A 57,671-nucleotide genomic window follows, 5' to 3' on the forward strand; every position below is an offset into this window, starting at 1 on the left:
TCCGCGCCGGCGTCCGAACGGCTGAGCCCGACGACGTCGTGGCCCGCGCCGATCAGCTCCGGAACGAGGAACGAACCGACGAACCCGGTGGCGCCGGTGACGAATACCTTCATCCTCTTTGCCTTCCTTCCTGCGTCGCCCTAATCCCTGGCCACGCTATCACAAGCACTTGTGGACACTAGTAGTTGTGTGCACAGCGGTGTGTGATCTGCGGATATCATGCCGGGATGGAAGCAACGACGACCGGAGCCGGATCCGGGCCCGGGGCAGCGCTGTCGGGGTTGCTGCGGGGCCGCCTGCGCGAGGTCAGCGCGCTGATCGAGCAGCGAGGCGAAGCCGCCCTCGCCGGCACGTCCCTCTCGCTGCCGCTGAACCACCTGCTCGACGCGGTGGTGGCCGAGCCCGGCGTGAACGTGACCGAGATCGCCCACCGGCTGGGCAAGAGCCAGCAGGCGATGAGCCAGGCGGCGGCCCGCCTGACAGCGCTCGGCTTCATCGAGCGCCGCGTCGGCGCGGGCCGCACGGTCGGACTGCACGCCACCGAAGCGGGCCGGACGGCGTCGGCCGACGGCGTACGCCGCGAACTCGCCGCCGAGCACCGGACCCGACAGGTGCTGGGCTCCGACCAGTTCGACGCGCTGTTCGCGCTCCTGGAGCGCACCCGCGACGCGCTACTCGACGACGCGGCCACCGAATGAGGGATCGGATGTCACGGCAGCCGAGTCGCTGAGCCGCGGTTCCGGCGAGACCTGTTGCTTTGTTCAGTTGGTAGCTGGGCTGGTCCCGGCGGCGAGACCGACTGGGGTGGACCCGGTGTAACTCCCAGCGCCGACACCATAACGCCACAAGGTGTTGCTACCAGCCGCAGAGAACACAGTCTGGAAGCCACCCCCAGGCAAAGCCGTGATGGCCGGGCTCGTTCCCGAGGCAACACCGACCGACGTACCGCCATCGGTGACACCGGGGCCGTTGCCATAGAGGTAGAGCTGGTTCGTTCCTCCTGCGTTGAAAGCGACCTGGATGCTGCCGTTGGCAAGAGTGGTGATGGCAGGGCTCGTCCCGGCGGCGAGACCGACCGGGGTAGACCCGGTGTAACTCCCAGCGCCGACACCATAGCGCCACAGGGTGTTGCTACCCGCAGCGGAGAACACAGTCTGGAAGCCACCCCCAGGCAAAGCCGTAATAGCCGGACTGGTTCCTGAGGCGACACCGACCGACGTACCACCATCGGTGACACCGGGCCCGTTGCCATAGAGGTAGAGCTGGTTCGTTCCCCCGGCGTTGAAAGCAACCTGGACGCTGCCGTTGGCAAGCGTGGTGATGGCAGGGCTCGTCCCTGCGGCGAGGCCGACCGGGGTGGACCCGGTGTAGCTCCCAGCACCCACGCCATAACGCCACAACGTGTTACTGCCCGCAGCGGAGAACACCGTCTGGAAGCCACCCCCAGGCAAAGCCGTGATGGCCGGACTGGTCCCCGGGGCGACACCGACGGAGGTAGCGCCGTTCACGCTTCCCGCTCCGGCGCCGTAAAGGTAGAGCTGGTTGGTGCCGGCGGCGTTGACGGCGACTTCGATACCGCCTCCGGCCAGCTCGGCGATGGCGGGGCTGGTTCCCGGGGCGACGCTCACGCCGGTGCCGCCGTTGATGGCGCCGCCGCCGTTGCCATAGAGGTAGAGCTGGTTGCCGGTGCCGGCGCTGAAGGCGACCTCATAGCGGTTGCGCGCGTTCACGACCAGGGCCGCCTCGGCACTGGACTGGGTCCCCGTGGACAGGCTCTGGACCGGCCCGGCCCAGCTCAGCCCGAACTGACCGGAGCTGTTCGTGTCGTGCGCGACGATCGAGTTCGCCTGCGCCTGCAGGAAGCCGTCGTAGGCGGTGGTCCCGGCCACGTTGGCGAGCGTACGCAGGCCCCTGACATAAATACCCTTGAACGAGGGCCCGTCGGCTCCACAGTTCGGCTCGCAGGGCTCGACGACGACCCCGTTGTGCGAGAAGTACGCCGTGGAGGCATTCGCGAGGCTCTCGGCGGTGCTCAGCAGTCCGCTGTTCCCGGTGGCATGGGCGAGTTCGGACAACCCGGCCAGCACCACGCCCTGGTTGTAGGTCCACACCGTCTGCCCGTTGTTCTGGCAGGTGCCGCTCAGCCCGTCATTGATCAGGTGCGAGCCGTTGATCATCCCGCTGCCGTTGAACCAGTTCCACTCCGCGTTCGCCCACCCCAGATAGGTGGTGTCGCCGGCGACCCGGTTGTGCAGTGCGGCGGTGAGCTCCAGGAAGAGCTCGTTCGGGATGGCGTTCTTGTAGGTCTTCGCGGTGCTCCACCACACCCCGCCGCCACAGGTCGAGTCCCAATAGCCGTGGATGTACGCGGCGTCGGTCTCGGCCATGTGCAGGTAGTCGGCGTCACCGGTGATGTCGTAGGCCTGCACCCAGGCCAGCGCCCACCAGCCGGTGTCGTCCAGGTAGGAGTTCTCGAAGTTCGAGCCCTTGTTCGCGTTGAACGCCCCGGAGATCGCGTAGCTGTAGGACGTGTCGTTGGTGGTCTGCTGGTACGTCATCACCGTGCTCAGCGCGACCGCCGAGGTCCACCAACCGTCACCGATGAGGCCGTTGCCGGAGTCATAACTGTCCATCAGCACCTTGACGCCGGCGGCCGCTGCCGCCTGGGGAGCGGCGGCCTGCGCCGGGCCGGCCGTGAGACCGGCGCCGAGCGCGGCCCCGAGGGTGACCGAGGCCAGCGCCGCGATCAGCCTCCTGATTCTCTTTCCAAGCATCTACGGCTCCTGATCGGTGGCCTGGGGCGTGGGCGCCTCAGGCCACCGGTAGTGATTGAGTGATCGCCGTTGTTCAGTTGACGCTCGGGCTGGTGCCCGCCGCGACGCCGTCGGGGGTGCTGCCGGTGTACGAGCCGGCACCGAGGCCGTAGCGCCACAGGGTGTTGCCGCCGGATGCGGAGAACACCGTCTGGAACCCGCCACCCGGAAGCGCGGTGATAGCCGGGCTGGTGCCGGCGGCGACACCGACCGGGGTGGCGCCGTCAGTGGTGCCGGGACCGTCACCGTAGAGGTACAGCTTGTTGGTGCTGGCGGCAGTGAAAGCCACCTGGATGGATCCGTTGGACAAGGTGGTCACTGCCGGGCTGGTTCCCGCAGCGACACCGACAGGGGTGGATCCGGTGTAGGAGCCAGCACCCGAGCCGTAACGCCACAGAGTGTTCCCACCTGAGGCGGCGAACACCGTCTGGAACCCGCCACCGGGCAAAGCAGTGATCGCCGGGCTGGTGCCAGCGGCCACACCGGCCGGGGTCGCGCCATCGGTCGTGCCGGGGCCGTCACCATAGAGGTACAGCTTGTTGGTGCTAGCGGCCGTGAACGCCACCTGGACGGAACCGTTGGAAAGCGTGGTCACCGCCGGGCTGGTGCCCGCGGCGACACCGACCGGGGTGGATCCGGTGTAGGAACCGGCACCCGAGCCGTAACGCCACAACGTGTTCCCACCAGAGGCAGTGAACACTGTTTGGAACCCGCCACCGGGAAGGGCAGTGATAGCCGGGCTGGTGCCCGCAGCGACACCGGCCGGAGTGGCACCGGTCACCGAGCCAGGGCCGACACCATACAGATAGAGCTTGTTGGTGCTGTTAGCGGTGAACGCGACCTGGAAACCACCACCGGCCAGTTCAGCAATCGCCGGATGAGTACCCGGCGCGACGCCGACCGGCGTGGAGCCCTCGACCGCACCAGTACCGTTGCCGTACAGATACAGGATATTGCCGCCATTCGCATTGAACGCAGCCTGGAAACGGTTGCGTACATTCACCGCCACCGCCGCAGACGTCGTACTCGCGCTACCGCCACCGGTCGAAGCCGTCGTGGTCGCAGTCAACGTATGCGTGCCGTTGACCCCGCTGGAATTCCAGGTGATCGACGGCGACGACCCGCCGACCGCAGAGCCATAGGCCGCACCGTCAACATAGAACTGCGTACTCAACGCAGCACCCGAAGTCGGATCCGACGCCGACGCCGTCACCGTCACATTCCCGCCGACCAACCCCGCCACCGACGGAGACGTGATCGACACCGACGGAGCAGCCGGGGGTTGGGCGGAACCGGTCCAGAGGTAGGTCACGGTGACCCAGCCGTTGTCGGTGAGACCGGTGTCGGCGAACGTGCCGTCGGCCAGGTCGATGCCCGCCGGGTTGAGGATCGTCTGGCCGTAGTAGTCGTCCTTGCCGCCGTTGTAGCCGTCCTGGTACGCGGCCTGCGCTTCGGGCTTGCCCTGCGGCAGGTCGGTGAACTCGGTGCGCTGCGACGCCGGATCCCAGTAGTTGTTGTGGATGTCCCAGGGGCCGGTGTCCCACACCGGCGCGGTCACGCACTTGACCGCGCAGACCTGCACCGAGTACTGGCCGCTGTTCAGCGGGGACATCACGTTCGTGGACGGCAGCGCGACGAAGTGGTCGTTCGGCTGGATGATGTGCCCGTTGGAGGTGGGTCCGCCGACGCCGCCCTCGTCGGTGGCGAACACTTTGTAGGACAGGGGCGTGGCCGCGGCCGCAACGTTCGCGGTGGCGGCCTTCATCGCCGCTGTGTCAGCCGACGCGGGAGCGACGGTGACGGCTGTGACGGCCGGTTCGAGCCCGGACGCGGTGCCGTGCAGCATGAGCCGGGTCTGGACGTCGGTGACCGTCGCGGGCAGCCGGGTCGGGCCGGCGGCCGCAGCCGCGGTCCATTCGGTCCACGTCCCGTCGGCCCGCTGCCCGCGCACGTCCACGTCGACGTGAGTGCCCGCAGGGGTCTGCTCTGTCGTGGCCACGGCGACCCGGTCCGTCGGCGTGGCGAGCTGATGCTCCGGCAACAGGGCGAGGGCGTAGCCGCCGGACTTTTCGGCCGCCGGCCGGAACCCGTGGTCGCGAACGGTCAGGGCATGGCCGGTCCACACGGTGTTGACGTCACCGGGGTGCGGCTGGGTCAGGTTCTCCTGCCAAGCCGTGGTCGGCTGCGTCAAGCCCGCCGCCGCAGGCGTCGCGGCGATCGCCCCGGCACACGCGAGGGCGGTCAGCAGGATGGCGGCGGTCGAGGCCGATCTTCGGATTCTGCGATGTGTTGGCATGCTGTGGGTCCTTCGAAAGCTGTTTCAGACGTGGATGGTCACAGTTCTGACGTGATCCGGCGGGGTGGTGGGTGGTCTGTGGCCCTGGGTCAGCGTGGTGGCCTGGGGCGATGGGTCCGCCTCAGGCCACCACGTGCTCATCGGGTGATCGCCGTCGTTCAGTTGACGCTGGGGCTGGTGCCCGCGGCGACCCCGTCGGGAGTGCTGCCGGTGTAGGAGCCGGCACCCAGGCCGTAGCGCCACAGGGTGTTGCCGCCCGATGCGGTGAACACGGTCTGGAACCCACCGCCAGGAAGCGCGGTGATCGCCGGACCGGTGCCCGCCGCGACCCCGACCGGGGTGGCGCCGTCAGTGGTGCCGGGGCCGTCACCGTAGAGGTACAGCTTGTTGGTGCTGGCGGCGTTGAACGCCACCTGGATGGAGCCGTTGGACAAGGTGGTCACTGCCGGGCTGGTGCCCGCGGCGACACCGACAGGGGTCGATCCGGTGTAGGAGCCGGCACCCGAGCCGTAACGCCAGAGCGTGTTGCCGCCAGAGGCGGTGAACACTGTCTGGAACCCGCCGCCAGGAAGCGCGGTGATCGCCGGGCTGGTGCCCGCGGCGACACCGGCCGGAGTCGCGCCGTCAGTGGTGCCGGGGCCGTCACCGTACAGGTACAGCTTGTTGGTGCTGGCAGCGGTGAACGCAACCTGAATGGAACCGTTGGACAGCGTCGTGACCGACGGACTGGTTCCCGCGGCGACACCCACGGGAGTGGATCCGGTGTAGGAACCGGCACCCGAGCCGTAACGCCACAGCGTGTTGCCACCAGAAGCGGCGAACACGGTCTGGAACCCGCCGCCAGGAAGCGCGGTGATCGCCGGACTGGTACCCGCGGCGACACCGGCCGGAGTAGCGCCGGTCACCGAGCCGGGTCCGACACCATACAGATAGAGCTTATTGGTGCTGTTGGCCGTGAACGCGACCTCGAATCCGCCACCGGCGAGTTCAGTGACCGCCGGGTGTGTACCCGAGGCGACACCGACCGGCGTGGAGCCCTCGATCGCACCGGTGCCGTTGCCATACAGGTACAGGATGTTGCCGCCATTCGCAGTGAACGCAGCCTGGAAACGGTTGCGCACGTTCACGGTCACCGCCGCAGACGTCGTACTCGCAGTGGCGCCACCGTTGGAAGCCGTCGTGGTCGCGGTCAACGTATGCGTGCCGTTGACGCCACTGGAATTCCAGGTGATCGACGGCGACGACCCGCCCACCGCAGAGCCATAGGCCGCGCCGTCAACATAGAACTGCGTACTCAACGCAGCCCCCGAAGTCCCATCCGACGCCGACGCCGACACCGTCACATTCCCGCCGACCAACCCCGCCACCGACGGAGACGTGATCGACACCGACGGAGCAGCCGGCCGAGCGCCGGTCAGGTTGCTGTAGTGCTCCGGGTAGAAGGTGCCCGCGTTGGGGTCGTCATAGGGATAGGTGATGTCGCGGTATTGGGTGCCGCTTCCGGTCTGTTCCCAGCCCCAGTAGCTGCTCTCGCTGCTGTCAGCCCAGTGGTCGAACAAGACGACGTGGCCGGCGGACCCGGACGAGGGATTGGTGAGGACGTCACCCTGCTGCAGGTTGCCCTTGGCCACGTCACTGAAGCCGTTGGACTCGTACATCTGGCCGGAGACCAGACCGCCGAGCGTCGGGCTGGTGTCCGACAGATGCAGGGCGTAGGAAACGAAGCCCGAGCAATCGGCGCGGTAGTTGCCGATGCCCGAGCTACCGGGGGTGGTGTTGTAGGCGAGGCCCAGGCTCAGCCAGTGGGCGGCCCGGGTGGCGGCCATGCACCCGGCGATCGGTCCGTTGGTGCTGGACGTGTCCGTGCACTCCGACGGCGAGTCGGCGTGCGCCGGCGTGGCCACGAAGCCGGCGACGAGAAGGGATGCCAGGACGCTCAGCGAGCCCAGGCGTCTGAATCTAGACATGAGGAAATCTGCTCCCATCGTGATTTCATTGCGGGTACAAGGGGCCGCGCCGAAAACCACTCGGCGTGGCGTGCACTTTGTGACTTCGGGCTTGCGCTCTCCGCGCTGCGAAGCTCGCCGTGCGGTAAACGTCGCAGAGGTGGCTAACACCGCTCTAACGCCGATCTCACACGGCTGTGAGTGGATGAAGTCGGCCCAGGCGAACGAGCCGCGCCGGGGTGCGGAGAGGGCGGAGGCGGCGACGGTTATGCCGAGTCCGGCCAGTTCGCCGTGGCTGCGCCGAAAACCCCAAGCCGGCTCTCGGCGTGCACGGGCCGGAGGCTACTGAGCGTCCTCGACGGCACTCGTGGCGGCGTGAAGTCGGTCCGCGACGTCGGATGCCGCCGGGTCGCCCGTCTCGGTCATGATGGCGAGCGCTTTTCGCCAGGCGTCGACGGCCTCGGATGTCCGTCCGGAGGCGGCCAGCCGTCGGCCAGCCAGGTCCAGGGAAATCGCCTCCAGGCGGCGGCTGCCTATGGCGTGAGCGCGTTCGGCGGCAGCTTGGAAGTCGTCGAGGGCTTCGTGGTCCTTGCCGCGGGCTTCGTGGATCTCGCCGGAGGTGATCAGGAGGTACACCTCGTCGCCGCGCAGGCCGTGTTCACGTACGAACGCGAGCGCCTCGGCTGCCGTCTGGGCGGCTTCCGGCAGCCGGCCGACCCTGCGAAGCGCCTCGGCGCGGTTGTTCAGGTCGCTCGCCTGTCCTTCCAGATGGCCGAGCTCCAGGTGGAGTTTCATGCTCTGCGTGTTGTACTCAAGCGCTTCGCTGTACCGGCCGAGCTCGGCGCTCAGCATGCCGAGGTTGGTCAAGGTGTTCGCCTCGCCGGAGCGGTCGCCGAATGTCCGCAGCCCGACGAGTGCGCGCTCGTAACAGCCGAAGGCGTCTGTGTTCCTGTCCATGGTGTGGTAGGCGTTGCCGAGTTTGTGCCACATCATGGCTTCGGCGTGTTCATGGCCGAGTTCGCGGGCTGCGGCGATCGCAGATTCATGAGTCGCGATCCAGTCCGCCGCGCGATTGCTCAGGTAGAAATACCCGTACAACACATAGGGAAGCTGCCAGGCTATGTCGTGGCGCCCGACTCGGCGGGCCAGCGCCACCGCCCCGACGAGACCCGCTCGCTCCTGGTCGTACCAGCGCATCGCCTGGTCGTACGAGTCGAACTCAAGAGCCGGATGGCCGGGGACCTCGGGGATGTCAGGAATCTTCGAATCCCTGATGCGGTAGGGGCGGGCGCATTTCTCGGCCGCCACTGTCGTGTGGACGTACCATTCGAGCAGGCGCGACACGGCTGCGTCGCGCGAGACCGCGGGTTCCTCGGACCAGGCCAGTTCGGTGGCGAATGTGCCCAGCAGGTCGTGGAAGCGGAAGCGGCCGGGAGACGGCTCTTCCAGCAGGTTGGCGGAGACGAGGGAGCCCAGCACATCCTCGGCGCGGTCCAGCGGCTCGTCGAAGAGCACCGCGGCGGCGGGTGCGGCGAAGTCCGGGCCGGGCATGAGCCCGAGCAGACGAAAGGCCCGAGCCGCGCTGACCCCGGCCGGATCATCGGTGTCCTGCAGGCTGGTGTAGCTCAGTCGGAAGCTGGCCCGTACCGCCATGTCCTCGACCCGCAACTCGTCCAGACGGCGGTGTTCGTCGGCGAGGCGGGCCGCGAACGCGGCGACGGTCCAGGTCGGCCTGGAGGCCAGGCGCGATGCCGCGATCCGGACGGCCAGCGGCAGGCCGCCGCAGAAACGCAGGACCTGCTCGACCGGCTCGGGCTCGGCGCGGACCCGTGCCGGGCCGACCACCGACGTGAACAGTTCCCTGGCCTCGGCCGGCGCCAGGACCCCCAGGTTCATTCCGACCGCACCGACCAGGCCCGGCAGCCGGCCGCGGCTGGTGACCAGGACCGCGCAGGCACCGCTGCCCGGCAGCAGCGGTCGCACCTGCGCCGCGTCCCGGGCGTCGTCCAGGACGATCAGCAGTCTGCGACCGGCGGTCACCGAGCGGAACCTGGCCTGGCAGGCCTCCGCGTCCTGGGGGATGGACCCTGTCGGCTCGCCCAGGTCCCTCAGGACGTCGGCGAGAACCCCGGTCGGATCGCGCGGTGAGTCGCTGGTGCCGCGCAGGTCGACGTAGAGCTGGCCGTCCGGATAGTCCTCCAGGACCCGATGGCCGACATGCAGGACGAGCGTCGTCTTGCCCACGCCCCCGGTACCGGTGACCGCGGAGACCACGACCGGTCGTGCCGGACCGTCCGCGGCGCCCTCCCGCAAAAGGTCGCAGAGCTCTGCGACACTCGCCTGCCGACCGGTGAAGTCCCGGACGTCCCTGGGCAGCTGCCCCGGCACGCGCCGCGGGACGTCGTCGAACCGGCGCGGAGCCCCGGCCGGCGCCGGCGCCGCTGCCGCTGCCGATGCCGATGCCGATGCCGATGCCGGCAGATCATGGCCGACATCGGCACCGCCGAGTTCGGGATCGGCGCCCAGAATCCGCTCGTTCAGGGCCGACAGCCGGGCCGAGGGCTCGACCCCGAGCTCGTCGATCAAGCCTCTGCGGAGGTTCTGGTACGCGGCCAGCGCCTCCCCCTGACGCCCGGCCTGGTGCAAGGTGAGCATCAACTTCGCGTGGAAGTCCTCCGCGAACGGGTTCTCCACGGTGAGAATCCGCAGGTCCGGCAACGCCTGGCGGTAGCGGCCCAGCCGAAGGTCGGCCGTGATCCGGCCGTCAAGGGCGGACCACCGCAGCTCGCGCAACCGCTGCACGGCGGCCGCCGGGACGAAGCCGTCGGGCAGCCCGGCGCCCGGCTCGCCGCGCCACAGCCCGATGGCGTGCGAGAACTCCCGCCGGGCACTCGTCCAGTCCTCCTCGGCGAGCGCCTGGTGCCCGTCACGGCAAGCCTGTTCGAAAACGGACATGTCGAGCTCGTCGGCGGCGACGTCGATGACGTATCCGGGCGACAGGGTCCGTACCCGCGCCCCGGCTCGCGGTCCGAGCTGCTTGCGCAGGCGCATTACATGGTTGTGCAGGGAAGCAACAGCGGCCCGCGGAGGGGCGTCGCCCCAGAGGCGATCGACGAGGATCTCGGTGCCGACCACCTGGTTCGCGGAGGCCAGCAGCAGCGCCAGGACAGCTTGGGGACCCGCACCCGACACCGGGACAAGGCGCGAGTCGATGTGTACCTCTAACGGCCCCAGCAGTCCGAATCTCATGATCCCCCGCCTCCGGCAATCCACCCGCACAGGTGGTGGAGCATGTGAAGCACGTCAGGTTCGCGCGCGTCAATGCGATGTTAGGCGCCTGCGAGTCCTGGCAGTGAAACTGTTTCAGAATCGGCACTTTGCGCCTCGCGTCGCCCCAGGTCGGCAAGGCCTGCCGACCCGGGGCGACAACGGCTGCTCAGCCGTAGCTGTGGAAGCCCCGCCCTGTCTTGCGGCCCAGGTGCCCGGCCTCGACCATGCGGGCCAGCAGCGGGGGTGGCGAGTGCTGCGGGTCCTTGAACTCCGTGTACATCGATTCCGCGATCGCTTTCACGGTGTCGAGTCCGATGAGGTCGGCCAGGGCCAGCGGGCCGAGGGGGTACGCGCAGCCCAGGACCATGCCGCGATCGATGTCCTGGACCGATGCCATGCCTGATTCCAGCATCCTGGTCGCGCCCAGCAGGTAGGGGATCAGCAGGGCGTTGACGATGAAGCCGGCCCGGTCTCTGGCGCGGATCACCTCCTTGCCGAGGGCTCTGGTCACGAAGCGGGTGGCGCGGGCCTCGGTCTCCGGGTGCGTCGCCAGCGACGGCACCAGCTCGACCAGTCTGAGGACCGGGACCGGGTTGAAGAAGTGCATGCCGATCACGTGCTCGGGGCGGGAGGTCGCCGTCGCCAGGCGGATCACCGGGATGCTGGAGGTGTTCGTCGCCAGGATCGCGTCGCGGCGCCGCACCGTCGCGTCGAGGCGGGCGAAGACGGCGAGCTTGTGGGCCTCGTTCTCGGCCACGGCCTCGATCACCAGGTCGCGGTCGGCGAGGCGGTCGAAATCGGTGGTGACAGAGATCAGGTCGAGAGCCTGGTCGCGGTCGTGGCCGACGATCTTGCCCCGGTCCAGTGCGCGGTCCAGTGAGGCCTCGATGCGGGCCCGGCCGGCTGCGACGGTCGCCGGGCCGGTCTCGGCGACCACCACCTCGAAGCCCGCTCGGGCGCAGACCTCTGCGATGCCGGCGCCCATCTGGCCGCAACCGACGACTCCGATCAGGTGGACGCCATCCGGCTCGCCGTCGCCCACCGCGTCGGCCACGACAGCGCCGCTCACGACGGCAGCCGCAGCACGCCGGTCCCGCGCTTGATCAGCTCGCCGGCGACGACCAGACGCTGGATCTCCGAAGTGCCCTCCCAGATCCGGTCCACGCGCAGCTCGCGGTAGAGACGCTCGACCGGGTACGACCGGTCGTAGCCGCGGCCGCCGAAGATCTGCACGCAGCGGTCGATCACACGGTTGGACGCCTCGCTCGCCGCCAGCTTGGCGATCGCCGCTTTGGCGTGCAGGGTCTTGCGGTCCGCGTCGGGCTGCGAGATCTCCCAGGCGACCTGGAGGAAGTAGGCACGATTGACCGCGATGTCGACCGCGCAGTCGGCGAGCATGCCCTGGATCAGCTGGAAATTGGCGATCGGCTGCCCGAACTGCTCGCGCTCCACGGCCCAGTCGCGCGCCAACTCCAGCGCGCGCTCGGCGGCCCCGATGGTACGCGCGGCAATCATCAGGCGCTCCTCGGTGAACCAGGCACGCGTAATGTCATAGCCCTCGCCGATGCCGCCGAGCACCTGGTCGTCCGGCACGAAGACGTCGGCGAACGTGAATTCCGGATGCTCGTAGACGAAGGTGTGCATGAAGCGCGGTGTCCGCTTCACCGCCACACCTTCGGTGGCCTTGTCCACCAGGAACAGCGTCGGGGCGCCGGTGTCGCCCGCGGCGGCCAGGACGATGAGGAAGTCCGCGTGGTCCCCGACCGTCACGAACCACTTCTCGCCACTGAGCGACCAGCCTCCGTCGACCTTCGCCGCGGTCGTCGTCAGGTTCTGCGGGTCGGATCCGGCGTTCGGCTCGGTCACGGCGTAGCAGTCGCGGCGCTCCCCGCGGATCACCGGCTTCAGGAAGCGTTCGCGCTGCTCGGGTGTGCAGAAACGCAGTGCGTTGGCCGGGCGCCAGACCATGTCCCACAACGCGCCGGTCAGGCGGCCCAGCTGTTCCTGCACCACGGCCTGCTCGAAGATGGTCAGGCCGGCGCCGCCCCATTCGGCCGGCATGTTGATCGCCTGCAGGCCCGCGGCCAGCACCGCGTCACGGACCTCGGCGTGCGCCTCGGCCGGCAGGCCGTTGTCCTCCTCGCAGGCGAGTTCGTACTTGGTCATGAAGTCCGCGAGCCCACGGGCCGCGGTCTGGAGGTCGCGCTGGGGCTGGGTGAGCCGGAAGTCCATATCAGTCCTCGTTCTCAGGGGCGGGGTGGGTGAGGGCGGGGCCGGGCACCGCGAGCGAAGCGGTACCGCGCTTGACCAGCTCGTTGGCGATGATCACGCGCTGGATCTCCGAGGTCCCCTCCCAGATCCGGTCCACGCGCAACTCGCGGAAGATACGCTCGACGGCGTACGCGCTGTCGTAGCCGCGGCCGCCGAAGATCTGCACGCAGCGGTCGGCGACCCGGCCGGCCGCCTCGCTCGCGGCGAGCTTGGCGGTCGAGGCCTTGGCGTGCAGGGTCTTGCGGTCGGTGTCCGGCTGGTCGGCCTCCCAGGCGACCTGGTGGGTGTAGGCGCGGTTGACCGCGATGTCGACGGCGCAGTCCGCGAGCATGGCCTGGATCAGCTGGAACTCGGCGATCGGCTTACCGAACGCCTGGCGCTCCACGGCCCAGTCGCGGGCCTCCTGCAGCGCGCGCTCGGCGGCGCCGACGGTGCGCGCGGCGATCATCAGGCGCTCGTCGGTGAACCACTCCTTGGTCAGCTCGTAGCCCTGGCCGACCTCGCCGAGCACGTCCTCGTCGGCGACGAAGACGTCGGTGAGCGTGAATTCGGGATGCCCGTTGACCGCGTGGTGCATGAAGTGCGGGACGCGTGTCATCTCCAGGCCCGGCGCGTGCTTGTCGACGAAGAACAGCGTGGCGAGCTTCTGCGGGCCGGAACCGTCCGCGGTCTCCACCAGCGCGTCGGCCTGCACCAGCAGGAAGTCGGCTATGTCACCGCAGGTCACGAACCACTTCTCGCCGCTTAGCAGCCAGCCGCCCGCGGTCCGCCGGGCGACTGTGACGCCACTGGCGGGATCGGACCCGGCGTCGGGTTCGGTAACCGCGAAGGCGTCGAACTTTTCGCCCCGGATGATCGGCAGCAGGTACTTCTCCCGCTGTTCCGACGTGCCATAGGCCAGGACGTTCGACGGCCGCCAAGGGATGTCCCACAGGCAGTTCGTCGCCTTGCCGAACTCCTCCTCGACGATCACCTGCTCCAACAGCGACAGCCCCGGGCCACCCCACTCGACCGGCATGTTGATCGCGTAGACGCCGGCGTCCATCGCGGCGCGTGTCAGCTCCCTGACGATCTCCTTCGGGAGCGCGCCGCGGGCCTGCTCGGCCTGCTCCTCGTACTGCATCAGGAGCTTGACGTAATCGGCAGCGCGCTGTTTGAGGTCCCGCTGCGCGGGCGTGTATCGGAAGTCCATGTCGGGCTCCTCAGTAGTCGGAAAGGGATGGTGGGACCAGCGATACGGCCCGCGCATCCAGGGCGAGCGCCCCGGACGGCAGGGCCAGCAGCGGGTTGACCTCGAACTCGGCGAGGTCGTGCTGGGCGGCGGCGACCCGGGTGATCTGCTCGATGGCCTTCGCGGCGGCGGCCACGTCGACGGCCGGCCGGCCACGCACCCCGGTCAGGAGGGCGGCGCAGCGCAGATCGCGCAGCATCGCCTCCGCGCGGGCGGCCGAGACCGGGGCGAGGGCGAACACGACGTCCCCGAGGACTTCGGTGAACACTCCGCCGAGGCCCACCATCGCGATCGGGCCGAAGCGCGGATCGCGGTTCACGCCGACGATCAGCTCCACACCCGCTTGCAGATCCGCCATCTGCTCCACCGAGTAGGACGGAGCGGAAAGGCGCGCGTGCATCTCCCGGTGCGAAGCGACCAGCGCTTCCTCGTCGGCGAGGTTCAGGGCGACACCGCCGGCGTCGGACTTGTGGAGCAGATGCAGAGCCTTGAGAACGAAGGGGCCTGATGTACTGCGCGCGAACGCCCGCACCTCGGCCTCACTGCTGATCTCGGCCGAGGCCGGGAATCGCAGGCCTGCTTCGGCCAGCAGGGCGCGTGTGGCGTAGTAGCCGGTGTCGGTCATCGGCGCGGCGGCGCCCGGCAACGGCTCGATCGCCACGGCGCCGCCGTCCTCGGCCTCCGTCGAAACCACGACGGCCGCCAGCGCCCGCGCCGCGTCCTCGATCGCCGCGAACACCGGGATGCCCGCCGCTTGCAGGTTCTGGCAGCTCGGCGCGTCCGGATACATCGACTGCGCCACGACCGGCTTCGGAGACGCCCGCACCGCCCGGGCGATGGAGTCGGCGGCCGCGAGCTCGGCCGCGCCGAGCGTCCCGGCCGCACCGCCGAGGCCGCCGAGGCCGCCGGTGTCGGCGGAGTACCCGCCGAAGTACCCGGTCATCAGGACGGCGTCGACCTCGTCGGAGTCCAGCAGGGTCCGGACCACGGCCGCGTACGACAGCGGGTCCTGCTCCCCCATGCCCGCCAGGTCGACCGGGTTGCCGAGCGCCGAGGGACCCCACAACTGCCCGGCCAGCCGTTCCCGGACCTGCGGACCGAGCTCGGGCACCGCGAATCCGGCGGCCTCGACGGCGTCGGCGGCGATGACGCCGTGCCCGCCGCCGTCGGTGAACACCGCGACGCGGCGGCCGCGCGCCCGACGACCGCCGGCGACGGCCGCCAGGACGGCGGTCATCTCCCGCGGCGTGCGCACCAGTTCCACGCCGGCGTCCCGGCACGCGGCCGCGACGATGTCCGAGGACGTGGTCAGCGCGCCGGTGTGCGACGCCGCGCTGCGCGCCGCCGCCGGCCCGCGTCCGGCACTGAGCAGCACCACCGGCTTGCCCGCCGCGGCGGCCGCCCGCGCGAAGGCCCGGCCGTCGCCGAAGTCCTCGGCGTACACCGCGATCGCCTTCGTGGCCTCGTGGCGCGCGCAGTCCTGGACCAGGTCCACCAACGTGACGTCGGACTGGTTGCCGAGCGAGACGAACCGGGAGAAGCCCAGGCCGTGCGGCGCGAAGGCGAGCTGGAGCTCCAGTGCGAGGTTCCCGCTCTGGCTCAGCAGCGCGACGCCGCCGAGGTCGAAGGTATCGGAGGCCAGATACAGCTCGGTCGTGTTGTCGGCGATGCCCAGGCAGTTCGGTCCGACCAGGACCGCGCCGGCGGCCCGCACCTTCTCGGCGACGGCCCGCTGCCGCGCGAGCCCGGCGGCGCCGGTCTCGGCGAAGCCCGCGGTGACCGCGACGATCGCGGTGGCGCCGCAGGCCAGGGCCTCCTCGACGGTCTGCTCGTAGGCCGGCGCCGGGACCGAGACCACGACCAGCCCGAGCGGCTCGCCGAGCGCGCCGAGTCTGGGCGCCGCGGCCCGGCCGAGCACGGTGCCGCCGCGCCGGTTCACCAGGTGGATCGGCCGGCGGTGCGGCGCGCGCAGCGCCTGCGAGGCGATGGCGTGCCCGTACTTCGCCGGATCGTCGCTCGCGCCGACCACGGCCACCGACACCGGGTCGAACAGCGGGGCCAGGTCGCGGCTCATCGCTGCGGCTCCAACCGCAGCGCGCGGTTGGGGCAGGCGGCCACAGCCGCCGCGGCGGCCGCCTCACCGTCGGCCGGGACCTCGGTCGCCAGGACCGCGGCGTAGCCGAAATCGTCGAGCTCGATCTGCGCGGGGGCCTTCTCCTGGCACACGCCGTAGCCCTGGCAGAGGGTGGCGTCCAACAGTAGTTTCATGGTTCCTCTATCGCGGTGCTGATACGGGGTGACTGGTGGTTCGGACGGTCGGGGGCTCCACTCGGAACCGGTCAGCGTCCGGTGTCCGGTCGGCGGTGCAGCGGGTACAGCCGCCGTCGAGGTGCGCCTCGACGAGCGGGCCGAAGGAGCGCAGAACTGAGGCGGCGAGGTTCGCCGCGGCGTCGAGCAGGCCGCAGGCGCCCCGGCGGCGCAGGCTCTGCGACCACCGGCCGAGCCGGGCCAGGTCGTCGGGCACCGCGGTACCGGCGGCCACGGAGGCCATCGTGCGCGCCAACGCCGTCGTCCCCGAGACGCACACACCGCACTGGCGGCTGCTCTCCCCGGCGAGCCAGACCAAGCCGTCGGCGGCGAGCGCCACCGGGCATTCGCCGCGAGCCAGGAAATGCACGGCGCCACAGCCGAGCGCCGAGCCGACCGCGTCCAGGGCCGCCGGTTCGAGCGCGGTGACCAGGCGGCGGGGGTCGAGGATCCCGCCGAACAGGCCGCCCATGAGGACGCCGGGCGTGTCGAGGCGGTCCGCCCGGTAGGCCAGTGCCTGCACCGACGTGCCGACGGGGGCCTCGACCAGTTCGGGTTCCAGGCCCCGGCCGGAGACCGTCAGCAGCAGCGAATCAGGGATCTGCGGGTGGGCGGCCAGCAGCGCGATCCGGGCCAGGGTCTCGACGTTCGCGACGAGCGTCGGCGCGCCGTCGACTCCGGCCTCGAAGGGCCGCGGCGGTTTCGCGGTCGGCAGCGCGGGCCCGCCGTTGATCCGGCGGACCACGGCCGTCTCCTCGCCCGCGACGTAGGTGTGCTCGGGCCGCACGATCCGTGCGGGCACGACGGGTTCCCGCTCGGCCAGCGCGCGGCTCATGCTGTCGGCGGCTTCGTCGTCGGCCACGTAGAGGTAGCAGCACGCGGCGCGCGTCATGTCGACGGCGCGCAGCATGCCGTCCAGGACCAGGTGCGGCCGGGCCCGCATCAACCAGCGGTCCTTGGCCGATCCCGGCTCTCCTTCGGCGCCGTTGGCGACGACCACCGGCACCGAGCCGGAGGCCCGCACGGCGCGCACCTTGGCCGCCGCGGGGAAACCGGCACCGCCGCGCCCGCGCAGTCCCGCGGCCTTGACGCGGTTGAACAACACGTCGGGCGACAGATCGCGGTATCCGCCGGCCCGCCAATAGTCGTCGCGGGTCTCTCTTCGCTCAGGGTTCTTGCCGAGCAGCGGAGCCGGGCCTGTCATCAGGGAATGGATCTGGGTCATCTGCGTGCCCTCCTTTCTCCGGTTCGCTCGAATCAGCCCGCGAGTCCTCGCAGGACCCGTACTGCCTCGGCCAAGGCCGTCCGCTGGGCCGCGGCCCGGCGGTAGGCCGGGCCGGGCAGGCCGATGAGCATCGTGTGATGGTCGAGGACCACCTCGGCGGCGAGCAGCGCGGGAGCGGCGTCGGCCGGCCCGCCGGCGCTCTGGGCGGCCTCGGCGGCCGCGCGTACCAGGGCTGTGACCTCCTGCAGGTAGCGCTGCCACGATCGCTGACCGCCGTGGACGAGCAGATCGCCGATCCTGCGGCGCTCCGCGGCGACGGTGAACAGCCGGGCCCGATCCGCCGGCGGCGCGTCGGATCTCAGGCCCCGCATCCGCAGCGCCGCGACGGCCTCGGGCAACTCGCGCTCGGGTTCGGCGGTGAGTCCGAGCCACACGGGTCGGCGGCGTTGGAACAGTCCTGACACCTTCCACCTCCGGGGTCGATGCGGTGGCCGGGAGCGTAACTGACTAATTGATTAGTTAGCAACTCTTGACACGGTGGCAACTTCGGTGGAACCTGACTGACCAATTGGTCAGCTACCCCTGAAGGAGGGACCTGTGCCGATCACGGAACCGCTACCGACGACCGCTGCGGCCGGACCGCAGCCGGCCGCCCCGCGCCCAGCCGAACCGCACCCGGCCGAACCACCCCCGCCGCCGGCCCTGGCCGCGCACTACTACACCGACCCGGCGCTGGCCGAGGCCGAGCTGAACGCGGTCTTCGCCAAGAGCTGGCAGCTGGTCTGCCACGAATCCGATCTGCCGAACCCCGGCTCCCGGCTGACCGCCTGGGCCGCCGGCCGCGAGGTGCTGGTGGTCCGGACCGACGAGGGCGGCCTGAACGCGTTCCTCAACGTGTGCCGGCACCGCGGCACCCGGCTGGTCGACGGCCCCGAGCCGGAGCCGAAGACGGCCGCGGCGATCCGCTGCCCCTACCACGGCTGGACCTACAAGCTCGACGGCTCGCTGGTCGGCGCGCCGGAGGGCCGCCAGATCCCGTGCCTGGACAAGCCGAAGCTCGGGCTGTTCACCGTCGCCGTGGAGTCCTTCCTGGGCTTCGTGTTCGTCAACATCGACGGTACGGCCGCACCGCTGGCCCAGACCTGCGCGAAGCTGGCCGAGCAGGTGGGCCGGTACGCCGGGGGCGACCTGGTGCCGGTCGGCCGGGACCGGATCCACGATCTGGACGCGGCCGAGGTCCAGGGCGCCAACTGGAAGGTCGCCGTCGACAACTACCTGGAGGGCTACCACGTACCGGTGGCCCACCCCGGGCTGATGCGGCTGCTCGACTACCAGAACTACCGCATCACCGAGGAGGCCGAGGACTACGTCCTGTTCCAGACCCCGCTGCGGGACAAGCCGTCGTCCAACTGGCGCGAACGCCTCTATCAGAGGCTGACCTCGACGATGCCGGGACTGCGGGAGGAAGACCGCAGGATGTGGCGCTACGCCGTCATCTACCCGAACACGCTGCTCGACTTCTACCCCGACCACGTGCTCGCCTGGACCGCCGTCCCCGCGGGCCAGGACCGGGTCGCGGTCCCCGGCGGCTTCTACACCCGCCGCGGCTCCAGCGGCCGGACCCGCCTGGCGCGCCGGCTCAACATCGCCATCGGCTGGATCACCAGCGACGAGGACGCCGAACTGCTGCGCCGGGTCCAGCACGGCGTCCGCACCCCCGGCTTCGAACCGGGGCCGCTGTCGCGTCGCGAAGCCGGAGTCGGGTGGTTCGCCGATAGGATCCGAGCCGATCTGGGATCGTCCGAAGGGAGCGGTGAGCGGCGATGAGCGCGGAGGCCAGGACCGAGCAGACACGCGCGGCGATCCTGCGGGCGGCGTGCGAGGTCATCGCCGAGACCGGGTTCGAGAAGGTCAGGATGCGGATGGTGGCCGAGCGGGCCGGCGTGTCCACCGCCGCGCTCCACTATCACTTCGCCACCCGCGAGAAGCTCTTCCTGGAAGCACTCCGCTACTCCTACGACACCACGGGCTCTGAGAACGCCGCGAGCGTGCCGCCGTCCGAGGCGCCGCACTCCTGGCGCCTGGCCCGGGCCATCGACGACTGCCTGCCCGGGGACACCGAACTGCGCCGCGACTTCCTGCTCTGGCAGGAACTGCACCTGCGCGCCGTCCGTGACCCCGACTCGCGCTCCGTCGCCCGGGACCTGTACGCGAACCTGCGGGACTGGATCGCCGGGATCGTCCGCGACGGCCAGGGCGCCGGCGAGTTCGAAGCCTGCGACGTCGGGCGGCTGGCCGACCTGATCATCGCGCTCACCGACGGCTACGGTGCGCGGATCCTGCTCGGAGCCTCGGCGATGACGATGGATGACGCGCGCGACCAGATCTGGGCGGTCGTCGCCCCGCAGCTCGGGCTGCGCACACCGGTTCCGGCAGCCGGGTCCCGGGCCGCCGCCGGGTAGGGCCCGGCCCGGCGAAGGCCGGGGCCGGCACCCGGTGCACCCACCGAACCCACTGCATCTACCGCACTCCCCCACGACCGCGCCGCGCCACCGCGGCGGTGCAGAGCCCGCGTCGCAGCCACCGGCGCGCGGTGAAAAACAGGTCCGCGTACCGCTTCGGGCCGGTCACCCCTCCCTCATAGCGCTCGACCCCGCCGCCGGCGGTTCCGGGTACCGCCTTGCCCCGAACCGGGTCGCGGCGCCGGTCCCTCCCCATCCACGACGAAAGGACAAGCCATGTCCCGCCAGTCTTCCGAGGAGTCCTTCGAGCTGTCCCGCCGATCGCTGCTGCGTGCCGGGACGGCCGGCGCCGTCGCGCTGACCGCGGCCGGATGCGGATTCACCGGGTCGGGCGCCGCCGCCGGATCCGGCGGGCCGGCCGGCTCGGCCGCGACGTCCGCCGAGCCGCCCATCGAGGCCAAGGTCGACGGAGACCTGGTCTACTTCAACTGGGCCGACTACGTCGACCCGTCGGTCTTCGACGGGTTCCAGAAGGAGTACGGCGTCAAAGTCGTCCAGTCCAACTTCGACTCGATGGAGTCGATGGGCGCCAAGCTGGCCGCCGGGAACAAGTACGACGTCGTCTTCCCCTCGGCCAAGTGGACCCAGCGCCTGGCCGCGGCCGGGAAGCTGCACCGCATCGACCACTCCGCGCTGAAGAACGCCCCGTCGATCTTCGACCACTACGACTACTTCCAGAACCCGTGGTACGACGACGCGTCGGCGCACAGCGTCCCGTTCACCATGTACAAGACGGGGATCGGCTGGCGCAAGGACAAGCTCGGGGAGCTGACCGGCTCCTGGCAGGACCTGTGGTCGCCGGCGGCCGGCGGCGAGGTCTTCCTGCTGGACGACGAGGACGAGGCCCTCGGCATGGCGGCGCTCAAGCTGGGCCTGCCGATCAACACCGCCGACTCCGGCGACCTGGCGAGGATCGACGCGGAGCTGAAGAGCCTGCGCCCGCACCTGCGCGGATTCTCCAGCGACGACTACAACAACCTGCTCAACGGCAACGCCCTGATGACCCAGGCCTGGAGCGGCGACATGGTCTCCGTGCTCAACCAGGCGAAAGACGCCTCGATCTACGGATTCCAGACCGCCAAGGAGGGCTCCGCGGTGAACACCGACTGCTACGTGATCCCTTCCAACGCCGAGCACCCCGGCACGGCGATGCTCTTCATCGACTACATGCTCCGGCCGGAGAACGTCGTCAAGAACATCGACTACATCGGCTACCCGATGCCGGTGAACGGCACCGAGGACGCCTACGCGAAGCTCGTCGCGCAGCTCCCCCAGTGCGTCATCAAGGCCGAGGACCTGGTGACCGACCGCATGTTCCAGAACGGCACGGCGGCCCAGGAGCACGCCCGGGACGCCGTGTGGACCGACGTGAAGGCGGGCTGACCGTGCACAGGACCGCATCCGAACCGACGGCAGGCCGGTCCGGCCCGACCAGCCCGACCGGCCCACCAAAACCGACCGGCCCGACCGGCCCGATCCGCTTCCGGCGCCCGAGACCGCGGACACTGCGGACCCCGCGACAGCCGGCGTCGGCCGACACCCGCGTCTGGAACCGTCTGGCCCTTCCCGGAACGCTGTGGATGTCGGTGTTCTTCATCTCCTCCCTGCTGCTCGTCGCGGCGCTGTCGTTCGGGACCACCGACGACCTGGGGAACCCGCGGTTCGGCAGCACGCTGGACAACATCCGGCGGCTGGCGGCACCGGCCTACCGGACGGTGATGTTCCGCTCGCTGGAGTACGCCGCCCTGACGTCGGTGTTGTGCCTGCTGATCGCCTATCCGGTCGCCTACGCGATCGCGCTGCACGCCGGGCGGTTCAAGAACGCGCTGATCGCCGCGATCGTCGTGCCCTTCTTCGCCAACTACCTCGTCCGGATGTACGGCTGGTCGGTGGTGCTGTCCGACGACGGCCCGGTGCTGCGCCTCCTGCGCGCGATCGGGCTCGCGGACTCGCACACGAAGATCCTCAACACCGGGCCGGGCGTCATCGCCGGCCTGGTCTACGGGTTCGTGGTGTTCATGATCATCCCGTTGTACGCGGCGCTGGAACGGCTGGACACGGCGCTGATCGAGGCGGGGCGCGACCTGTACGGCGGTCCGCTGCGCACCTTCCTGTTCGTCACGGTCCCCGCGACCCGCCAGGGCGCGGTGGCCGGGATGGTGCTGGTCTTCCTGCCGGCCATGGGCGACTTCGTGTCCGCGCAGTTCCTGGGCGGCCCGAACCAACTCATGATCGGCAACCTGATCCAGGACAAGTTCTTCGAGGGCCAGGACTGGCCGCTGGGCTCGGCGCTGACGATGCTGCTGATGGCCGTGCTCCTGGTCGGCATGTTCGGCTACCTGCGGCGCGCCCGCAAGGACGAGGCGGAGGCGAGCCGATGACCACTGTCGATCCCCAGAGGCGGCCGGGGCTGCCCGGGCTACCCGGACCGGACGCGCCGCGGCGACGGCGGCTGGCCCGGCTGCCCCGCCTGCGACGGCGCGGCGTCGAGGCCAGGCCTCGCTTCGCCTTCGTGGTCACCGTGCTGTTCTTCGTCCTGCTCTACCTGCCCATCGGCATGGTCGTGCTGTTCTCCTTCAACTCCCAGAAGTCGCTGACCGTCTTCAAGCACTTCAGCACCCGGTGGTACTCGGCCTTCTTCCACGACCACGTCCTGCTGTCCTCGCTGGGCATGAGCCTGAAGATCTCCCTGGTGGCGATGATCGGCTCGGTGCTTCTCGGCGTGGCGCTGGCGCTGGGCCTGGTACGGGCCCGCGGCCGGCTCGGCTCCTACTCCGGCCTGATCATGCTGGTCCCGCTCATCACCCCGGAGATCGTCACCGGTGTGGCGTCGCTGATGCTCTACAAGGGCCTCGGCGTCACGCTGTCCACCGGCACGGTGATGATCTCCGAGATCACCTTCTCCATCTCCTACGTGACGGTGATCCTGCGCTCACGGGTGGCCGCGCTCAATCCGGAGGTCGAAGAGGCCGCCATGGACCTGGGCGCGACGCGGTGGCAGGCCGTGCGCCTGGTGACGCTGCCGGCGCTGCTGCCGGCCATCCTGGCCAGCGCCGTGCTGATCTTCGCCCTGGTCTTCGACGACTTCGTCCTGGCCTACTTCACCACCGGTGTGGACCCGCAGCCGCTGGCGGTCCGCATCTACTCCGCCATCCGCTTCGGCGTCGAGCCGACCATCAACGCCGTCGGCACCCTGATGCTGGCCGGCTCCATCACCCTGATCGCCGCGGCCCTGTCCATCCCGCGCCTGTTCGGCCGCTCCGGCGGCCTCGACCTCCTGTCCGGGGACTGATACCGATGACCACCACCTCTTCTCCAACCTCGCCGGCGGCTCCCGCCACGCCCGACACACCCGCGGTGCGGCTGGACCGGATCACCAAGACGTTCGGCCAGGACGCCGCAGCCGTCGCCGACCTGAGCCTGGACATCGCCCCCGGCGAGTTCTTCTCGCTGCTCGGGCCGTCCGGCTGCGGCAAGACCACGACGCTGCGGATGATCGGCGGCTTCGCCGATCCCACGGCCGGGACGATCCTGCTCTCCGGCCAGGACGTGACCCGCCTGCCGCCGAACAAGCGGAACGTGAACACCGTCTTCCAGAGCTACGCGCTGTTCGACCACCTCTCGGTGGCCGACAACGTCGCCTTCGGCCTCAAGCGGGCCGGCGTGCCCCGGGAGCAGACCCGACGCCGGGTCGCCGAGATGCTGGAGCTGGTGCAGCTGCCGGCCTTCGCCAACCGCAAGCCGCGCACCCTGTCCGGCGGCCAGCGCCAGCGCGTCGCGCTGGCCCGCGCCCTGGTCAACCGGCCGGCCGTGCTGCTGCTGGACGAGCCGCTGGCGGCCCTGGACCTGAAGCTGCGGCGGCAGATGCAGATCGAGCTCAAGCAGATCCAGCGCGAGGTCGGCATCACCTTCGTGTTCGTCACCCACGACCAGGACGAGGCGCTGACCATGTCCGACCGGGTGGCCGTGATGAACGCCGGGCGCGTGGAGCACTGCGGCACGCCGGAGGACGTGTACGAGCGCCCGGAGACGAAGTTCGTCGCGTCCTTCATGGGGACGTCGAACCTGATGACCGGCGTCTACCGGTCCGGTGCCGTCCAGATCGGCGGCGGCCCGGCGATCACCGTGGGGGCGTGTCCGCAGATCGCCGACGGCGCCGAGGTCAGCGTCTCGATCCGGCCGGAGAAGATCTGGCTCTCGGACTTCGAGCCGGACATGCCTCGGGCCCGCGGGGTCATCAAGGACACCGTGTACTCGGGCCCGACCACGACCTATCTGATCGAGCTGGCACCCGGAGTCACCGTCGCCGCGCTGGAGCAGAACACCGCGCGGTCCCGGAACGAGGACCGCTGGGTGGGCGGCGAGTCGGTCGAGATCGCCTGGAAGACCGAACACTGTCTGGTCCTGGTCTGATGCCGGCCTGCGAGGAGTATTCATGCACCACTACGACGTGATCGTCCTGGGCGCCGGCCTGGCGGGCCTGTCCGCCGCGCGGGACCTGGCCGCCGGCGGCGCGGACGTCCTGGTCCTGGAGGCCCGGGACCGGGTCGGCGGGCGGGTCGAGCAGGCGGTCCTGGAGGACGGCCGGATCCTGCAGCTCGGCGGCGAGGTGGTCGGCCGCGCGCACACCGCCTATCTGGGCCTCGTCGCCGAACTCGGCCTGACCCTGATCCCCAGCTACGTCGCCGAGCCGGGCGTCATCGTCCGCGCCACGCCGGAAGGCGTCTCGGCCGGGGATCCGCCGCACTGGTTCGGTCCGGGAGACGAGGACTGCCAGCGGCGGGTGACGAAGGAGTTCGTGGACCTCGCCCAGACCGTCGACCCGGACGACCCGTGGTCGCACCCGGACGCCGCCGCGCTGGACGCGACGTCGGTCGGGCAGTGGCTGCGCTCGGTGGGGGCGACGCCGCAGGTCGTGCGGCTGTGGGAGATCGGGCAGCTCAGCCTGGCCAGCGGGTCGGTGGAGCGGACGTCGCTGCTCGGCGCGCTGCGCAAGAACGCGGCAGTACCGAGCGCCGGGCATTACGACTACGAGGACTGGGAGGGCCTGCGGGTCGCCGAGGGCTCGGCGACGGTCGCCCTGGCGATGACGGTCGAGCTGGGGCACCGGGTGCGGACCGGGGCCGCGGTGGCGGCCGTGGACGTGCGGTCTGCCTCTGCGTCTGCGTCTGGGTCTGGGTCTGCGTCGTCCGGGCCGGGGCGCTGCATGGTTCGCCTCGTGAGCGGAGAGACGCTGACCGCTGACGCGGTGGTCAGCGCGCTGCCGGTGGGACCGTTGCGGTCCGTCGCCGTGACCGGGGTGTCGGACGAGCGCCTGACCTCGCTGCACGCGCAGCGGCAGGCCTGTGCCGCGAAGCTGGCCCTGGCCTACGATCGGCCGTTCTGGCGCACGCAAGGGATGAACGGCTTGTCAGAGTGCGAGGACGTCCTGGGCAGCACCTGGCCGCAGGGATTCGGACTGCTCTCGGCGCTGATTCCGCCTGAGCGCTACGGCGTGGTGCTGGGGATGCCTCCGCAGGCGCGCATGCGGGAGCTGATATCCGACGTCGCGCGGCTCTTCGGGGCAGAGGCCGAGCGGCCGATCACCGCCTACCTGCGGATGTGGGGAACCGACCCGTGGACACAGGGATACGTGACGCAGTGGGCTCCGGGAGACGTGATGCGGGTCGGACCCCTGCACGGTACGCATGAGCCGCCGTTCTACGTGTGCGGATCGGACCAGTGGGTCGCCGGATACATGGAGGGCGCGGTACGGACCGGCCGCGCGACGGCCGGCGAGGTGCTGCGGCATGGCTGAGTTCCCTGATGTCCTCAATGTCGTCGGCGGCCGCGAATCCGCGGCGGCTTCCGGCGCGCGCCTGGACCTCGTCGATCCGTCGACCGGCCGCGTCGCCGGCCGTTCAGCTCTGTCCGGCGCCGACGACGTCTACGCGGCGTGTGCCGCGGCGGCCGCGGCGTTCGATTCCTGGTCGGTGACCACTCCGGCGGAACGCCAACGGGCACTGCTGCGCATCGCCGACGACGTCGAGGCGCGGGCCGGGGCGTTCGCCGACGCGGAGGTCCGGGAGACCGGCAAACCCCGGGCCCTGTTCCTGCGGGACGAGTTCCCGGCGATCGTCGACGTGCTGCGCTTCTTCGCCGGGGCGGCCCGGACCCTCCCGGGCATGGCCGCGGCCGAGTACGCCGAGGGCCGGACGTCGATGCTGCGGCGCGAGCCGGTCGGCGTGTGCGCGCAGATCACGCCGTGGAACTACCCGCTGATGATGGCCGTGTGGAAACTCGCGCCGGCGGTGGCCGCGGGCAACACCACGGTCCTGAAACCCGCCGACACCACACCCTCGACGACAGCGCTGCTCGCCCGCGTCGCCGCGGAGCACCTGCCGCCGGGCGTCGTCAACGTCGTATGCGGCGACCGCGAGACCGGTCGCGCGCTGGCGGCGCACCCCGCAGTCCGCCTGGTGGCCGTGACCGGAAGCGTCCGCGCCGGCCGCCAGATCGCGGCCGCGTGCGCCGCCGACCTCAAGCGCGTCCATCTGGAACTCGGCGGCAACGCCCCGGTCGTCGTCCACGACGACGTGGACGTGGAGACGACAGCCGCCGCCCTGGCCGCCGTCGCGTTCTACAACGCGGGGCAGGACTGCACCGCCGCGACCCGGCTGCTGGTCGACCGCTCGATCCACGACGCGTTCGTGGCCGCGTTCACGGAGCGGGTCAGGGCGCTGCGCACCGGCCCGTCTCCCGACGCGGATTTCGGCCCCCTCAACAGCGCCGCGCAGCTGACAGCGGTACGCGGCGCCCTGGAACGGCTGCCGCCGCACGCTGCGATCGCGGTGGGCGGCCACGCGCTCGACGGCCCCGGCTGGTACCACGAGCCGACAGTGGTCGTGCACGCAGCGCAGGACGACGAGATCGTCCAGGAGGAGACCTTCGGCCCAGTGGTCACGGTGCAGTCGTTCGCCACCGAGGCCGAAGCGATGGCCCTGGCCAACGGCGTCCGCCACGGACTCGCCGCGAGCGTCTGGACGCGCGACCACGACCGCGCGATGCGTGCGGTGCGCGGCTTCCGATCCGGCATCGCCTGGGCCAACACGCACGGCACGACCGTGTCCGAGATGCCGCACGGCGGAGTCAAGCACTCCGGCTACGGCAGCGATCTCGCCATGGCCGGGTTGCTGGACTACACGCAGGTCAAGCACGTCATGATCTGATGCGGTCGGGTGCGGTCGGGCATGTTGTGGTTTGTTTATGGATTTTAAGAGCTTTTTACGGCTTCGCGCGGGTTTAAGAAGGATCCGCTGGGTGGCGCAGTTCGGTAGTGTGCCTGGTCTCGCGTTGGCGGCTGGCTGTTGTCCGTGTGCACGACCGCGCGCGGGTCCGAGTCACTGCGCACGCGTTGCGTAGGCGACAATCGTGGGGCGTGGTGGGCACCTGAGAGTCAAGAGCAGGCGCCTCCGGCGGGGGCACTCCAGACTCTGAGGGATCCGGGACAACCCCGCCTGTGTTGTGGACGGGATCCACTGGGTGGCCACAGGCGGCGGTGAGGTGTCGTGTCCGAGGTGCGGGAACCCTTCCCACAGGCGGGGTTGTCCCGGGTTCCCCGTCGCGTCGGCGGGCGTAGCCAAGCTGACCGGACAGCCGGTGTCAAGCCGAACGAAGCCGCACCACAGCAGCGTGTGATCCGGCTTGATACCGGCTGGCCGGTCTGCTTCCGTGAGGCGACGACGCGACGGGGAACCCGGGACAAGGCGACCACAAGCAGCGTCCGCCGGCAGACAGCGCGACCCCCCTCCCCGGAGCGAGTGCCGCTCGCCGCGCAGGCGCCGCCGGAGGCCCTGCCCTTGACTTTCAGGCACCCACCAAACGCGGCCGCCACCCGCCAGACCAAACGCGTGCGCAGTGACCCGGACCCGCGCGCGGTCGTGCACACGAACAACCGCCGGCCGCCAGCGCAACCCACTTCGCACCACCGAACTGCGCCACTCAGCAGATCCTTCTTAAACCCGTGCGAAGCCGTAAAAAGCTCCTAAAACCCACCAACAAACCGCACCCACCACACCCCAGCCACCACCCCCACCCGACACCAGCACCAGCACCAGCACCAGCACCAGCACCCACACCACACCCACAGCACGAGCACCACATTTCGCACCTCAGCCGTAGCCGCCCCCTCAACCGTCGGCAGCCTTCACTGCCTCGGCGATCGGCTCCAGCCCCGCGATCAGCTCGTCGAGCTCGTCCGCGCTGAGCACGTCATACGCGGGCGCCGCCAGCTCGTCGGTGAGGGCCTCGATCCGCTCCCTACTCGCCCGGCCGGCGTCGGTGAACCCGCCGACCGCGTCCACCAGGCCGCGCCCGCGCAGCCCGTCGACGACGGCCGCCAGCCGCGCCTCGGGCAGGTGGTGCAGCCGCCCGAACTCCTCGGCCCTCATCCCGAGGGAAAGCGCCAGCAGGACATGGGCCTCGGTGCCGCCGATGCCGTGGGCCAGGAGAGCAGCGTTGTGACCGTCCCCGCGATGCTCGCGCAGCAGCGTCGCGGCGTGCCAGAGCCTGGCCACCGGCTCCTCGGGCACGGCGAGCGCCCGGAGCCCGGCGTACAGCGCCCGGCCCTCGGTCGGCGCGCTGACCGCCGCCCGGGTGGCGAGGTCGGCGATCCGCGCCAGCCCGGGGGCATCAGCGAGTTGTCCGATCCACTGCCGCAGCGCGGCGGCGCTGCCCCGCTCGCGCACGGCGATCGCCTCCTGCGGGGTGGTCTTCCCCCAGACCCAGGGGATGTGGCGGGCCACCTCGCCCTCGGCGAAGTTGTAGAAGACCGCGTGCACCACCTCGGCCGGTGCCGACCCCAGCGGCGCCGCCCGGCCCGCGAAGTATCCGTCCCAGTAGTTGCGCATGCCCAGGGCCAGGAACCCCTCGTTCGGCACCTCGGAGAAGGTGACGGCGCCGATCGGCTCGATGAGCTCGGACATACGGTGGACCTTGACCTGTGGGTGCGGCATGTGTCGTCATCTCCCGGAGTGGTGACGGCGCCCTCGTGGGCGGCCTCTCACCAGAGCTACGAACGACACGGCCCGGATCCGACACCCCGATTCAACGACGAAAGCTCGGTTCCGACCGCGGTGGTTCTCAGCCCATCCCGGTCGGGCCGCAGGTCTGAGCCGCGTGGAGCGGCACGGCCAGGGCCAGCACGACGGTGCCGGCGACCGTGGCGAGCCACACGGCGTACAACGCGACGGGCCGCACTCGGCGACGTGACAGCGCCCAGGCGATCCACGCCGCCGACGATCCGGCGGCCAGCGCCACCACCAGGCACAGCGGCACGACGCTTCCCGCGAGTGGATGCGCGGGGAGATTCGCCGTGCAGTAGTCGTTGTCGTTCGACAGCCAGGTGAGCAGCACCGTGCACGGGGCCATGAGCGCGGACATCACCCAAGCTGCGGAGACCAGGAGTGCGTACCCTGTCCCGCGCCGGCCTCGCAGAGCGCCGACCAGCGCGGCGCACATCAGCGCGAGCGGCACGGGCATGCATACCGCTGCCGCGCCGACACCGTGGACGACCTGTGGATCATCGGCCCAGTAGAAGAGACTGAACGACGTGCACACCGAGGTCAGGACCACCAGCACGGCCAGCGCATGCGCGGGGACGCGGGCGCGGGACGCGCCGGGGAAGGCGGCGGGCCAGAGGACGTGCCGAAGCCGAAGCCGGCCGACCCCACCTGGACGCCCGACCGCATCTGGACGCCCGCCCGCACCTGAACGCCCGCCCACCCCTCGGCGCCATGAACTCATCAGCTGCACCCCAGCGCCTCAGCCGAGAACCGCCAGCCGGCCGGGCGAGGTCATCATCATCGGGCTCCGATACTCCATGGACACGGTGGCGCCGTCGGCGACGTCGACCGTCACCCCTGCCTCGCAGCAGCGGGCCTTGGTGATGTACTTGAAGTACACCTTCACCTCGTGCCGACCGGGCGCGACCGAGATGGTGCGGTCTCCCCAAGAGCCGGTTTGCGGCGTGCCGTCGATTTCGACGGTGAGCTTGGTCAGGTAAAGCAGCCACGCCATCGGGCTGTGCCGCCCATTGACTCGGATGGTGGCTCGTTCTGCCATCTTGACTCCATATGGATCAACGTCGGGATTGTGGAGCACTGAGTTTCGCCTCTCCGACGCTGCTCCACATCGGCGAAACCACGTAAGCGACCACGCAATCTCCCGGTAGCCGTGCCGCCGCCCCCGCTCACAAATCCAGAACCAGCCGCTCGGTCCTCGCCCGCGAAACACAGATCATCATCGTGTCGCCCGCCGCGCGTTCCGCAGCGGTGAGCACGGAGTCGCGGTGGTCCGGAACGCCGTCCAGGACGTCGGTCTCGCACGTCCCGCAGGTGCCCTCGGTGCAGGAGTAGAGGACCGGCACGCCGGCTGCGCGCACGACGTCCAGGATCGACGCATCCGCCGGGACGCCGAGAGTCCGGCCGGTGCGGGACAGCTCGATCTCGAAGCGCCGTTCACCGCCGACAGCGGCGTCCGCCTTCGGCTCAAAACGTTCGACGTGCGGTTCGGGCCACCCGGCGGCCCGGCAATATGCCTCGACCGCGTCGAGCAGGCCGCCCGGCCCGCAGCAGTAGATCCTGGTCCCCGGCCTGGGTGCGCCGAGGTGGGAGGCGAGATCGAGCAGGCCGTGCCGGTCTTGCGGGCGAAGCACGACCCGGTCGCCGTAGCGGGCCAGTTCGTCGACGAACGCCATCGAGGACCGGCTCCGTCCCCCGTACAAGAGCGACCACTGCGCGCCGGCGGCCTCGGCCGCGGCCAGCATCGGAAGGATCGGGGTGATGCCGATGCCGCCCGCGACGAACCAGTAGCGATCGGCCGGCCGCAGCTCGAAGTGGTTGCGCGGCCCACGCGCCAAGACCCGGCTCCCGACCGACAGCCACGTGTGGACGTACTGCGATCCCCCGCGTCCCTCCGGCTCCCGCAGCACCGCGACGCGCCACGAGCCGGCGTCGGACGGGTCGCCACACAGCGAGTACTGACGCTCCAAACCGTTGCCGAGTACCAGATCCACGTGCGCACCGGGCAGCCAGGACGGCAGCGCCGAACCGTCCGCACGCCGCAGCGTCAGGGAGACGACGCCCTCGGCCTCGTCTCGGCGCCCGGCGACGACGAGCGCCTGCGCCTGGTCGGGTCCCGGTCCCCGGCCCACGCTCACCGCGCAGCCAGCTGCGCGAGGATCCGGCGCGCCGCCAGACCGCCGGCGTCGATACCGATGCTGAGCTCCTGGTAGCCGGCCGGCTCGGAGTCGAGCGCCTTCTGCAGGATGTTCAGCGCGACGACGTCCTGCATCACCACCTGGTGGTTGAAATCGCGGAGGAACTCGGTGACCTCGGAGTCGTCGGTGGCGAAGTCCCGCGAGACGGCCCAGAAGTCGTAGACCCCGCCGGCCGCCGAGGGAGTGATCGCGTAGGTGATCTCGGTGCGGAACACCGGGCTCTGCTCGCCGGCCGGCGTGATGCGGCTGTGCAGGAGGTACAGGCAGGGCGCGAAGTACTCGATGTCCTGCAGGCGCGTGATGCGGCCCTGGATCCCGGTCGACTTCGCGTAGAACGGCGGACACGCCGCGTCCATCATGTGCCGGGCCACGCGCACGACCCCGGCCTGCTCGTCGGCGTCGGTGGTGATCGGCGTCTCGGCGACCTCCGGGGTGCCGATGTAGCCGCCGTGCAGGTAGGTCTCGTGCGAGAGGTCGAGGAGGTTGTCGACGAGCAGGCCGTAGTCGCAGTCGACGGGCTCCATCCCCGAGACGGTGACGAACTCCGGGTCGGTCATGTGCGGGGCCCGCGGAATCAGCTTCTCGTCGGCGAGTTCGGGATCGCCGATCCACACCCACACGAACGAGTCCAGCTCCGCCACCGGATACGACGCGACGCGCGCCGTTCGCGGTATGCGCTGCTGACCCGGGACGGAGACGCAGGTCCCGGACGTGTCGTAGGTGAAACCGTGATAGCCGCAGACGACCGTGTCCCCGTCCAGACGGCTCTCGGACAGCGGGAAGCGGCGATGGACGCAGCGGTCTGCGAGCGCGACGGCGCGGCCGTCCTGGGCGGTGCGGTAGAACACGATCGGTTCGCCCAGGATGGTCCGCGCCAGGAAGGAACGGCCGACTTCGCTGCCGTAGGCGGCGACGTACCACTGGTTGCGGGCGAAAGCTGTGGCCATGGGAGGACTCCAGAGGAGAGAAGCGCGGTGTCGCGTCGAGCGTCGCAACGCCCGCATCCGGCGACAACACGACTTCCGTCAGGCGGAAGCCCCGGTCGGCGGCTGCCAGCCCAGGGCGCGCGAGATGCCCGCGCCGGCCACGCGCAGCGCCGGGATCAGCGCGTTCGGCCGCGCGCCGGCGGCGTGGACGACCACGGAGACGGAGGCGACGACGTCGCCGTGCGGACCGCGAACCGGCGCGGCCACCGACAACGCGTCGTCAGTGATCTGGCGCTCGCTGACCGCGCAGCCGCGTTGCCGGACTTCGGCGAGCATCCGGCGCAGGCGCTGCGGATCGGTGACGGTGTGGTCGGTGAAGGATGCCAGCGGCCCGGCCAGGTATCCGTCCTGGAAACCGGCCGGGCTGTGCGCGAGCAGCACCAGGCCGACGCCGGTGGCGTGCAGCGGCCAGCGTGCCCCGACCTGCGTCTTCACGCCGACCGCCGAGCGTCCGGCGAGGCGCTCGACGTAGACCACCTCCGCGTCGTCCCGCACCGCGAGCTGGACGTTCTCGTGGGTGGCCTCGAACAGGTCCTCCAGGAACGGCATGGCGGCCTCCCGCAGCACCAGGCCGCGCGGGGCGAGCGCGGCGAGCTCCAGCAGCCGCAGCCCGATGCGGTAGACCCCGGACTCGTCCCGCTCCAGCGCACCCCAGGCGGTGAGCATCCCGACGAGGCGGTGCGCGGTGGGCAGCGTCAGACCGGCGCGGCGGCTGACGTCGGTCAGCGTCAGCGCCGGATGCGCGTGGTCGAACGCCGCCAGGACCGCCAGGAGCCGGTCGGCGGCCGTTCGCCCGCCGGGTTCGCTCATTTCTCCTTCCTACCGCACAGCCTTCGTTTCTCTCCTGGACCGCGTCTCTACTGCACCGTCCTGGCATCACCGCGGCGCAGCACGCCGACCACCAGCAGGCAGCTGGCCAGCGCGGCGACCCCGCACACCAGGTACCCGATCGAGTAGCCGTGCCCGAGCGCCTCGAAGGCCAGCGGCCCGGCGTGTCCGGGCGGCGAGTCCGGCGGGACCGAGTTCACCGCCAGCGGGCCGCCTTCGGCCATGACGTGCGACGCCGCGGCCTTGACGGCCGGGTCCAGCGACGAGCGGCCGAGCCGGGCCTGGAACCCGGACGCGGCGTTGCTCAGCGCGATCGCCCCGACCACCGCCGGGCCCAGCGTGAACCCGAAGTCCCGCAGCTGGTTGGTGGTGGCGCTGGCCATCCCCTCCCGCGCCGGCTCCACCGTGTTGACCGCGGTCGCGGTGATCGACGACACGGTGAACGCGAACCCGGTCCCGACCAGGCCCAGCGGCAGCACCAGCACCGTCAGCGTCCGGTCGCCGACCGGCAGCGTCGCGGCCAGGAAGTCGCCGGCGGCCATCAGGACCAGGCCGATCGCCAGCAGCCAGCGGGCCGGCATCCGGGCCAGCAGCCGCGAGGTGACCGGGATCAGCAGCAGGGTCAGGCCGTTGAGGAGCAGGAAGGCGACCGAGGTCCGCAGTGGGCTCTGGTGCTGGATCGGACCGAGCCGGATGGAGGTGGCGTAGGCGGTGCCGAGGAAGCTGAACATGCCGACCACGGCCACCACCGACGCCACCGCGAACCCGTGGTTGGCGAAGAGCCCCAGGCGCAGCAGCGGGGAGGCCGCCCGGTGCTCGGCGACGACGAACAGCGCCAGGAAGAGCGCCGCGACGACGAACCCGGCGACGACCGGGCCGGAGCCCCAGCCGTCGGACGGCCCCTGGATGACCGCGTACAGCAGCGCGAACAGGCCGACGCCGATGGTGATCTGGCCGCCGAGGTCGAGCGAGCGGCCGCCCGGCGACCGGGAGTCGCGCGCGAGCAGCAGGCTGGTCAGGGCACTGACGCCGGCCACGACCGCGACCACGACGAACGACCAGCGCCAGGACCCGTGGGCGGCGGTGAACCCGCCGAGCACCGGCGCCAGCGCACCGCCGACCGAGAGCAGCCCGGCCCACAACGCGATGAGCCGCGCGCGCTCGCCGTGCCCCCGGGTCCCGGCGACGATCATCGCCAACGACGTCGGGAACAGCGCCGCCGCGCCGATCCCGGACAGCGCCTGGCCGGCCCACAGCGCGTGGACGCCGTGCGAGGCCGCCGAGACCGACTCGCCCAGGCCCAGCAGCACGGCGCCGCCGATCAGCAGCCGCTTGCGGCCGAACAGATCGCCCAGCACGCCGAAGGTCAGCTCCAGAACGCTGACCGGCAGCAGGAACGCGTCGGAGATCCAGGTCAGCTGCGAGCCGACGGGGTGCAGGTCCTGCTGGAACAGGCCGTTGAGGGTCGCCGGGATCGCGACGCCGATCTGCGCCAGGCACACGGCCAGGCAGCAGGCTATGAGGGTGCCGAGGGCCAGCGGTGCGCGCTCGACGTCGGTGCCGGTGGGCGGGAGCCCGGTGGTCGCGGACATGGTCGGTCCTTCGGGGGTCGGGGACGAGCTCGGTTGTGGTGGGCCGGGGCCGGCACCGGGATGGTGCGGGCATCGAGCACGGCCGGTGTCAGGGCGCTGTCGGTATCGCTGTCGGCATCAGGGCGCTGTCGGCTTCGGGCGCGGCGGCCATCAGAGCACTGTCGGCGCCGGGCTGCGGCTGCCGGCTTACCGGCAGAGCGCTACCGGCCGCCGTCGACAAGCCGTCCGGGCCGGAAGTCCACGAAAGCCGTGGTCCCACCAGGCTGGTCGGCGCCGAGCGCGGCGGCCGAGGTGTCGCCCCAGTGCCCGGTGTCGATCCGGTGCTCGACCGCGTGTAGTCCGGCGAGGATCTCGTTCGTGGTGAAGGCGCAGTGCCCCTGCCGCGCTACGTATGCCTGCCGCAGCAGCCGGCCGTCGCCGGCGTCGCGGACCCTCGCGGCGAAGGCGTTCTCCTGCTCGACGGGGACGAGCTGGTCGGCGGTGGTGTGCACGTCGAGCAGCGGCACGGCCAGGCGCTGCCCCGCGGTCGACGTCCGCGCCATCCAGGTCGTGGCGGCGGGATCGGCGTGGTAGGCCGGGGCCGCGTGCAGGGCGTCCAGATCGGCGTCCAGGTTCAGGCCGGCCGCGTGATACAGGGCTCGGACCTCGTCCCGGTGCGACGAGGAGGCGAGCAGGGCCCGCCAGTCCAGGCCCGCGGTGGAACCGCTGTCGCCGCCCGCCGCCTGCTCGATCGAGGGCCGCGAGCCGATGATGAAGGCCAGCTGCCCGGCGGCGATCCACGCTTCCTGCTGGCTCTCCTGACCGGCGCTGTCCCCCGGCGCCGGCGGGTTCTGGCCGGGCGCCCAGGCCGGCAGGTTCAGGAACGCCGCCGCCAACGCGATCCGGGCCCGTCCCGCAGGCGTCTGCTGCGCGGCCTCCACGGCATCGGTCAAGGTCGTCGCCACGGCTGCGGCGTCGCCGGGCCCGGAGTAGCCGGTCAAGTGGACGTGGGCGTCCGGCGCCAGCAGAGTCGCCAGGACGACCTCGCCGGCGAGCTGGTAGTCGTTCAGGTCCAGACCGCCGGCGACCAGGCCGCACAGCCCGAGCGAGCCGGCGACCCGGCCGTGCGCGTCGCGGACGATCTGGGCGTTGACCAGGCCGCCCATCGACTCCCCGACCGAGACGGTGCGGGCCGGCCGGCCGATGACGGCCCGGACCGCGTCCAGGGTCTGGAACTGGTCGCGCTCGGCGCTGCCGAGGGCCCACCACGAACCGTTCGGGTCGTACGAGGAGCCGGCCAGCGCGTACCCGGCGGCCAGCAGGGCGGACTGGGACTCCGGGCTCGGCGCGTCCTGCGCCGCGGTGGGACCGTACCCGTGGCTGAACAGCAGCAGCGTGCCGTTCCAGGCGGCCGGGACGTCGGCGATCCACGTCGCGCCGTCGGCGAGCGTGCCGGTGTGGTGCCCCGGCGCCGGCGCCGGGGCGGCGGTCGCGGCCGAGGGCACGACGACGAAGGCTGAGAAGGTTGTCAGGACCGTGAGGCCGACGGCGAGGCGTCGGCGCGTGCGCGTGCTCATGGGCGGTGCTCCTTTTCGGAAAGGTTGCGAAGGGAGCGTGAGAATGACGCTTGGAGAACGCGACGAAATGTAGGGCAGTTTTTTGGCGGCAGTCAATGGCGTGCCGAATATTTGGCCGCGCCGGACCGCGCCGGACCCCGCGAGGCAGTCCAGGTGATCAGGGCGTTGCGGGTCCGCTAGCGGAGCCGAAGCGTGTCCAGCGTCCGCTCGGCCTCGGCGCGCGCCGCCGCCTCCCGCTCTCCCGCGAGGGCATGGAACAGCTCCTCGGCCTGAATCGCGGGCCAGTCCGCCGGCAGATGCTCGGCCGGCAGGTGCGGGTCGCGCCGTACCAAGTCCAGCCAGTCGGTGTGCAGCAGCAACTGGCTTCCCAAGGGGTCCGGCACGCCGGGTCCGGGCTGCGACCAGCGTTGGACGAACGCCTGGTAGTCGGCGGCGATCGCGCCGACGTCGAAGGCTGTCTCCAGCACGGCCGCGACCTCGGTCGGCTTCAGGATGGTGCCGCGGAACACCCGCAGGTGCGCGTCCAGGCCCAGGTCGCCGAGCAGGGCGGCGGCGTCCACGTCGGATGGCGCCACCCACAGCCCGTTCTGCAGCGGCCCGAACCCGCCCCAGGTCAGCCGAGAGCGCAGATCGTGCCGCTCCCGGCGCCACGCCTCGGGGAGCGAGAACCCGACCAGCGTCCACTGGCCGTCCCAGTCGAGGTTGGCCGCGCCGCGCCGCCAGATCCGATCGTAGCCGTCCTGCAGCACGGACACGGCACGCGGCGTGAGCGCGAAGTACATCTTGCGCCCTTGGCGGTGGCGCTCCAGCAGGCCTCTGCTCACCATGCGGGTCAGCGTCGAGCGCACCGCCTCCTCGGTGACGTCCACCCGGCCCAGGGCGTCGATGACGGAGCCGGAGGAGACCGCGAGATCGCGTCCCAGGACGTGGATGCCGAAGAAAGTCAGCATCAGCGACTGCGGTCGCGGCGAAGGCTCGGCACTGCTCACCAGGTCAGGGTAGGGCATCGCCGATGTTCGGCAAACTATTGACGGCAGTCACGACAGTGCCTAAGTTGTGCCGCATGATCCTCAGCAACAAGGTCGCCGTGGTCACCGGAAGCGGGCGGGGCCTCGGCCTGGCCTATGCCAAAGCCCTGGCCGCGGCTGGCGCGGCGGTGGTCGTGAACGACGTCGACGCGGACGCGGCGCGCGCCGCGGTCAAGGAGATCGAGGCAGCGGGCGGCCGAGCCGTCGCCGAGGTCGCCGCGGTCGGCACCACCGACGCCGCCGAGGCGCTCGTGCGGCGCGCGGTCGACAGCTTCGGCCGCCTGGACGTGATGGTCACCAACGCCGGCGTGCTGCGCGACAAGGTCCTGTGGAAGATGTCCGACGAGGACTTCGACACCGTGGTGCGGGTCCACCTGCGCGGCACCTTCACCTGCGCCCGCGCCGCCGCCGAGCGCATGCGCGAGCAGGGCGAAGGCGGCCGCATCATCGTCGCCGGCTCCCCGGCCGGCCAGCGCGGCAACTTCGGGCAGACCAACTACGCCGCGGCCAAGGCGGGCATCGCGGCCATGGTCCGCACCTGGTCCATGGAGCTCGCGAGAGCCGACATCACCGCCAACGCGATCATCCCGGTCGCGGCCACCGCCATGACCAAGACCATCCCGGCCTTCGCCCCGCACGTCGAAGCCCTCGAACAAAGCGGCACGCCGCTGCCCGACACGCTGCGCAAGGGCGAGGGATTCGGCACGCCCGAGGACGTCGCCCCGCTCGTCGTCTTCCTGGCCTCCGACGCCGCCGCCGGCATCACCGGGCAGTGCATCGGCATCGGCGGTGACAAGCTGGCGCTGTGGTCGCATCCGCAGGAGATCTCCGTCGCCTACGCCGACGGCGGTTGGAGCGCCGACGCCATCGCGGCGGCCTGGCCGGTCAGCGTGGGCCGGACCCCGGAGACGGTCGGCATCCCCGCGCCCGGGATCTGAGGGTGCTGATGAACAGAGTGCTGATGAACCTCGACGAACTCACCGCCATCGACGTCCACACACACGCCGAGGTGTCGGCCAAGGGACACGGCTCGCTGTCGGAGGAGTTGGACGCCGCGGCCGGCGAATACTTCAAGGCCGAGCACCGCCGTCCGACGCTGCCGGAGATCGCCGCGTACTACCGCGAGCGGAAGATGGCCTGCGTCGTGTTCACCGTGGACGCCGAGAGCGCGACCGGAACCCCGGCCGTGCCGAACGAGGAAGTCGCCGAGGCCGCCGCCGCGAACCCGGACGTCATCATTCCGTTCGCCAGTATCGATCCGTACAAGGGGCGGCTCGGCGTCAACCAGGTCAGACGACTCGTGCGCGAGTTCGGCGTCCGAGGCTTCAAGTTCCACCCCAACGTCCAGGGGTTCGCGCCGAACGACCGGCTGGCGTACCCGCTGTACGAGGCCATCGAGGCCGAGGGCGCCATCGCCGTCTTCCACACCGGCCAGACCGGCATCGGCGCCGGTGCCCGCGCAGGCGGCGGCATCCGGCTCAAGTACAGCAACCCGATGCTGGTCGACGACGTCGCGGTGGATTTCCCCGATCTGCCGATCATCCTGGCCCACCCCTCGTTCCCCTGGCAGGACGAGGCGCTCGCGGTGGCGACCCACAAGCCGCAGGTGCACATCGACCTGTCCGGCTGGTCGCCGAAGTACTTCCCGCCGCAACTGGTGCAGTACGCCAACACCCTGCTGAAGGACAAGGTGCTGTTCGGCTCGGACTACCCGTTGCTGACCCCGGACCGCTGGCTGGCCGACTTCGCGAAGCTGCCGATCAAGGACGAGGTCCGGCCCAAGATCCTCAAGGAGAACGCGGCCCGGCTGCTGGGCCTGGCCGCCGGCTGAACCGCCACTTTCCGCCCTCTCAGACAGGGAGCGCATCGCGATGCACAACCACGGCATCGGATCCTGGCCCGCACGCCGGGCGCGCAAGACACCTCGTCGCACCGCGCTGGTCCACGAGGACCGCACCATCACGTACGCCGAACTCGACGACCGCGTGAACCGGCTGGCGCACGTGCTGCGCGAACGCGGGATCGGTCGGGGCGACCGCGTCGCCTACCTGGGCCCCAACCACCCGGCCTATCTGGAGACGCTGTTCGCCGCCGGGGCGATCGGCGCGGTGTTCGTCCCGCTCAACACCCGCCTCACCCCGCCCGAGCTGCGCCACCAAATCGACGACTCCGGCAGCACCCTGCTGGTGACGGCCCGCAGTCCGCACGGCGCCGCCTTGGGCGAGGCGATCGAAGTCCTTCCCGCCGAGGGCGCGGACTACGAGGCGGCGCTCGCCGCAGCGGTGCCGGAGCGCCGGGACGAGGCCGTCGGCCTGGACGACCTGTGCCTGATCATGTACACGTCGGGGACCACCGGCCGGCCCAAGGGCGCGATGCTGACCCACGGGAACCTGACGTGGAACTGTCTCAACGTACTGATCGACGGAGACCTGGCGGCCGATGAGGTCACCCTGGTCAGCGCCCCGCTCTTCCACATCGCCGCGCTCGGCATGACCTGCCTGCCCACGCTGCTCAAAGGCGGCACGGCGGTCCTGGAGTCGGCCTTCGACCCGGCGCGCACCCTGGAGCTGATCCGACGGCACCGGGTCACCTGCCTGTTCGGCGTCCCGGCGATGTACGAGATGCTCGCCGCCGAGCCGGGCTGGGAGCAGGCGGACCTGTCGAGCCTGCGGAACCTGATGTGCGGCGGCGCGCCGGTTCCGGACCGGACGATCCGGCGCTATCTGGACCGGGGCCTGGCCTTCATCCAGGGCTACGGCATGACCGAGGCGGCGCCGGGCGTCCTGCTGCTCCCGGGCCGCGACGCGGCAGAGCACGCCGGCTCGGCCGGGGTGCCGCAGTTCTTCACCGATGTGCGCCTGGTCGGCGCCGACGGAGCGCCGGTCGGGGTCGACGAGCCCGGCGAGTTGCTGGTCAGCGGGCCGAACGTGACGCCCGGCTACTGGCGGCGGCCGCAGGAGACGGAAGAGGCGTTCCACGAAGGGTCCTGGTTCCGCTCCGGCGACATCGCGAGGGCCGACGCGGACGGGTACGTCCGGCTCGTCGACCGCGTCAAGGACATGATCATCTCCGGCGGGGAGAACGTCTACCCGGCCGAGGTCGAGAACGCCCTGCTGGACCACCCCGACGTCGCCGAGTGCGCGGTGTTCGGCGTGCCCGACGAGAAGTGGGGCGAGGTCGGCCGGGCCGTGGTCGTGCTCAAAGCGGGCCGCGCCCCCGACGCCGCCGCGCTGCTGGCCCACCTCGACGGCCGGCTGGCCCGCTACAAGATCCCCAGGTCGGTGGTCTTCACCGACACCCTGCCGCGCAGCGGCGCAGGGAAGGTGCTCAAGGGCCCGCTCCGCGCGACCCACGGCACCGATGTCAATCCTCTGTGAATCTTCATCAACCCTTTGCGAAAGGTCGGCGACCAACCATGCCCCGCACCGTGACCGGCGTCGCCGGACTCCTCGACCTCGGCGCCGTCGACCTCGGCCACAGCTCCTGGCTCGCCATCGAGCAGAACCGGGTGAACACCTTCGCCGACGCGACCGACGACCACCAGTGGATCCACGTCGACCCCGAACGCGCCGCCGCCGGTCCGTTCGGCGGCGCCATCGCGCACGGCTACCTCACACTGTCGCTGCTGATCCCGTTGTGGAGCGAGCTGCTGACCGTCACGGACGTCGAGATGGCGGTCAACTACGGCCTGAACAAGGTCCGCTTCCCTGCCCCGGTCCGCGTCGGCTCCCGCATCCGCGCCCACGGCGCGATCGCCTCGGTCACCGAGGTCAAGGGCGGCGCCGAGGTGGTGGTGGACCTGAGCGTCGAGATCGAGGGGCAGGAGAAGCCCGCTTGCGCGGCGCAGGCGGTGTATCGGTTCTTCGCCTGAACACGATGACGGCGACGGCCCCGGTCCGCGCGCCGAACTCGGGGCGCGCCCGAGCAGGGGCGATGGCAGTTCGTCTCAATCGGGACGGACAGCGCTCAAACGATCGGCCGAGTAAGTTAGAGTTCTGCGATAGTCGGCAGCACGGAGGTCCTGCCCGGACTCCGGGCCACATGCCGTCACATCACCCTCGAAAGGAATGCTGACGCATGTCCCGTACTCCCCGAGCGAGCCGGCTGCCGTGGTTCGTGCCGCGCCGCCGGCGGGCTGCACTGGCAGCGGCGGCGGTGCTGTCTGTTGCCGGCATCGCCGCAGCGCCTGCCTCCGCGACAGCCTCGCCTGCCTCCGCGCGCGTGACAAAGACCGCTACCGCCGCCGTCCACGCGACAGCCGCCGATCCGGTGAGCGGGCAACTCGCCTACGTCGCCGTGGGCGGAGCCTTCGGTCTGCCGAGCGCCTTGGCCGTGATGGACACCCGGACCGACTCGCTCGTCGACTTCCACACCATGACCCAGTCCCTGAACGGCATCGCCGTGAACCCGGCGGGTACCCGGGTCTACGGAACCGCGCAGGGCGCTGTCGTGGTCATGGATCCGGTCACCGACGCGACGCTGAGCACGTTCCCGGTCGGCGCGAGCGACGGTGACATCGCGATCGCCCCCTCCGGCGGCCAGGCGTACGTCGCCGATTCCAGCGGCACCGGATCGGTCCACGTCGTCGACACCGCCGCGCAGACCGTGACCGCCACCGTCGCGGCCGGCGGCTACGGCCTGGCCCTGAGCCCGGATGGGACCCGGCTCTACACGACCGGGCCCGGCGGCGTCCTGTCGGTGATCGACACCGCCACCGACACGGTGGTGGCGACAGTCGCCTGCGGCACCTCCACCGGATACGTGGCCGTCGACGGGACCGGGGCTCACGCCTACGTGACCGACCGGGCCACGCGCTCCCTGTACGTCGTGGACACCGCGACGGACTCCGTGACCTCCACCGTCTCGCTGGCCTCCTTCATCGGCAATCCGACCCGCGTGGTCGTCAACCCGGCGGGCACGACGGCGTACGTCGGCCAGGGCGCGGGCGGCGAGGTCCTGGCTGTCGATCTGGCGTCTGACAACGTCCTGCACATCCTGCAGGCGGGCACGGCCATCCTGGCCGAGGCCATCGACGGTGCCGGGAGCAAGCTCTACGCGGGCGGCTCCAACACCCCCATGGATCCGGCGGGCTCGGTCGCAGTGTTCGACACCGCCTCCGAGACCAAGAGCGGCGGACTCGACATCACCGGCTATGCCACCGGTATCGCCCTGGGCCAGACGTCGCCCGGCACGGCTGTGTCGATGACGACGACCCCGACCGGGATCGCCACGCAGGGACACCCGGTGACACTGACGGCGACGGTGTCGGGCGCGGACTCCGGGACGGTGCAGTTCTACGACCGTACGTCGTCGGCGTACGGCTCCGTCCCCCTGGGCGCACCCGTGCCGGTCACCAACGGCACCGCCACCCTCAGCACCACCTCGCTGACGATCGACACCCACAGCCTCAGCGCCGCCTTCACTCCGGCTGCGCCCGGACTGCTGCGCTCGGCCTCAAGCGCGGTGAGCGTGCAGGTGATCCCCGCCGGCGTGAACGTCGAGCAGGCCTACAACGAGACCGGAACCGGCATCGTGATCACCACGCTGTACACCACCGGTCCCCGGCTGCTGCTCGCCTTCGTCAGCTCTGACGGCCCCGGGGAGAAGCAGAGCGCCAGCGTCACGAGCTCGGGTCTCGACTGGACGCTGGTGAAGCGTGCCAACAACCAGGGCGGCACCGCGGAGATCTGGTCCGCCTTCGCCTCCGGCCCGCTGTCCGGTACCGCCGTCGCCTCCTCGCCGCAGTTCGACGGCTTCGACCAACAGCTGACCGTCCTGGTGCTCACCGGCGCGACGAGGGTCGGTGCGAGCGCCGCGACCGGCAGCTCCACCGGCGTCGGTCACGTGTCGGTGACCACGACCGGGGCCGGCTCGCAGGTGTACGGGGTGGGAGAGGACTACACCAACGCGCAGGACCGGACTGTCGCCTCGGGGCAGCGGCTGTACAGCCAGTGGGTGGACACCGCCGCCGGCGACACCTACTGGACCCAGGGCACCAGCGGGACGACCATCCCCTCGGGTACCAAAGTCACCCTTTCCGACACCGCACCGACTGGCGACACCTGGAACATGGCAGCCGTCGAAGTGCTCGGGTCCGGCTCATAGCCGAACGCGGTCCGCTGCAGGGACGACGATGAGTTCCTGCAGCGGGATCAGTGTGCTGCCGATGTCGCCGATGAGGTCGGCGGGCACGGACAGCTCCGTGAGCGTGTCGACCAGGTGGCCCACGACACGGTCGAAGTGCTTCTGAGTGATCGCCAATCGCGCATGCGCCTCCTTCATCGGACGGCCGGCGTAGATCTCCGAGCCACCGACCGCGGCGGCCAAGAACGAACGCTGATGCGCCTTGAGCCGCTCAAGGTCCACCCCCTCGAAGTAGCCCACCAGCTCCGTGTCCGCCAAGACCCTCGCGTAGAAATCCTCGACAGCCGCCGCCAGAGCAGGCGCACCGCCGATCGCCTCGTAGATGCTCATGGCATCGATTTCAGGGCTGCTCCATACGGTCGGGATTGCCGACTGGTGACGGTTCGGTGAGAGCTTCCGCACGGTGCGTATCCGCGATGAGCGGAGCGAAGAGAGCCGAGGCCAAACCCACCTGCTCGTCACTTGACCTCGCGTTGGCTCCTCGTTGGTAAAGATTCGGTAATGCACCGAGGGCATTCACGAATGCTGGAAGTGGTAAGTAAGCAGGCTGTTGCCTTTCTGGCCGCCGTTGTCGGCACCTTTTGCTCGGCCCGGGCGAGAGTTCGCCATCCCGATCATGCGGCTCTAAGACACCTTCTCTACATACGCCTGTCGCGCGGATAGACCGAGCCGCGCGGCGGAGCGGCCCCCCGGACAAGAGGAGCCCACCCTGATGGACCCCATGATCGCCGCCACCGTGGCGACGACGCTCGGCGTGAACGCGCTGGCCGTCGTGTCGCGGTGGTCGGACGCGCGCCAGTCGAGACTGCGGCTGACCGAGCTGACCCGCTGCGACCTCACGCGCAGCCTGCCTGGCGGCAGTCGGATCGTCGACATCGGCCGCTCGGCGATCGTCATCCAGATCGGCGACACGACGTCGGATGGCGAGGCCTGATATGACCCCGGACGACGACTCCGACTGGATGCCCGGCGGCGGTGCGACCCGTCTCGCCGACGTTTCGCACGCCGTTCGCGAGGACTTCCGCAAGCTGGTCGAGGAGAACTACGACGCCGTGGTCAAGTACGTCCGAGGGCTCGGGGCGAGCATCGCCGACGCTCAGGACGCGACGCAAGAGGCCTTCACCGATGCCTGGCAGCAGATCAGCGAGGACGGGACGGCGTCGATCCGCTCCCCGCGCGGCTGGCTTCGGTTGGTCGCTCGCCGGAAGTACCAGCAGCGGGGTACCCGGAGAGCGGAATTCCTGGCGATGCCCGTTCCCTACTTGCCCGAAGTCGTTCGCGGTAGCGACGACCCCAGTGCTCTGCCGGCGCTCGCGGTCTCGGTACGGCGCGGGCTTGAGCGGATGGGCGATCCGCTGCGCACCATCTTGGAACTGTCGATGGACGGCCTGACGGCTCGCGAGATCGTCGCCGCGCTCGGCCGCGGCGATCAGCCGAGCCAAGCGGAGTTGCAGTGGATCCAGGACCAGCTGAAGAAGGCGCGGAAGATCATGTGGACGTACCTCACCGACGAGGACGGGGGACGCTGGTGAACGCTGGTGACGTTCCGGACGACGGCCTCGTTCCGGACAACGGCCTCGCGCCGGACGACGAGCTCGCGGCGGATGCCGACGGCGAACCGTTCGACGGGATGCTCGACGCGATCCTCGCCTCGGCGAACTGCGAGATGCTCGACCATGTCCGCGCTCGAATCCACCCGGAGATCGCACAAGAGGTGGACAGCCGGGCCGTTCTTCAGGCGCCGAGCGGACCGGCCGCGGGCGACGCGGCCGATTCGGCGAGGCCGAAGACGGTCGTCGACGACCTCTGGGCGCTGTCCGGCGAGGAGGAACTCTGTCTCGCCCTGGAGCTGACCGTGGAGTTGACCGACGCGATCGATCTGTCTCTCGACATGGCCCTGGCGGTCTCCGGCGGCGACGGTTGCGCCCGAGTACGTGCCCTGCTTCACGCGCTGTGCGTCGACTTGGCCGCCGCCCGCGACTTCGAACCCGAGCAGGCCCGCGCCTCCACGCTGGCCTTCGCCTGCGACGCGCCCTTGACGCCCGACCGCGTCGACTCGGCGCGCTCCGTCGGCCGCTCTCGGATGCTCGACTTCGCCATCGTGATCGCCCGGACCCTGGAACGTACGCTATCGGACACGGACACAGACACAGACACAGACACAGATGCGACCGGAGTGATGTCCGGACACGCGCACGCCATCGTCCGCAGGCTTGAGCGAGCGCGAGACCTCCAGCTCGGTCAGGCGATCCTCCGCCGGATCGACGGAGTCACCCACGTCGACACCTCCGGCGCCGACCTCTCCTACCTTCGCCGTGACACGCTCGAAGTCCCCGCCGGCACCACGTGGTCGGAGGAGACCAAGTGGCCGACAGGTGTCGGCGCGCGGCTCCGGACCGCCTCGCGGAAGTACCGGTCGGGCCGCTATCTGGTGGAGGTTCGGGAGACGTAATGGTTACAACCGAGGCCTGCTGTTCGTGGGGTCGACCGGTGATCCGTGGGACGAGCGGACACCGTTCGTGTGGATGATCGGGGTGAGGCGTCGCGTGTGATGGTCGTCCGCGACTGCGCCGACGGCGAGCGGTCGCTGACCTTGGCCCGAGACATGCTGGCGGCATCGGGCGGGGCGGGATGGGGCTGGGCGACGCTACATACGTGCCGTCTCCAGGCGCGGCCGGCAGCGCCGCAGCTCGTCGACCGGCATCCCGCCGACGAGTTCCTCGGCGACGAGTCGGCCGAGTGTCGGCGCCAGGGTGATCGCCGAGTGCGCGACGGCGACGTAGACGGACCGGTCCGGCGTCACGGTGCCGACGATCGGCCCGTCGGCGGGCATCGGCCGACCCGAGACCTGGTGACTGAGCAGGCGGCAGGCGGCTCCGCCGTCGAAGCTTGATACCAGGCGGTGGAAGGTGCGGCGCGCTTCGCGTTCCACCGACTCCGCCGACTGTCCGTCGGTGTAGGGCATCGTGAGCAGCAGGTCGCCGTCGCGGACCTCCCGGACCTCGAAGTGCGGACCGGCCAGGATCGTCTTGACCAGGCCCGGAGGCGCGGCGACACGCAGCAGGCAGGCCGGTGAGGCGGCGACGGGCAACTCGACGCCGAGCGGCCGGCACAACGCGGCGGTCGCCACTCCGGCGGCCACCACCACGGTCCCTGCGGGATGGAATCCAGCCGACGTCGACACCCCGTGCCCCTCGGGCGGGTTGAGCATGATCGCCGACGCTCCGTAGACCACCTCGGCACCGTGGGCACGCGCCCCGCGCAGGAGCGCGGCGGTCGTAGCCGCCGGATCGACGCCTCCGTCCGTGGGAATGTGGACCGCCCGGTCGGGCGGGTTCAGCAGGCGAGGTTCCAAAAGCGCGATCTCATCCGCGCCGACCATGATCTGACCGGGGTATATCATGGGATTCCCATCGCTGCCCCAGGTCAACGACCCAGTCCAGCGCACCGCGATCTCAGGCAGCTCACTCTCAAGCCGCCGGTGATCAGCGAGGACATGACCGCGCAGATCCCGCGCACCACCCGGCCACGCCCCACCGGTATCGCCGACCCAGGCAAACGAGCCCCCGGTCACGCCAGCGGCCGAAGCCGACTCCCGCTCCAGCACTGTCACCGCGACGCCCCTGCGCGTCAGATGGTAGGCCACCGAGGCACCGACAATTCCCGCGCCCACCACGACGACGTCGGACATAGCCCTCCTTTGTCAACCCGCGGAACGAATCGGCCAAGCCGATCACGGCCTCCACACTAAGGACTCGCAACGAATAAGGCTTTCACGCTTCCGGGGCTACCGGCCCGTCCCCGGTGGATAGGGGCAAGACCGGCGGCAACCACCACGTGATCGTCGAGGCCCACGGCATCCCGTTGGCCGCGGTCGTGACCGGCGGCAACCGCAACGATGTCACCCAGCTGATCCCGCTGATCGAGGCCGTCCCGCCGGTTCGAGATCAGCCCGCCGCACGCGAAGCGACGAGGTGGCTTACTAACATCCGATGTCGGTAGTAGGCGCTACCTTTTCGCTCGTGAGTGAGATGACCCGCTTTTACCGGCAACCGAGCCCGACCTCCGACCTCGGGCGCCACACAGACCTCTCGCGCGACCTTCCGGCCGACCCGCAGGCGCTCAGCGCAATCGTGCGAGGGTTGCTTGTCCACAACTTCACCGCGAAGGTTCAGGGTCTGCAGCTTCCACCCGATCGCATGTCGCACATGGAGACCGTCGGTGCCGAAGCGATCTTGGACAACGTGTTCAGCCTCGACCCGGCTTCCCTGAGTTTCGAGCGGCCCCCCGAGGGCAGGATGGTCGGCTTCTGCTACCACTTCGCGCTGCTGCACTGCGCCTTGCTGCGCGCCACCGGTACGCCGGCCCGCGTTCGGTGCGGCTTCGCCAGCTACTTCGAGGCGCGACGGTGGATCGACCACTGGGTGGTCGAGTTCTGGGATGGTAACGGCTGGCGGCTCACGGACCCTCAGATCGGACGCGGCGACCTGACCAGTGATGACTTCCAAGACGGCCTGACCGCGTGGAACCAATGTCGCGGCGGCGCTGCGCCGCCAGCTTTGTACGGCAACGGAGAACTCTGGGGCTGGGACGAATTGCGAGGCAGTCTGATCAATGACGTCGCGGCCCTCAACAAGGTCGAGGTCGCCGGCTGGTACTGGTGCGAGCGTCTCCAGGTCGATCCTCTCGATCAGCCGCATGACGAACTCGACACGTCACTCGACATCCTCTCTCGTCACGCGGCAACCGCGGAATCGGTCGAGACAATCAAGGAGTGCTTTGCCCTGTACCCGGACTTGCAGCCGCCAGCGGATGCCGTCGCGCGATAGAACCAGCCCTGAGAAGGGCTAAAGGGGTCAGGCTCCAGGCCACGGAGAGCGCGATCTCGACCTGGCGGGCGTGCCGATAGACCGACATCCGGTCGACAGCCGGAACGTTCGCCGGCGTTCAGCGCGATCAGTCGAGCCTTCGGCGGATCTCATCCGCTTTGCGGTCGCGGAAGGGCATGAGAAGCTCCAACGCCTCGTCCCGAACCTCTTCAGCCTGTGGACTGTTTGAGAGCTCCCGGTAGGACTCGCACAAGAAGCACAGGGTCTTCGCCAGCTCGTAGGGGTCTCCGTCGCGGCGGCGTATCACCACTGCGTCGCGGTGAAAGGCAAGCCCCTCGGACATGTTTCCGAGACGCCGTAGCACCTGCCCCATCCCGTCGAGGGCGTCCGCTTCGCCCCGTACTCGCGCGGTGGACTGTATCTCCAAACAGGATTCGTAATATGCCAGCGCTTCTTCCAAGCGCCCTTGTTCGAGCCGCAGCGCGGCGCCGGCCAAGAGCATCTGGTGGCGCATGTTCGCGGTCAGATTGTCGTAAACCTCAAACCAGCGCTCGGCATCGGCGAACATACCCAGCTCGGTATAGGCCCTGATCAAGCGAACCGAGTTCGCCACGGGCGGATGCGAATCATCCGCGGTTCCCGGGGACACTGCCGGCGGAAGAGTCTCGGCAATCCGCAACGCCTCCTCCGGTAAGCCCATATCCAGGTAGCACTCAGCGAGGTTGCCGAGCACGATCTGCCGCATCGTGCCGGGATCGTCCGGGTGAAGGGCGTCCAGCGCGTGGTGAAGGTGCTCCACCGCTTCTGGGAACTCTCGAAGCAGCAGGTGAGCCACCGCCGCGCGATTCGCGGCGCGGGCAATCCCCTGCCGATCACCGAGTGCCTCGAACAGTGCGAGAGCGGCTGAATGCTGCTCAATCGCGCGCCGGTATTCTCTAGCCCCTTTAAGGGCTGCCCCGAACGTGTTGCGCACCGCCGCCTCGGCAGCCGGGTCCACAAGACGTACCACCGCTGTCAGGCCGAGGCCGGCCGTCTCCAGCCAATGTTCGAAGTCCCGTTCCACATCGAACAGCGGCTCACCGACTACCGGCAGCCGCCAGCAGACGTCGTCGAACCTCTGCGCTGCGGCCATCCTGGCGATCGCCACGATGGTGTCCTTCTCCCCGTCGTACCAGGCGATCGACGACGCGCGGTCTTCCCCCATCCGCGAGGCAGCATTAGCGATGGCGTCCACGTAGAAGTCCGCGAGTCGACGCAGCGCCGCCTGCCTGGCCTCGGCAGTTTCTTGCCGTTCCGCTGCGTGTACGGCGAAGGCCCGAAGCAGATCGTGGAACTGGAACCGCCCCGATGCAGTCCGCTCAAGCAGGTGCGCCCCGGTGAGCGCGTCGAGATACTCCCCCGTCTGCTGCGCAGGCATGGCTACCAGCGCCGCAGCTGAATCCTGGCCGAAATCGGCGCCTGGATGCAGCCCGACGAGACGGAAGACGCGGGCAGCCGATTCCGGCAGGTGGCGATAGGACCAAGCGAAGACCGACTCAGCAGGCTGCGACTCCGCTGGCATGTCCGACATCTCTGTCACCCCGTCCGTCGTGAGCAGCAACGCCTGCTGCCGTAAGCCGTCGATCACTGCTCTGAGCGGGGTGGAAGGCCGGACGATGGCCCGCTCCGCAGCGATGCGCAGCGCCAGCGGCAGGCCGGCGCACAAAGCGGCGAGCTCGGCGATCGCTGAGCCCTCGGCATCCCTGAAGTCGCACATCGCCGAGACCAACAGGGCAGCCGAATCCTCGGCGTCGAGCAGACCGAGGTCGATGCGCGCCGCGCCGATGAACCTGGAGAGCGTCGGCAGCCGGCCCCGGCTCGTGATGAGCACCAGCGAATCGCCACTGCCCGGAAGCAGGACCCTGGCTTGTCCGGCCGTCCCCACGTTGTCGAGGACGATGAGCATCGCGCGGTCGGCAGTCAGCGAGCGGAAGAGCTCGACTCGCTCTTCGATCTCGTGGGGGATATCGGACGCCGGTATCCCCAGGGCCCGCAGAAATCGGTTCAGAGCCGTGGCCGGTGGCAGTGGGTCGTCGGAGGAATACCCGCGAAGGTCGATGAAGAGTTGGCCGTCCGGGTAGCTGGTACGGACCTCGTGCGCGAATCGGAGTGCCAGTGAAGTCTTCCCCGCACCCCCGGTCCCGACGATGACCGCTACCTGTGTCCCGCTTCGCGAGTTCGCTTCGTCGTTCTCCACCATCGCTCGCAACCGCTCCAACTCACGCTCACGCCCGACAAACAGCGGAAGGGCTCCTGGAAGTTGGCGCGGCGGTGTGAGCGACAGCGCGGGCGGCACGCCGAAGCGTGTCTGATAGTGGAAATGGACTCCTCCACGGACGTCGCGAGCCTGCACGACGTCGCGCGCGGTGCCGGACATCGTGGTCGACGAATGGCGCGAGCTGTCGGGGCGGTCGGGGTGGTCGGGGTTTCCGGGACCGGCAGACCGAGTTGTCCCCATCGTGACCGCCTCCATGAAGGTCCCGTGTCCAACGTCTTCAGGGCGTGCCGATGCGCGGCCCGCAGTCGACGGGCCGCGCTGTGTCAAGATTTGGCTGTCAGATGGGCATCTCGAACTCGCCGTTGAATGCCCCGAGCAGGAACGACTCCCACTCACCCCGGTTGAACACCAGGACGGCGCCCTGGCGGTCGTTGCTGCTGCGGACGTGTGCGGCGCCGGCAGCGAACCACACCTCCACGCAGTCCTTGTCATCGGCGCTGAAGCTGCTCTTGAACCAATTCCCGCACCCGTTCGAGCCCATGGCTCCTCCTCCCCGAAAGGTTCGGCATCAGGGGTTCACCATTCCCGTTGCCGCCTACTCTCAGAGGATTCCGCAGCAACACTTCAGACTCCTTGCTGTCGGCTTGACGTAACGCTTGCATCCGCGGATTCGCACTTCTGCCCGTCCGGTTCGCCATCGGGATCACCGGCTCGGCGCCATCGCCGACGCGGCCCGAGTGAGGCCCAGACGCTGATAGAGAGCTTTGGCTTGAGCTAGCAATCGGCGGCCGGCGGTCGGCTCTTCGCGGGCCAGCAATTCACCCATGGCACGGAGCGCGTGTGCTTGGTCCAACGGGGCCTGTGCGGCCTCGGATTCGGCCAGGGCCTTCGTGAAACAGGCCAAGGCGGCCGTGTGATCCCCCTGGCGCTGGTGGAGGATCCCCGTGGCCAGATATACGCGGGCGATCTGCAACGGGTCCCCGCCTTCCTCTGCCAGTCGGAGCGCGCGACTCAGTTGGCGCACCGCGATGCCGTGGTTGCCGAGATCGGTGTGGGCACCGCCGGCTTCCACCAGGATCTCGACCTCGTTGCGATGGTCGGCGCCGGCGCGGGCCAAGGCAAGAGCTTCGCGGAACGAGGCGAGAGCCAGATCGGCCTGTCCACGGCGCCGGTGGACCGCGCCGATGTTGGTGGCGAGCGCCACCAGGCACTGGGGGTCGCCGTAGTCGGCGGCCAACGGCTGAGCCTGGTGGAAGTAGGCCATCGCGGCGTCGCACTCGTCGGCGATCAGGTGCATCTTCCCGAGGTTGATGAGGACGTCGCATCGCAGTTCTCCGTCGTCCAGCGCGACGACGGCGCGGAGGACCCGCTGGACGCATTCGAAGGCCTCGCTGAGCTGCCCCAGTTCGAACAGTCCGATGCCGAGGTGGTACTCGGCGGTCGCGCGCCGGTCCGGGGCGCCCACGCTGCCGAACATCTCGGCGGCCGCCCGGAAGTCCTCGACGGCTTCGGTGCGGCGTCCGGCGAGCCAGTGGATGCGGCCGGTGTGCAACATCGCCTCGGCCTGGCCGTAGCGGTGGCCGTTCACGGTCCAGACGGCGACGGCTTCGCCGGCGTGGGCCAGCGCCTCGTCGAATTCTCCGACCCGGGCGTAGAACGCCGCGAGATCGGTGTGGATCTGTGCGACGGTCGCGAAGTCCTCGGCACCGTCGGTACTTTCCGTTGGGCCGGAGGAAGCGGCGGTAGCGGCAGTAGCGGCTTTGCGTAGCAGCTGGATTGCCTCGCGCCAGTGTCCACGCCTGTCGAGGTGCCCGGCCAGGACGTGCAGGAGCGAGGTCGGCGGTCGGCGCCAGCCGTGTGCCGATGCGAAGTCCAGCATCGCGCTCAGGTTCGCGTATTCCAGATCCAGCCACGCGCGTACCGATTTGCGAGTGTCGACGTCGATCGCGATGTCCACGGACTCGGCGGGGCCGGTGATCGGCAGCGTCTGAGAATCCTTGTCCACGACCGGGTAGTACGGATAGAGCGTCCGGCCGGCGCGTTCGGCCGTGTGCAGGTAGAGCAAGAACGCGCGGTGAACCGCGTTCTCGACGTCATCGAGGGTCTGCTCGTGCCAGGCGCGGTCGAGCGCGAACTCCCGGATCAGATCGTGGAGGCGATAGCGGTGCCGCGTGGTCTCCTCGACCAGACGATGCTCCACGAGTGCGTCCATCGCCAGGTCGGTGCTCGTGGCATCGGATCGGGCGAGCGCCGCGGCGGCAGCCAGGCCGATGTCAGGGCCCGGGTGTCCGGCCAACCGGCACAGCAGGGTCCGCAGATGTGCCGGGAGCGAGTAGAAGGACAAGGAGAAGGCACTGTCGACCGGTCCGGTGATCTGGTCGTCCGCCGACCGCTGGCCCGGGGCGTCCAGGCGCGCGACGAGATCGCTCAGAGCCCAGTTGGGGCGCTTGCGGAGATGCGCCGCGGCCACGGTGATCGCCAACGGCACACCGCCGCAGTGCGCGGTGAAGCGTTTCAGGGGTTCGATATCGGCGTCCGCAGTGAACTCGCGCTCGGTGATTTCGGCGAGCAAGGCGCGCGTGGCCTCGTCGGGCAGGGTGCTCAGCGAGCGCTCGCGAAGGCCGGACACGGTACCGAGTTGTCGGCGTGAGGTCAGCAGGACCACAGCGCCGGGCGAGGTGGGAAGCAGGCACTCGACCTGCTCAAGGTCCAGGACGTCATCGAGCAGCAGGAGCAGGCGCTTGCCCCGGATTCGGCGGCGCCACAGGGCCGCGAGGGCGTCTATCGACTCGGCACGCCCGACGTCCTGGACCGGGGCGTCGATCTCGTCGAGGAGTTGGCGCAGCGCTTCCAGCGGGCCTATCGGGCTTTGGTGCGGGTGATGGCTGCGGAAGTTGATCTGGATCTGGCCGTCGGGGCAGTCCGCACGCAGAAGGCGCGCGATTCGGATGGCGAAGGAGGTTTTGCCGATACCCGGCATACCGTCGACGGCGTAGATGGCGGGTCTGTCCGATTCCGTTCTGAGGTCTGTGCGGATCGTCTCCAGCGCCGCGGCCAGCTCGGCCTCACGGCCGATCAGGCGGCGCGGGCCCCGATCGAGGGTGTCGGGTGGCTTTGCCGGCTGCTCCGGAGCCGCACCAGAGGAGGTGCGCGTTCCTGCGGCGGAGTCGGTCGGACCGCGCCGCCTCGGGTGCCGCGAGGTCGGCTCGCCTTTCAGGATCCGCTGGTGGATGGACTGCAGTTCAGGGCTCGGCTCGGCGCCGAGTTCCGTACGCAGCCGGGCCCGCGTCGTCCGGAACGCTGACAGCGCGTCCGCCAGCCGGCCCGCCTGGGCCAGCGCGCGCATCAGCATGCCGACCGCGGCCTGGTCCACCCCGCCGATCGCGGTGAGCGCCGCGAGCTCGCTGACCAGTTCGTCGGGATCGCTGCCGAGCATCAGCTCAAGATCGATACGCGTCAGGACGGCGGAGCGCCGGCGTTCCCAGAGCGCGTGTCTGGTCCCGTCCGCCCACTGCCCGGCGAGCCCCGCCAACGGCTCCCCGCCCCACAACGCCTCCGCCTGGCGGAACAAAGGAATCGCCGCCTCGGGGTCGGAGACGGCGGTGGTCCGGGCGCGAGTGACCGCTTGATCGAAGCGCCGAGCGTCGACGAGTTCGGCGGGGACGTCGAGGAGGTAGCCGCCGGAACTGCTGGCGCGGATCAGGCCCACCGTGTCGCCGGCTTCGCGCAATTTGGTGCGAAGCCGTGAGATGTACACCTGCAGCGTCTCGCGTTCCTTGATCGGCGGATTGCCGTCCCACAGACGGTCGGCGATGCTCCGGGCCGAGACGGACAGGCCGGAGGCGAGCAGGAGGATGGCTAACACGTGCTGGGCCTTCGAGGCGCCGACCGGGATACGGCGGTCTTCGGCCCAGATCTCTATGGGGCCAAGCACGCGGAAATACACTTTTGTACCCCCTCACCCTATGCGGGTATGTATTTCACTCCTTTTACTCATACACCGCCTCGCGAGAGGGCTCCAGATCCTATGAGAGATTCAGCGAACGCAGCTGGATGACGCAGCCGAGCTCGTGAGCCCAGCGCATCAGGCTCAGCATGCGGGGATGCCTGAGAGCGTGCTCCCAGCGATGGATGGTCGTCTCGGTGACACCGAGCCGCTCACTGAGCCGAAGTTGCGTCACGGACAGCCCTCTGCGGATGTCCCCGAGCGCATGCAGCAGACGTCGAGCCTCGTACGCTTCATCCCCCAATTCGGGGAGCGGGTAGTCGCCGTCCTCACCGCAAATCACGAGGCGAAGGTCGAACATAAGGGCCCAGCGGATGAGGTGCAGGAGAGTGGGCGCGTCACGACCGGCCTCCCAGTCGCTCAACGTCGAAACCGTTACGCCCAAGCGCGCGGATAGAGCGGGCCGGCGGTGGAACGCATTGCGTCTACGCCTCGCCATAGTCAGGACATACACAAGATCGCCGAGGTCGGACTCGGCTACCCAGGACGGGTCCATGCCGCTGTCACCTCACCGATCGAAATTCCCCAGCTTTCGTTCGTGCGTTCGAGCCTATCGCCCTTACACCGCGATGATGTGAATGCCAGTGCTCTACCGGTAGGGTGCAACAGTTGTCGCCTGTGCCAGCTACGTTCATGATTCCCCAGAGAGGCACTCCATGCTCCAAGCGATAGGGACCGCCCTGGCCGCCAGCCCGCCACCGTGCTGGGTCTGGCACCTGTTCGGGCACCTGTTCGGGCGCCTGTAGGCGAGACCGGGGCGGCTGCATGCTCAAGAGCAGTACGCCCCGACCCGGCTGGCGTGGAGCGACAGGACGAGATGTCCACGATGTAGCTTTTCCCAGATATCAGGGCCCTCCAACCCCGATCGGCCCAGACAGTGGCGGCCTCACCGCACAACATCCTCAGCGAACCGTTCCAACAGAACCCTGAACCGCCGAAGATCCTCCGGCGCCCACTGCGACAGTCCGTCCCGAATGAGCGCAGCCCGGCGCCGCCATGCCTCTTCGAGGCGCGCCAGGCCTGCGGCCGTCACGTGCAGCTGCGTGGCGCGGCGGTCTGTGGGGTCGGCGGCCTTCTGCAGGAGGCCTGCGCGCTCCAGGTTCTGGACGTGGCGTGACACGGTGGACGGGTCGAGTCCTACGTGCTGTGCGACCTTGCTCAGGCGGGCGGGGCCGTGCGCGGCTACGGAAGACAGGACGCTCATCATGCCGATCTCGGGGTTCTGCGTCAGCGCGCACACGACGAGGGTGAAGAACGCTGACAGCTCCTTGTCGAGTTCGATGTAGGCCTCGTCGAGTACGGCCAACCGCGGTTCTTGATGTTCGTCCGCCATGTTCATGATGGCCCCAGCACCAGCCGCCGCCCCCGGCCTACGAGCGCGCCCGCCCCAGCTTCCCCCGGAGCCGCGCCAGGGCGAGCATCGCCCGCAGAGCCCGGACCCGCGCGCCCTTCTCGCCGTGCGCGTGCAGCAGGGAGTTCACGACCCAGAGCCGGGACTCCGCCGCGTGCTCCGGGGAGCCGTGCACGTCGTCGTTCTCGGCCAGGTGCAGGTTCGCCACGTGTTTGCGCAGTACCTTGACGTCGCCGGGCGGGATGATCTCGTCGCGCTTGCTCGCCAGGTAGTGCACCGGCACGTCGAGGGCCGCGAGTTGCTCGGTGGACAGTGCCCAGGGGCTGAGGCGGCCGTCCGCCGCCGCGTCCGGCATCCCGGATATGTGCCCGAGCGTGTCGATCGTCACGCGGGGCACTCCGTGCAGCCACGCGACGTCGGTGAAGAAGTCGCTCACCGGGGCGCCGACGGTGATCACCGCGCGGATTCTGGGGTCCTCCAGGGCGCAGCGCAGCGCCATGTGGCCGCTGAAACTCAGGCAGATCGCGTACGTGTCCGCGACCTGGGCGCGGTCCTTGATGCTGTCGAGCACGCAGGAGAGCATGCGCCAGCTCTCCGGCGTGTACCGGAGCGCGTTCTCGCCGACGCCGGGCATCTCGGCCACCACGCCCGCGAAGCCTTGCCGCTTGAGCAGCGGAAGCAGCGGGGCCCACTGCTCCTTGACGCTCACGATCCCGCCGAGCACCAGCGCCACCGGCCGCGGCGCCTCGGCCGAGAGGCCGTCGGCCCAGCAGCGCAGCCGGCCGCCCGGCGCCTCGGCCTGGATCTCCTCGATCGTCGAGTTCTGCTTGCGCCAGCCGTCGAAGGATTCGACGCACGCGTTCAGCGCCGCCAGCCTCGCGGGCCCGTCGACGTAGGGGAAGCGGCCCATGTTGAACATGCGGACGGCTTCGAGCGATTTGCCGGCCCGCTGGAGTTCCTCACCCGCGCGGGTCCACTGCACGGCCCAGGAGTCGGGCGCGCCCTCGTCGTCGGTGCGGATGCGGTCGAGCACGGCGCGGTACTGGGCGCGCGGGATGCCCTGGATGCGCGCGTGCGCGAGGACGTACTGCTTGAGTTCGGCGATGTCGTTCACTGCTCGGCCACCAATCCGGCCTCGGCGGCCCGCGCGTGCGGCCGCGGTGCGTCGAGGCCGAAGTGTTCGAGCGCCTCCTTGATCTCGGCCAGCACGTCCGCGGCCAGCGCGCCGTCGATCGCCCGATGGTCGAAGGCGAGGTTCAGGCGCATCAGCGGGGCCGCGACGATCCGGCCCTCCTGTACGGTCGGCCGCTCGGCGATCCGCCCGACTCCGAGCGTGATCGTCGTCCCGCCGACCGAATGGAACCCGTCCACCGGCCGGTGCCCCAGCGAGGTCACCGCGAAGGTCCCGAGGATCGCCGCGCGGGCACCGAGCCCGCCGACGCGCCGCCGGAAGGCGAAGGCGCCGACCGGTCGGGGCAGGCGGTGCAGCGTCCGCACTCCGGCGAACTCGGGCATCACCTCCGGATCGCCGTCCCGGTAGTAGTCGATGCGGCTCTGGATGGTGTCCAGGTCGGCGCTGTCGAGGTCGGGCAGCACCGCGGAGAGCACTACCCGCTGCCCGCCGAGCGTCCGGTCAAGCGTGAGCTTGCCGTGTGCGCCGTCGTAGCGCGCGAGCCGGGAGCGCCACCGGCCGCGGGCGATGGCCACGTTCGCCTCCGGGTGCCGGACGAGCACCCGCGCGGCCTCGTGCAGCACGTACGTCACGACGGAGTAGCGCACCTGCTCGGCGCGCGCCTCGGCACGGTGGGCGAGCACGGCGGACATGTCGACCTCGGTGTCCAGGAAGACCGGCGAGATCGCCCTGATACCGTCCAGGAAGTAGAGCGTGTGCGCGCGCTCGCGCGCCAGCGGGGCCACCTGGGCCGGGCGGGTCACGAGCCCACCGCCACTCGGTAG

Annotated in this window: 49 protein-coding genes and 1 pseudogene (2 of these 50 running past the window's edge); 19 read left to right on the forward strand and 31 right to left on the reverse strand. The window is 70.2% G+C overall.

Going from position 1 to position 57,671, the window contains the following annotated elements:
• Positions 1-113 carry the start of an SDR family oxidoreductase gene (locus ABH935_RS02205; protein ID WP_370376048.1) on the reverse strand. Its footprint begins 784 nt before the window's first position, so only the first 113 of its 897 coding nucleotides appear in the window; it begins with the start codon at positions 111-113; its stop codon lies beyond the left edge, outside the window.
• 114 nt (positions 114-227) lie between these two features.
• On the opposite strand from ABH935_RS02205, the gene ABH935_RS02210 reads away from it, so the two are divergent.
• Positions 228-698: a MarR family winged helix-turn-helix transcriptional regulator gene (locus ABH935_RS02210; RefSeq protein ID WP_370376049.1), complete on the forward strand. Its 471-nt coding sequence runs from the start codon at positions 228-230 to the stop codon at positions 696-698.
• Positions 699-761: 63 nt separating this feature from the next.
• On the opposite strand, the gene ABH935_RS02215 is transcribed toward ABH935_RS02210, so the two are convergent.
• The 11 genes from ABH935_RS02215 to ABH935_RS02265 all read right to left on the reverse strand — a co-directional run bounded on the left by ABH935_RS02215 (position 762) and on the right by ABH935_RS02265 (position 17,823).
• The gene (locus tag ABH935_RS02215; RefSeq protein WP_370376050.1) at positions 762-2,774 is read right to left on the reverse strand and encodes a glycoside hydrolase family 76 protein; all 2,013 of its coding nucleotides are present in this window, start codon (positions 2,772-2,774) and stop codon (positions 762-764) included.
• Positions 2,775-2,847: 73 nt separating this feature from the next.
• Positions 2,848-5,109, reverse strand: coding sequence for an Ig-like domain-containing protein (locus ABH935_RS02220; RefSeq protein ID WP_370376051.1), 2,262 nt, complete (start codon positions 5,107-5,109; stop codon positions 2,848-2,850).
• Positions 5,110-5,267: 158 nt separating this feature from the next.
• The gene (locus tag ABH935_RS02225) at positions 5,268-7,076 is read right to left on the reverse strand and encodes an Ig-like domain-containing protein (RefSeq protein WP_370376052.1); all 1,809 of its coding nucleotides are present in this window, start codon (positions 7,074-7,076) and stop codon (positions 5,268-5,270) included.
• A 321-nt stretch (positions 7,077-7,397) separates the two neighbouring features.
• Positions 7,398-10,304, reverse strand: a complete 2,907-nt coding sequence (locus ABH935_RS02230; protein ID WP_370376053.1) for a BTAD domain-containing putative transcriptional regulator — start codon at positions 10,302-10,304, stop codon at positions 7,398-7,400.
• Between the two features lie 187 nt (positions 10,305-10,491).
• Positions 10,492-11,394 carry a 3-hydroxybutyryl-CoA dehydrogenase gene (locus tag ABH935_RS02235; protein ID WP_370376054.1) on the reverse strand — a complete coding sequence of 301 codons (903 nt, stop codon included), beginning with the start codon at positions 11,392-11,394 and terminating at the stop codon, positions 10,492-10,494.
• Positions 11,391-12,557, reverse strand: a complete 1,167-nt coding sequence (locus ABH935_RS02240; RefSeq protein WP_370376055.1) for an acyl-CoA dehydrogenase family protein — start codon at positions 12,555-12,557, stop codon at positions 11,391-11,393. The genes ABH935_RS02235 and ABH935_RS02240 overlap by 4 nt, the downstream gene beginning before the upstream one ends.
• Position 12,558: 1 nt before the next feature.
• Positions 12,559-13,788, reverse strand: a complete 1,230-nt coding sequence (locus ABH935_RS02245) for an acyl-CoA dehydrogenase family protein (protein ID WP_370376056.1) — start codon at positions 13,786-13,788, stop codon at positions 12,559-12,561.
• Positions 13,789-13,798: 10 nt separating this feature from the next.
• Positions 13,799-15,901 carry an acetate--CoA ligase family protein gene (locus ABH935_RS02250; RefSeq protein WP_370376057.1) on the reverse strand — a complete coding sequence of 701 codons (2,103 nt, stop codon included), beginning with the start codon at positions 15,899-15,901 and terminating at the stop codon, positions 13,799-13,801.
• On the reverse strand, positions 15,898-16,095 hold the full coding sequence (locus tag ABH935_RS02255) for a ferredoxin (RefSeq protein ID WP_370376058.1): 198 nt from the start codon (positions 16,093-16,095) through the stop codon (positions 15,898-15,900). Before ABH935_RS02255 ends, ABH935_RS02250 begins: the two co-directional genes overlap by 4 nt.
• Before the next feature lie 7 nt (positions 16,096-16,102).
• Positions 16,103-17,359, reverse strand: coding sequence for an NADH-ubiquinone oxidoreductase-F iron-sulfur binding region domain-containing protein (locus tag ABH935_RS02260; RefSeq protein WP_370376059.1), 1,257 nt, complete (start codon positions 17,357-17,359; stop codon positions 16,103-16,105).
• A 32-nt stretch (positions 17,360-17,391) separates the two neighbouring features.
• Positions 17,392-17,823, reverse strand: a complete 432-nt coding sequence (locus ABH935_RS02265) for a hypothetical protein (RefSeq protein ID WP_370376060.1) — start codon at positions 17,821-17,823, stop codon at positions 17,392-17,394.
• 133 nt (positions 17,824-17,956) lie between these two features.
• Between ABH935_RS02265 and ABH935_RS02270 the strand changes: the two genes are divergently transcribed.
• From ABH935_RS02270 to ABH935_RS02305, 8 genes are all read left to right on the forward strand, one after another.
• Complete coding sequence (locus tag ABH935_RS02270; RefSeq protein ID WP_370376061.1) at positions 17,957-19,186, forward strand: aromatic ring-hydroxylating dioxygenase subunit alpha; 1,230 nt, start codon at positions 17,957-17,959, stop codon at positions 19,184-19,186.
• Complete coding sequence (locus tag ABH935_RS02275; protein ID WP_370376062.1) at positions 19,183-19,821, forward strand: TetR/AcrR family transcriptional regulator; 639 nt, start codon at positions 19,183-19,185, stop codon at positions 19,819-19,821. The genes ABH935_RS02270 and ABH935_RS02275 overlap by 4 nt, the downstream gene beginning before the upstream one ends.
• Positions 19,822-20,097: 276 nt before the next feature.
• Positions 20,098-21,264, forward strand: coding sequence for a spermidine/putrescine ABC transporter substrate-binding protein (locus ABH935_RS02280; RefSeq protein WP_370376063.1), 1,167 nt, complete (start codon positions 20,098-20,100; stop codon positions 21,262-21,264).
• Between the two features lie 197 nt (positions 21,265-21,461).
• On the forward strand, positions 21,462-22,262 hold the full coding sequence (locus tag ABH935_RS02285) for an ABC transporter permease (protein WP_370376064.1): 801 nt from the start codon (positions 21,462-21,464) through the stop codon (positions 22,260-22,262).
• Positions 22,259-23,173, forward strand: a complete 915-nt coding sequence (locus ABH935_RS02290; RefSeq protein WP_370376065.1) for an ABC transporter permease — start codon at positions 22,259-22,261, stop codon at positions 23,171-23,173. Before ABH935_RS02285 ends, ABH935_RS02290 begins: the two co-directional genes overlap by 4 nt.
• Before the next feature lie 5 nt (positions 23,174-23,178).
• Entirely contained in the window at positions 23,179-24,294 is a 1,116-nt protein-coding gene (locus ABH935_RS02295; protein WP_370376066.1) for an ABC transporter ATP-binding protein, read from the forward strand.
• A gap of 22 nt (positions 24,295-24,316) precedes the next feature.
• The gene (locus ABH935_RS02300) at positions 24,317-25,678 is read left to right on the forward strand and encodes a flavin monoamine oxidase family protein (protein WP_370376067.1); all 1,362 of its coding nucleotides are present in this window, start codon (positions 24,317-24,319) and stop codon (positions 25,676-25,678) included.
• Positions 25,671-27,089 carry an aminobutyraldehyde dehydrogenase gene (locus ABH935_RS02305; protein ID WP_370376068.1) on the forward strand — a complete coding sequence of 473 codons (1,419 nt, stop codon included), beginning with the start codon at positions 25,671-25,673 and terminating at the stop codon, positions 27,087-27,089. Before ABH935_RS02300 ends, ABH935_RS02305 begins: the two co-directional genes overlap by 8 nt.
• Before the next feature lie 960 nt (positions 27,090-28,049).
• Here ABH935_RS02305 and ABH935_RS02310 read toward each other — a convergent pair.
• From ABH935_RS02310 to ABH935_RS02350, 9 genes are all read right to left on the reverse strand, one after another.
• Entirely contained in the window at positions 28,050-28,874 is an 825-nt protein-coding gene (locus ABH935_RS02310; RefSeq protein ID WP_370376069.1) for a MarR family transcriptional regulator, read from the reverse strand.
• Positions 28,875-29,001: 127 nt separating this feature from the next.
• On the reverse strand, positions 29,002-29,400 hold the full coding sequence (locus ABH935_RS02315) for a hypothetical protein (protein WP_370376070.1): 399 nt from the start codon (positions 29,398-29,400) through the stop codon (positions 29,002-29,004).
• 282 nt (positions 29,401-29,682) lie between these two features.
• The gene (locus ABH935_RS02320; RefSeq protein ID WP_370376071.1) at positions 29,683-29,982 is read right to left on the reverse strand and encodes a hypothetical protein; all 300 of its coding nucleotides are present in this window, start codon (positions 29,980-29,982) and stop codon (positions 29,683-29,685) included.
• 127 nt (positions 29,983-30,109) lie between these two features.
• Positions 30,110-31,078, reverse strand: coding sequence for a 2Fe-2S iron-sulfur cluster-binding protein (locus ABH935_RS02325; RefSeq protein ID WP_370376072.1), 969 nt, complete (start codon positions 31,076-31,078; stop codon positions 30,110-30,112).
• The gene (locus ABH935_RS02330) at positions 31,075-32,085 is read right to left on the reverse strand and encodes a Rieske 2Fe-2S domain-containing protein (RefSeq protein WP_370376073.1); all 1,011 of its coding nucleotides are present in this window, start codon (positions 32,083-32,085) and stop codon (positions 31,075-31,077) included. Before ABH935_RS02330 ends, ABH935_RS02325 begins: the two co-directional genes overlap by 4 nt.
• A 78-nt stretch (positions 32,086-32,163) precedes the next feature.
• A complete protein-coding gene (locus tag ABH935_RS02335) occupies positions 32,164-32,934 on the reverse strand; it encodes an IclR family transcriptional regulator (RefSeq protein WP_370376074.1) in 771 nt (256 codons plus the stop codon).
• A 47-nt stretch (positions 32,935-32,981) separates the two neighbouring features.
• Positions 32,982-34,544, reverse strand: a complete 1,563-nt coding sequence (locus ABH935_RS02340; RefSeq protein ID WP_370376075.1) for an MFS transporter — start codon at positions 34,542-34,544, stop codon at positions 32,982-32,984.
• A 200-nt stretch (positions 34,545-34,744) separates the two neighbouring features.
• Positions 34,745-36,100, reverse strand: a complete 1,356-nt coding sequence (locus ABH935_RS02345) for an alpha/beta hydrolase (RefSeq protein WP_370376076.1) — start codon at positions 36,098-36,100, stop codon at positions 34,745-34,747.
• 176 nt (positions 36,101-36,276) lie between these two features.
• The gene (locus tag ABH935_RS02350) at positions 36,277-37,107 is read right to left on the reverse strand and encodes a PaaX family transcriptional regulator C-terminal domain-containing protein (RefSeq protein WP_370376077.1); all 831 of its coding nucleotides are present in this window, start codon (positions 37,105-37,107) and stop codon (positions 36,277-36,279) included.
• A gap of 56 nt (positions 37,108-37,163) precedes the next feature.
• On the opposite strand from ABH935_RS02350, the gene ABH935_RS02355 reads away from it, so the two are divergent.
• The 5 genes from ABH935_RS02355 (at position 37,164) to ABH935_RS02375 (ending at position 43,233) form a co-directional block, all read left to right on the forward strand.
• Positions 37,164-38,066, forward strand: a complete 903-nt coding sequence (locus tag ABH935_RS02355) for an SDR family NAD(P)-dependent oxidoreductase (RefSeq protein ID WP_370376078.1) — start codon at positions 37,164-37,166, stop codon at positions 38,064-38,066.
• A 23-nt stretch (positions 38,067-38,089) separates the two neighbouring features.
• Complete coding sequence (locus ABH935_RS02360; RefSeq protein ID WP_370376113.1) at positions 38,090-38,959, forward strand: amidohydrolase family protein; 870 nt, start codon at positions 38,090-38,092, stop codon at positions 38,957-38,959.
• Positions 38,960-38,999: 40 nt separating this feature from the next.
• On the forward strand, positions 39,000-40,505 hold the full coding sequence (locus ABH935_RS02365; protein WP_370376079.1) for a long-chain fatty acid--CoA ligase: 1,506 nt from the start codon (positions 39,000-39,002) through the stop codon (positions 40,503-40,505).
• 38 nt (positions 40,506-40,543) lie between these two features.
• Complete coding sequence (locus tag ABH935_RS02370; protein WP_370376080.1) at positions 40,544-40,999, forward strand: MaoC family dehydratase; 456 nt, start codon at positions 40,544-40,546, stop codon at positions 40,997-40,999.
• A gap of 350 nt (positions 41,000-41,349) precedes the next feature.
• A complete protein-coding gene (locus ABH935_RS02375) occupies positions 41,350-43,233 on the forward strand; it encodes an Ig-like domain repeat protein (RefSeq protein ID WP_370376081.1) in 1,884 nt (627 codons plus the stop codon).
• Here the strand turns inward: ABH935_RS02375 and ABH935_RS02380 are convergent.
• On the reverse strand, positions 43,228-43,602 hold the full coding sequence (locus ABH935_RS02380; protein WP_370376082.1) for a group 1 truncated hemoglobin: 375 nt from the start codon (positions 43,600-43,602) through the stop codon (positions 43,228-43,230). The two genes, ABH935_RS02375 and ABH935_RS02380, sit on opposite strands and share 6 nt — an antisense overlap.
• 382 nt (positions 43,603-43,984) lie before the next feature.
• On the opposite strand from ABH935_RS02380, the gene ABH935_RS02385 reads away from it, so the two are divergent.
• From ABH935_RS02385 to ABH935_RS02395, 3 genes are read left to right on the forward strand one after another with little or no spacing between them, the layout of a single operon-like run.
• Positions 43,985-44,206 (forward strand): hypothetical protein, encoded by a 222-nt coding sequence (locus ABH935_RS02385; RefSeq protein WP_370376083.1) that lies wholly within the window; start codon positions 43,985-43,987, stop codon positions 44,204-44,206.
• Entirely contained in the window at positions 44,193-44,804 is a 612-nt protein-coding gene (locus tag ABH935_RS02390; protein WP_370376084.1) for an RNA polymerase sigma factor, read from the forward strand. Before ABH935_RS02385 ends, ABH935_RS02390 begins: the two co-directional genes overlap by 14 nt.
• A complete protein-coding gene (locus tag ABH935_RS02395) occupies positions 44,801-45,724 on the forward strand; it encodes a hypothetical protein (RefSeq protein ID WP_370376085.1) in 924 nt (307 codons plus the stop codon). Before ABH935_RS02390 ends, ABH935_RS02395 begins: the two co-directional genes overlap by 4 nt.
• A 195-nt stretch (positions 45,725-45,919) precedes the next feature.
• On the opposite strand, the gene ABH935_RS02400 is transcribed toward ABH935_RS02395, so the two are convergent.
• The gene (locus ABH935_RS02400; protein WP_370376086.1) at positions 45,920-46,963 is read right to left on the reverse strand and encodes an NAD(P)/FAD-dependent oxidoreductase; all 1,044 of its coding nucleotides are present in this window, start codon (positions 46,961-46,963) and stop codon (positions 45,920-45,922) included.
• A 101-nt stretch (positions 46,964-47,064) separates the two neighbouring features.
• Between ABH935_RS02400 and ABH935_RS02405 the strand changes: the two are divergent.
• Positions 47,065-47,217 (forward strand): annotated as a pseudogene (locus ABH935_RS02405) (transposase); the annotation flags it as partial.
• Between the two features lie 86 nt (positions 47,218-47,303).
• Positions 47,304-48,101, forward strand: a complete 798-nt coding sequence (locus ABH935_RS02410) for a transglutaminase-like domain-containing protein (protein WP_370376114.1) — start codon at positions 47,304-47,306, stop codon at positions 48,099-48,101.
• A 127-nt stretch (positions 48,102-48,228) separates the two neighbouring features.
• On the opposite strand, the gene ABH935_RS02415 is transcribed toward ABH935_RS02410, so the two are convergent.
• From ABH935_RS02415 to ABH935_RS02450, 8 genes are all read right to left on the reverse strand, one after another.
• Entirely contained in the window at positions 48,229-50,613 is a 2,385-nt protein-coding gene (locus tag ABH935_RS02415; RefSeq protein WP_370376087.1) for an NB-ARC domain-containing protein, read from the reverse strand.
• A gap of 82 nt (positions 50,614-50,695) precedes the next feature.
• Positions 50,696-50,899, reverse strand: a complete 204-nt coding sequence (locus tag ABH935_RS02420) for a DUF397 domain-containing protein (RefSeq protein ID WP_370376088.1) — start codon at positions 50,897-50,899, stop codon at positions 50,696-50,698.
• A 162-nt stretch (positions 50,900-51,061) separates the two neighbouring features.
• Positions 51,062-54,292 (reverse strand): tetratricopeptide repeat protein, encoded by a 3,231-nt coding sequence (locus tag ABH935_RS02425; protein ID WP_370376089.1) that lies wholly within the window; start codon positions 54,290-54,292, stop codon positions 51,062-51,064.
• A gap of 91 nt (positions 54,293-54,383) precedes the next feature.
• Positions 54,384-54,860 (reverse strand): helix-turn-helix domain-containing protein, encoded by a 477-nt coding sequence (locus ABH935_RS02430; RefSeq protein WP_370376090.1) that lies wholly within the window; start codon positions 54,858-54,860, stop codon positions 54,384-54,386.
• Positions 54,861-55,250: 390 nt separating this feature from the next.
• Positions 55,251-55,697 carry a MarR family winged helix-turn-helix transcriptional regulator gene (locus tag ABH935_RS02435; protein ID WP_370376091.1) on the reverse strand — a complete coding sequence of 149 codons (447 nt, stop codon included), beginning with the start codon at positions 55,695-55,697 and terminating at the stop codon, positions 55,251-55,253.
• A gap of 37 nt (positions 55,698-55,734) precedes the next feature.
• Complete coding sequence (locus ABH935_RS02440) at positions 55,735-56,829, reverse strand: alpha/beta hydrolase (protein ID WP_370376092.1); 1,095 nt, start codon at positions 56,827-56,829, stop codon at positions 55,735-55,737.
• Positions 56,826-57,650, reverse strand: coding sequence for a 2-oxo acid dehydrogenase subunit E2 (locus ABH935_RS02445; protein ID WP_370376093.1), 825 nt, complete (start codon positions 57,648-57,650; stop codon positions 56,826-56,828). The genes ABH935_RS02440 and ABH935_RS02445 overlap by 4 nt, the downstream gene beginning before the upstream one ends.
• A protein-coding gene (locus tag ABH935_RS02450) for an acyl carrier protein (RefSeq protein WP_370376094.1) crosses the window boundary here: on the reverse strand, positions 57,647-57,671 show its 3' end. 203 nt of this gene lie beyond the right edge of the window; only the last 25 of its 228 coding nucleotides appear in the window; its start codon lies off the right edge, out of view; its stop codon occupies positions 57,647-57,649. The genes ABH935_RS02445 and ABH935_RS02450 overlap by 4 nt, the downstream gene beginning before the upstream one ends.

This window comes from Catenulispora sp. GAS73, from assembly GCF_041262085.1.
Taxonomy (GTDB): domain Bacteria; phylum Actinomycetota; class Actinomycetes; order Streptomycetales; family Catenulisporaceae; genus Catenulispora.

Bases quoted from the DNA above. Each gene is read 5' to 3' on its own strand.
- ABH935_RS02255 (WP_370376058.1), bottom strand. From the start codon at position 16,095: ATGAAACTACTGTTGGACGCCACCCTCTGCCAGGGCTACGGCGTGTGC.
- ABH935_RS02320 (WP_370376071.1), bottom strand. From the start codon at position 29,982: ATGGCAGAACGAGCCACCATCCGAGTCAATGGGCGGCACAGCCCGATG.
- ABH935_RS02330 (WP_370376073.1), bottom strand. From the start codon at position 32,085: ATGGCCACAGCTTTCGCCCGCAACCAGTGGTACGTCGCCGCCTACGGC.
- ABH935_RS02295 (WP_370376066.1), top strand. From the start codon at position 23,179: ATGACCACCACCTCTTCTCCAACCTCGCCGGCGGCTCCCGCCACGCCC.
- ABH935_RS02210 (WP_370376049.1), top strand. From the start codon at position 228: ATGGAAGCAACGACGACCGGAGCCGGATCCGGGCCCGGGGCAGCGCTG.
- ABH935_RS02290 (WP_370376065.1), top strand. From the start codon at position 22,259: ATGACCACTGTCGATCCCCAGAGGCGGCCGGGGCTGCCCGGGCTACCC.
- ABH935_RS02315 (WP_370376070.1), bottom strand. From the start codon at position 29,400: ATGCCCGTGCCGCTCGCGCTGATGTGCGCCGCGCTGGTCGGCGCTCTG.
- ABH935_RS02280 (WP_370376063.1), top strand. From the start codon at position 20,098: ATGTCCCGCCAGTCTTCCGAGGAGTCCTTCGAGCTGTCCCGCCGATCG.
- ABH935_RS02215 (WP_370376050.1), bottom strand. From the start codon at position 2,774: ATGCTTGGAAAGAGAATCAGGAGGCTGATCGCGGCGCTGGCCTCGGTC.
- ABH935_RS02430 (WP_370376090.1), bottom strand. From the start codon at position 54,860: ATGGACCCGTCCTGGGTAGCCGAGTCCGACCTCGGCGATCTTGTGTAT.
- ABH935_RS02230 (WP_370376053.1), bottom strand. From the start codon at position 10,304: ATGAGATTCGGACTGCTGGGGCCGTTAGAGGTACACATCGACTCGCGC.
- ABH935_RS02350 (WP_370376077.1), bottom strand. From the start codon at position 37,107: ATGCCCTACCCTGACCTGGTGAGCAGTGCCGAGCCTTCGCCGCGACCG.
- ABH935_RS02225 (WP_370376052.1), bottom strand. From the start codon at position 7,076: ATGTCTAGATTCAGACGCCTGGGCTCGCTGAGCGTCCTGGCATCCCTT.
- ABH935_RS02415 (WP_370376087.1), bottom strand. From the start codon at position 50,613: ATGGAGGCGGTCACGATGGGGACAACTCGGTCTGCCGGTCCCGGAAAC.
- ABH935_RS02275 (WP_370376062.1), top strand. From the start codon at position 19,183: ATGAGCGCGGAGGCCAGGACCGAGCAGACACGCGCGGCGATCCTGCGG.
- ABH935_RS02220 (WP_370376051.1), bottom strand. From the start codon at position 5,109: ATGCCAACACATCGCAGAATCCGAAGATCGGCCTCGACCGCCGCCATC.
- ABH935_RS02370 (WP_370376080.1), top strand. From the start codon at position 40,544: ATGCCCCGCACCGTGACCGGCGTCGCCGGACTCCTCGACCTCGGCGCC.
- ABH935_RS02380 (WP_370376082.1), bottom strand. From the start codon at position 43,602: ATGAGCATCTACGAGGCGATCGGCGGTGCGCCTGCTCTGGCGGCGGCT.
- ABH935_RS02345 (WP_370376076.1), bottom strand. From the start codon at position 36,100: ATGAGCACGCGCACGCGCCGACGCCTCGCCGTCGGCCTCACGGTCCTG.
- ABH935_RS02390 (WP_370376084.1), top strand. From the start codon at position 44,193: ATGGCGAGGCCTGATATGACCCCGGACGACGACTCCGACTGGATGCCC.
- ABH935_RS02360 (WP_370376113.1), top strand. From the start codon at position 38,090: ATGAACCTCGACGAACTCACCGCCATCGACGTCCACACACACGCCGAG.
- ABH935_RS02305 (WP_370376068.1), top strand. From the start codon at position 25,671: ATGGCTGAGTTCCCTGATGTCCTCAATGTCGTCGGCGGCCGCGAATCC.
- ABH935_RS02340 (WP_370376075.1), bottom strand. From the start codon at position 34,544: ATGTCCGCGACCACCGGGCTCCCGCCCACCGGCACCGACGTCGAGCGC.
- ABH935_RS02365 (WP_370376079.1), top strand. From the start codon at position 39,000: ATGCACAACCACGGCATCGGATCCTGGCCCGCACGCCGGGCGCGCAAG.
- ABH935_RS02240 (WP_370376055.1), bottom strand. From the start codon at position 12,557: ATGGACTTCCGGCTCACCCAGCCCCAGCGCGACCTCCAGACCGCGGCC.
- ABH935_RS02260 (WP_370376059.1), bottom strand. From the start codon at position 17,359: ATGACCCAGATCCATTCCCTGATGACAGGCCCGGCTCCGCTGCTCGGC.
- ABH935_RS02300 (WP_370376067.1), top strand. From the start codon at position 24,317: ATGCACCACTACGACGTGATCGTCCTGGGCGCCGGCCTGGCGGGCCTG.
- ABH935_RS02245 (WP_370376056.1), bottom strand. From the start codon at position 13,788: ATGGACTTCCGATACACGCCCGCGCAGCGGGACCTCAAACAGCGCGCT.
- ABH935_RS02335 (WP_370376074.1), bottom strand. From the start codon at position 32,934: ATGAGCGAACCCGGCGGGCGAACGGCCGCCGACCGGCTCCTGGCGGTC.
- ABH935_RS02385 (WP_370376083.1), top strand. From the start codon at position 43,985: ATGGACCCCATGATCGCCGCCACCGTGGCGACGACGCTCGGCGTGAAC.
- ABH935_RS02250 (WP_370376057.1), bottom strand. From the start codon at position 15,901: ATGAGCCGCGACCTGGCCCCGCTGTTCGACCCGGTGTCGGTGGCCGTG.
- ABH935_RS02410 (WP_370376114.1), top strand. From the start codon at position 47,304: ATGACCCGCTTTTACCGGCAACCGAGCCCGACCTCCGACCTCGGGCGC.
- ABH935_RS02355 (WP_370376078.1), top strand. From the start codon at position 37,164: ATGATCCTCAGCAACAAGGTCGCCGTGGTCACCGGAAGCGGGCGGGGC.
- ABH935_RS02285 (WP_370376064.1), top strand. From the start codon at position 21,462: ATGTCGGTGTTCTTCATCTCCTCCCTGCTGCTCGTCGCGGCGCTGTCG.
- ABH935_RS02310 (WP_370376069.1), bottom strand. From the start codon at position 28,874: ATGCCGCACCCACAGGTCAAGGTCCACCGTATGTCCGAGCTCATCGAG.
- ABH935_RS02400 (WP_370376086.1), bottom strand. From the start codon at position 46,963: ATGTCCGACGTCGTCGTGGTGGGCGCGGGAATTGTCGGTGCCTCGGTG.
- ABH935_RS02420 (WP_370376088.1), bottom strand. From the start codon at position 50,899: ATGGGCTCGAACGGGTGCGGGAATTGGTTCAAGAGCAGCTTCAGCGCC.
- ABH935_RS02435 (WP_370376091.1), bottom strand. From the start codon at position 55,697: ATGGCGGACGAACATCAAGAACCGCGGTTGGCCGTACTCGACGAGGCC.